Raw genomic sequence first — 56,238 nt, forward strand, 5'->3', positions numbered from 1 at the left:
TTTGAACGAGCCTTTCGCGCCGCGATGCTTGTCATGACTATGGGACGAAGATCGCCGCGCAGCGCCCTCTTCGTCTCCGATACCCGCCGTCTTGTCCGGCTGAACGATCTGGAAGTCAATCTTGGCACTTTCCAGATCGGCTCGCACGACCTTGACAGTCATGCTGTCGCCGAGACGGTAGCGTATGCCACTCTTCTCGCCGACCAGCGCCTGGATATCCTTGCGCAGGTGGAAATAATCCTTGCCCAATTCAGAAATATGCACCAGCCCTTCTACATAGACGCCATCGAGCAGGACGAAGGCACCGAAGCTGGTGACAGCACTGATCTTGCCGTTGAACACTTCCCCGATCTTGTCGCGCATATAGAAGGTCTTGAGCCAGGACTCGACATCGCGACTGGCATCGTCGGCACGGCGCTCGGTCATAGAGCAATGCTCGCCCAGTTGCGACCACTTGCCCGGCTTATACGTCTTGCCCGCCAGGATTGCCTTGATCGTGCGATGGACCAGCAAGTCCGGATAGCGCCGAATCGGCGAAGTAAAGTGGGTGTACGCGTCGTAGGACAGACCGAAGTGACCGTTGTTGTCCGGGGTATATACCGCTTGCTGCATCGAGCGCAGCAACACGGTTTGCAGGACCGGGGCATCGGGCCGGGTGCTGATCTGCTCCGCCAGCAAGGCATAGTCCTTGGTGGTCGGCTTATCGCCGCCGCCCAGAGTCAGCCCGGACAACTTGAGGAAGTTGTGCAGATTTTCCAGCCGTTCCGGAGTCGGACCTTCATGGACGCGGAACAGGCATTTGTGCTTGTTCTTGAGAATGAAGTTCGCGGAGCAGACATTGGCAGCCAGCATGCATTCTTCGATGATGCGGTGCGCGTCGTTGCGGGTGACCGGCACAATGGTGTCTATCTTGCCCTGATCGTTGAACAGCATCTGCGTCTCGACGGTGTCGAAATCTATCGCGCCGCGCTTTCCGCGCGCGCCGAGCAAGACTTTGAACAGATCGTACAGGGTACGCAGATGCGGCATCAATGCCGCATCGCCGTCATCTTTCTGCAGCCAGTCCCAAACCTGATTATAAGTGAGCCGCGCCTTCGAGCGCATGACTGCAGGGTAAAAGCTATAGTCCTTGACTTTACCCTTGGCGCCGATGCGCATATCGCACACCATGCACAGGCGGTCGACATCGGGATTGAGCGAACAGATGCCGTTGGACAACGCCTCGGGCAGCATCGGGATCACGCGCCGGGGAAAATAGACCGACGTTCCGCGCTCGACGGCGTCGGAGTCAAGCGCACTGCCTGGCTGCACATAAAAGCTGACGTCGGCAATAGCCACCACCAGACGGAAACCCTTGCCCTGCTTTTCGGCAAAGACGGCATCGTCGAAGTCACGGGCCGTTTCGCCATCGATGGTTACCAGCGGTAGCTCACGCAGATCGACACGCCCCTTGCTGTCGAGCTTGCGCACCTTCTTGGGCGTTGCGTGCGCTTCTTCCTCGGCCGCCAGCGAGAACTCATGCGGCAGCGCATGCTTGCGCAGCGCGATTTCGATTTCCATTCCCGGGTCGGCGTAGTTGCCAAGCACTTCGATCACGCGCCCGATAGGCTGGCGATACCCGTCGGGCTGCATCACGATCTGAACCATGACCACCTGCCCCTGCTTGGCGCCGTTCTCGCCGCCCGACTCGATCAGGATTTCATGGCTGATGCGCTGATCTTCGGCAGTCACCATCCACACCCCGTGTTCGAGATGGATACGACCAACCAGCTTCGAGACCGCATGCTCAAGCACTTCCGCGATGCGGCCTTCGATCCGCCCGCGGCGATCGGTTCCGGTCGCGCGGACCATCACGCGGTCGCCATGCATGACCTTATGCATTTCGCGTTCGGACAAGAAAATGTCGTTGCCCTCCCCGTCCTCCGGGATGGCGAAGCCAAAGCCATCCCGGTGACCGGAAACGCGGCATTTGACCAGATCGAGCTTTTTCGCGACGCACACGGCGCCCGCGCGATTGATGATGATCTGCCCTTCGCGCTCCATCGCAGACAGGCGGCGGGTGAAGAAACCCAGTTCTTCATCCGTAATGGAAAGCACGCGCGCCAGTTCGTCCTGGGACATGGGCACCCCCTGCTGCGCCAGAATGGCGAGCACGTGCTCGCGGCTAGGCAAGGGCTTGGAATATTTGAGTTTCTCCCGTTCCAGATAAGGATCCTGCAGCCGGAGAGAAGGATTTTTTGTTTTTTTTGGAGTAGCGGGCATTGACATCCTCTGGGAGCTGAATATAATTCGCACTTCGTTGCAGCGCTGTAAGTCGTCGATGATACAGCAAACGACATGCCCAGGTGGCGGAATTGGTAGACGCACTAGGTTCAGGTCCTAGCGGTGGCAACACTGTGGAAGTTCGAGTCTTCTCCTGGGCACCAGCTTCCATCATAGACATTGCATGACGCTGTAGCAAAATTTGATAGGCCCAGGTGGCGGAATTGGTAGACGCACTAGGTTCAGGTCCTAGCGGTGGCAACACTGTGGAAGTTCGAGTCTTCTCCTGGGCACCAATCAAATCGATGAAAAACCCGCTTTTGCGGGTTTTTTTATGCCCGCCCTGTCCCAAGGCCCAGCGCGGCCCGCCGCAACGGCTGCTAACTTGCAGGTAGACATCCCGTCCGCCCACAAGGAGCGCCCACGATGCATTCGCCTTCCCGTCGCCAGCTACTTCAACTCTCGGCCGGCACCATGGCAGCCGCTTCCCTCGATGCCTTGCCCGCGGCCCTGCGCCAGGCACTGGCACACCCGGCCAGCGGACGCGGCGATATCAGCGATGTCGAGCACGTTATCATTTTCATGCAGGAAAACCGCTCCTTCGACCACTACTTCGGAACCCTGCGCGGCGTGCGCGGCTTCGGCGACCCACACCCCTTGCGTTTGCCGTCGGGCAAAGCGGTATGGTTCCAACCCCGAGTAGCCAACGGCGATGACTGTGTCCGCCCGTTCCATCTCGACGAAAAAGTCAGCCGGGCACAATGCATGGACTCGCTCGACCACAGCTGGAAGGGAGTGCGTGCGCTGTGGCAGCATCACGACTTCTGGGCCTGGCGCAAGACGCCGCTGTCGATGGGGCACTTCACTCGCGCCGATCTTCCGTTCTACCATGCGCTGGCCGACGCCTTCACCATCTGCGACAGCTATCACAGCTCCTTGTTCGGTCCGACCGATCCCAACCGCCTGTTTCTGTTTTCCGGCACCAACGGGCTCAGCGTCGGAGCCAACGGCCTGCAAGCGGCATGGAACATCGACGACGCAAACGAAACGGCCGACATGCGCAACGATAACCCGTTGTGGCCCGGCCTCGGCTGGCGCACTTACGCCGAACGGCTGGAACAGGCCGGCATCAGTTGGCAGGTCTATCAGGAGTACAACAACTACGGCGACAACGCACTCGCCCACTTCAGCGCATTCCGCGGTCTGGACCCGGCATCGTCCTTATACCGGCGCGGACGCGCCTGGGTGCCGGGCTCCAATCGGGCCAATGCCGACAGCAGCGACGGGCGCTATCTGGTCGAGGCCTTCGGCGCCGACATCGCCAGCGGTCGTCTGCCACAGGTGTCATGGATAGTCGCTCCACGTCATCTGAGCGAACACCCATCGTCCTCGCCCGCCGCCGGCGAAGATCTGTGCTCGCGGCTGCTCACTGCCCTGGCCTCACACCCGGAGACCTGGTCGCGCAGCGTATTCCTCCTGACCTACGACGAGAACGACGGCTTCTTCGACCATGTGCTTCCACCCCAGCCGCCGGTTGAGCGCAGCCAGGGCCTGAGCAGTGTCGATACATCGGGCGAGACCTATCTGGGCACCCCGGTCGGCCTCGGCATCCGCGTTCCGATGCTGGTGATCTCACCATGGTCGCGTGGCGGATGGGTGTGCTCGCAATTGTTCGACCACACCTCGGTGCTACGCTTTCTGGAGAAGCGCTTTGGGGTTCCCGAACCTAACATCTCCCAGTGGCGCCGCGCGGTCACCGGCGACCTGACTTCGGCCTTCGATTTCGGCGCCGCGCGCCCCGACTGGCCAGCGCGCTTACCCGACACCTCGCAGGACTGGATCAGGGCGCGCGAAGGCTGCCAGCTGCCGCCCCCCGCGCCCCCCGACAGCCAGGGTCCGACCGCCCAGGAAGCCGGCGTGCGCCCCGCGCGCGCACTGCCCTACCGCCTGCAGGTGGACGGGCGCTGCAACAGCGCAGACGGCCGCTTCTGGCTCGACTTCATCAATACCGGCCGCGCGGGAGTCGCGCTCACCGTCAATGCCGGCAATCGTCTGGATGGCCCCTGGTATTACACACTGACGGTGGGGGCACGACTGTCGGACTACTGGAGCGCCGCGCGCTACACCCGAGGCGAGTACGACTTCGAAGTGTATGGGCCCAACGGCTTCTATCGCGCCATGCGCGGCCGTCTGCCGCCTGCAGGCAGCGCACTCGAAGTGCGCGCCTGGGACGCCAGCACCAGCGGCGATCTGATAGTCGAACTCCACAACATGGAAGCGAGCGCGCTGACATGCACGCTGCAGAGCGTTGGCGACGCCAGCCGGACGCTAAGACTGGCAGCCGGTGAAATCCGCTGCGAGCAACTGGTGCTGCAAAACAGGGCCAGTTGGTACGATGTGCGCATCACGGTGAGCAGCGATGCACACTACTGGCGCCGGATCGCAGGCCACGTCGAAACAGGCCGCAGCGGCTATAGCGATCCGGCGCTCGGAATCGCGAGCTAGTCGACCACGAAGAAATTCAGCTCGACGCGGTCGGGATAGCGCGCTCCGCTGGCGACGAACAGGGACCGTGTCATCCAGCGGTGCTCGGCGGACTCGGTCTCGAACGACGGCGTCGTCCGGAAATAGACCCGGTCCGGGTCGACGATTTCCCCGCGCGTGATACTGGCCATCACCTCCGGTTCGCCACAACGGACACCGGTATTGACGATATAAATCGAGGCGCCATCGTCCAGCTTGAGCGCATAGCGCGCATCGAGCGTGGTAAAGCCATCCGCGCGTATCAACTGATAATCGGCGCCGCCCGGAACGACGATGCCATTCAAGCCGGCCCCCCGGATGCGACCGCCGTTGATCGGGATGATGCGGCGCACTCCATCCCGCGTTTCGCCGATAGTGATGGGGGCGCCGACCTCGACGTGAAGTTCGGCGACATGCCTGAGCTGTGGAATCATCATGTTAGTCTGGATTAACGCGGCATCAAACCGCGGAGTATGAGAAATCGTTACGGCCTCAGGCGCGCGATGGCTTGACGGCAAGGGCGGCCCCCGAGTTGCGGGGCAGCCGGATGAACCAGAGGACGGAACTGAGAGCAACCACCGATACGGCGACAAAAGCCCAGGAGAAATCGATGGCTTGCATCTGCGTATGTCCGGCCAGACGGCTCGCGCCTTGCAGCGCAAATGCCCCGACAGTGACCCCCATCCCGGCGGCCAACTGTTGCATGACGCTCGCAAGGCTGGTTGCTTGACTCATGTCGTGATTATCGATATCGGCATAGGCAATCGCATTCAAACTAGTGAACTGCAGAGAACGCATGCAGCCGCCAAACAAGAAAACGGCCGTCATCAACACATGCGGCGTCGAAGCGTCGAACAAGCCGAACGCGCAGAGCGATAGTGCCGCCAGGACGGCATTCACCACCAGCACCTGGCGAAAACCGTACCGCTGCAAAATGCGGGCGGCGACTGTTTTCATGAAGATAGCCCCGATCGCCGTGGCACAGGTCAGCAATCCCGACGCGAAGGGCGAAAGCCCGAAGCCCAATTGCAGCATCAGCGGCAACAGAAAAGGGATCGCCCCGATGCCAATACGGAACATGAACCCGCCAACCACGCCGGCGCTGAAGGTCTGGACCGAGAACAGGCGCAAGTCGAGCAAGGGAAAACGGGCACGGCGCGCATGAATGGCATAAGCCGCGACCAGCACCACCCCCAGTACGACCGCCGCCCAGGAAACGCGCGGCGAGACCAGATGCCGGCCGGCGGTCGCCAATCCGAGCATCAACCCGGTCAGCCCGATCGATGTCAGCAAAAAACCCGAGTGGTCGAGTGGCGGCACATCGTCTTCGCGCAGATTCTGGATATGGCGTGTCGCCAGAATCATCCCCAGTATTCCAATCGGCAGGTTGATCAGGAATATCCAGCGCCAATGCCAGTAAGTACTGATGAAGCCGCCGAGCGGCGGACCGATCACCGGCCCCACCAGGGCAGGAATGGTCAGATAGCTCAGGGCTTGCACCAGTTCAGACTTCCGGGTCGAACGCAAAATCACCAGCCGTCCAACCGGCACCATCATCGCGCCGCCCATCCCCTGAACGAACCGGGCCGCGACGAAGCCGCCCAGCGTGCCGGACAAGGCGCATAGAATCGAGCCCCCCATGAACACGCCTATCGCAGCACGAAACACAGTCCGGGCGCCGAAGCGGTCGGCCATCCAGCCGCTGATCGGAATGAAAACCGCCAGACTGACCAGATACGAGGTCAGCGCGAGTTTCAGCGAGATCGGATCCTCCATCAGATCGCGAGCGATGGCGGGCAGCGATGTCGACAGCACCGTGGCATCCATGTTTTCCATGAACAGGGCCGTGGCGATGATCAGCGGGATCAGCCGCGTCGGCGATAAGGCCGGGAGACGGGGCAAACGGGGCAGACGTATCATGGATGCGAAGTCAGAGGGCGCGCCATTTGAATACCTGGCGCAAGTAAGCCAGGAAGGTCTCGTCGCTGCACTGGGTTTTGCCGATACTGTCCGGCAGCTTGGCCACCGGCTGATCGTTGCAGTTCACCAGCTTCATGACGATATGCAGTGGCCGCGGCCCCAGATCGTTGGTCAGATGCGTTCCGATGCCGAAAGCGGTCTGGATGCGATCGGCGAAGTGGTCGTACAGATCGAGCGCCGCGTCGACCGTCAGGCCATCGGAAAACACCAAGCGTTTGGTCAACGGATTGATGCGCAGGGACCGGTAATGTGCGATGGCCCGTTCCCCCCACACCAGCGGGTCGCCGGAGTCGTGCCGCAAGCCGTCGAACAGCTTGGCGAAGTAGAGATCGAAATCGTTCAGGAAGGCATTCATCCCGACCACATCGGTCAGGGCAATGCCGAGATCGCCGCGGAACTCCTGCACCCAGCCTTGCAGCGCCGCCGTCTGAAAATCGCGCAACCGGGTGCCGAAGGCCTGGTGCGCCTGCAAATACTCGTGCGCCATGGTCCCGACAGGCAGCAGGCCGTAATGCTTTGCTTGATATACATTGGAGGTGCCCTTGAACTCGTCCGGCAGGGCCAGCATCAGGGTTTCCACCACCTCGTCGTGCCAGCGCCCGGAGAAACGGCGTCTCAGGCCGAAATCGGAGAACGCAAAGGGATGGGCGTGCAGCATCGTCGGCAGCCGCCGGCGGAATACGGCGATCTTGTCTTGCAGCCTTCGACGGCCTTCGGTCAGCACCTCATCTTCGCGTCCGTGCACCAGCCGCCTGAAATACAGCTCGTTGACGATGTAAAGAACGAAGATTTCGAAACTCATCACATGCACGAGCGGACCGCAAGCCCGGATGGTCAAGGTGTCCCCGACCGTGTCGACCTTGATGAAACGGCGTTGAAAGCGGAACAAATTCAGAAAATCGACAAAATCGCTTTTCAGGTAGCGCAAGCCACGCAGATAGTCCAACTCGTCCTGACTGAACATCAACGAGCACAGATGGTCGAGTTGCTCATCCACTTCGTCCTTGAGCAGGGCGAGCGGAAATTCGGGCGTATTGCGGCACACAAATTCATACTGGGCCTTGGCACCGGGGTGCTGATGCAACAGCGCCTGCCACATGGTGAACTTGTACAGGTCGCTTTCCAGCAGGCTGCGGACAACAGGATCGAACATAGGCTACTCCAGAAGAAAGCGACGACAACGCTGCAGTGTACCCTCGCTGTGTTTGCCGCGGCAAACGTTCCGGTGCAAAGGTGTTGACAAGCAATGGCAAAGCTTTTATATTGGCGTCCTCGCAGCAGAATACTATGTTTGCGAAGCCCAGGTGGCGGAATTGGTAGACGCACTAGGTTCAGGTCCTAGCGGTGGCAACACTGTGGAAGTTCGAGTCTTCTCCTGGGCACCAATTCGAAAAACCCCGTCGATGCAAATCGGCGGGGTTTTTTTATTGCCCGCCGGTTCGGCACAGGCTGCGCGGCAGACTTCTTCCCCGCACGCGCATCCGCGCGGTCGCGACGGCTGGCGAGCGAAAAAAACGCGCCCGGAAATCCGGCCGCGTTTTTTTATAGCCGCCGCTCGATGCAGCGCGCAACGGTCATTCGAACGGGTGATGCAGCACGATGGTTTCTTCGCGGTCGGGGCCGGTGGAAACGATAGCGATCGGCGCTTCGCACACTTCAGCAATGCGTTCGAGGTAGGCACGCGCATTGGCGGGCAAATCCTCATAGCGCTTGACGCCGAAAGTCGACTCGCTCCAGCCGGGCAAGGTCTCGTAGATGGGCTCGCAGGCGCTGACCGCATCCGAGCCGAACGGCAGGATATCGATTTCGACGCCGTTCAGGCGATAGCCGACGCACAGCTTGACCTCTTGCAGGCCATCCATCACATCGAGCTTGGTCACGCACAAACCGGAGACGCCATTGATCTGGATCGAGCGCTTGAGCGCGGCCGCATCGAACCAGCCGCAACGACGCGGGCGGCCGGTTACGGAACCGAACTCGTTGCCGCGCTCGGCCAGGAACCGACCGATTTCGTTTTCCTGCTCGGTCGGGAACGGCCCCGATCCCACTCGCGTGGTGTAACCCTTGACGATACCGAGCACGTAGTTGAGCATCTGCGGCGCCACGCCGGCCCCGGGAGCAGCCGCGCCGGCCACGCAATTGGACGAGGTGACGAATGGATAGGTGCCGTGATCGATGTCAAGCAAGGTGCCTTGCGCGCCTTCGAACAACAACGGGACGCCCGCCTTGTTATGCTCGTACAGCGTGCGCGAGACATCCGACACCATAGGCTTGATCCGCTCGGCCTGAGCCATCGCTGCCGCGTAAACGGCATCGAAATCCACGGCTTCAGCACCCAGATACTGGGTCAGCTGGAAATTGTAGTAAGCAAGGTTTTCTTTCAACTTGGCTGCGAAGCCCGCCGGATCGAACAAGTCGATCACGCGAATGGCGCGGCGTGCCACCTTGTCTTCATACGCCGGGCCGATACCGCGACCGGTGGTACCGATCTTGCCTGCGCCGCGCGCGGCTTCGCGCGCCAGATCCAGCGCCACGTGGTAAGGCAGGATCAGCGTGCAGGTCTCGGCAATCTTCAGCCGCGAAGCGACGGCTACGCCGGCGCTCTCCAGCTCGTCGATCTCCTTGAGCAGAGCCTCGGGCGACAGCACCACGCCGTTACCGATGAAGCATTCGATATCACAGTGCAGGATACCGGACGGGATCAGACGTAGAACGGTTTTCTTGCCGTTCACCACCAGGGTGTGGCCGGCATTGTGGCCGCCCTGAAAACGAACCACGCCGCGCGCGTGGTCGGTCAGCCAGTCGACAATTTTGCCCTTGCCTTCGTCGCCCCACTGGGTACCGATAACGACAACGTTCTTGGACATTGGTAAGACCCTCTTCTCTCAGACAGACACTGAATCAGTTGAACGGAACCACTTGCCACGCATCACCGACCGCAAGCAGTTGGCGGTCGCAGTTGAGTGCGGCGGCGGATTCGCCCAGGTAATCGATAATCACGACATTGCCGGCCGCGCGCAGTTCGGCGATAGTCTGCGCCGCCGCGCGGGCGATCTTGGAGGCGACACAAATACCGCGCGCCGAATCGCGCTGCGGCAAAACCCGGATCAGGTCGCGCAAGTCGAGGCTGAAACCGGTAGCCGGACGGGCGCGGCCGAAGCGGCGCCCGATATTGTCATAGCGGCCGCCGCGCGCCAATTCGCCCGACCAGCCAGGAGCATAGGCGGCGAACAACAGGCCGGTATGGTAAAACGCGCCCCGCAGTTCGGTCAGATCGAAACTCAGCTCGACTCGCCCTTCCAGTGCGGTGGCGATGGCCGCCAGTTGCATCAGTCCGAGATCGACTTCGGGAATCGACGGCAAGCGCTTGCGTGCGCGTTCCAGCACGCTGGCAGGGCCGTACAGCTCGGGCAGGGCCAGGAAAGCACTGCGATACGGTTCGGCCACATCGCCGACCAGCGACGCGACGGAAGCGGCGTCCTTGGATTTGAGCGCCACAAACAGCGCCTGACTGAGTTCGGGGCGCAGGCCGGCGGCAGATGCCAGGCCGCGGAAGATGGCGACATTGCCGACGTCAAGACGCAGCTTTTCGACCCCAACCAGCTCCAGGGTCGACAGCATCAGTTCAATGATCTCCAGGTCGGCCTCGATGCCGGCGAAACCGTACAACTCGGCGCCGACCTGCAAGGGTTCGCGCGAGCTGGTCTGCCCATCGGGCCGTGTATGCACGACGCTGCCTGAATAACACAAGCGGGTCACTCCGGTGCGCTCAGCCAGCAAGTGGGCATCGATACGCGCTACTTGCGGCGAAATATCGGCACGCAGCCCCAACTGCTGACCGGACAATTGGTCGTCCAGCCGGAACGTCTTGAGCGCCAGTGCCGCATCGCCGTCGGAAACGAGCGAATCCATGTACTCGATCAGAGGGGGGAGAACCAACTCGTAGCCAGCGGTGCGAAACACGTCGAGCATGGCCGACTTGGCCGATTCCACCTGCCGTGCGGTCGCAGGCAGGATGTCGGCAATATGTTCGGGTAACAGCCAATTGCGCATAATCGATCAGTAACAGAATAAAAGGCGGGTGGGTACCCGCCTTGATGTCGGCAAACTGGCCGGAACAAAGCCGGCCAGCAGTGAATTTCGCAGATTGTCGCTCGCGGCGCCCGGGCGCCGGATTAAGCGGAAAGTCTGGTCCGATCCGGAAAAAAGCCGAGCTCAGCGCTCGGCTACGGAAGACTTTTCTAATTGTACGCCAATTCCTGGCCGCGTGCTTGACTGCTGCCCGCGCGCTGCGCGCGAGAAGCGCCCCTGTCCGGCCAAATGCTGTCGCATTACGGCAACACCGACCACGCTTCAGGGCTCGCGGCGGGGCTTGGAGCCAGACGCTCGACGAGGACATCGCGCAGCAAGTCCAGGCCGGTCCCCGTCAGCGCAGACACACGCACGGCTTGCGCTACGCCCTCATCATCGCGGATGATTTCCGGGTCGAGGCCATTCAAATCGCACTTGTTCCACACGATCAATTGCGGAGTCCCGTCGGCGCCGATTTCGGCCAGCACCTTGTTGACCTCTTCGATCTGCATCTCGCGCATCGGACTCGCGCAATCGACCACATGCAGTAGCATATCGGCCTCCACGGTTTCCTCCAGCGTCGCGCGGAATGCCGCGACCAGGCTGTGCGGCAGATTGCGGATGAAACCAACGGTATCAGACACGACGATGGACAGTTGCTCGTTGATATACAAACGCCGGCTGGTCGTATCCAGCGTTGCAAACAACTGGTCCGCCGCATAGGCCCGCGCCTTGGTCAAGCTGTTGAACAGCGTCGACTTGCCGGCATTGGTATAACCGACAATGGACAGGGACGCGATGCCCGAACGGTCCCGGCCGCGACGCTGGGTGCTTCGCTGACGCTGTACATGCGCGAGACGGTCCTTGAGCAATTTGACGCGCTTGCCCAGCAGGCGGCGATCGGTCTCCAGCTGCGTCTCGCCCGGACCGCGCAACCCTATACCGCCCTTTTGCCGTTCCAGGTGAGTCCAGCCGCGCACCAGCCGGGTCGCCAGATGCGACAACTGGGCCAGTTCCACCTGCAGCTTGCCTTCATGGCTGCGCGCCCGCTGTGCAAAAATGTCGAGAATCAGGCTGGTCCGATCGACCACGCGGCACTGTAAGGCACGTTCCAGATTACGCTCTTGCGCTGGCGACAGTTGATGATTGAAGATCACCACATTGGCTTCGCACGCGCGCACCACGGCACCGATTTCGTCGACCTTGCCCTTGCCCGCGAACAAGGCCGCATCGGGACGCTGCCGCCGCGCCTCGACGGTCGCGCACACTTCTACGGCCGCGCTGGTCACCAGCTCGGTGCATTCCAGCACACTCTCGCGAAAATCACTGTCACCGAAGTCAAGGCAGACCAGCACCGCCTTGTCCCCTACTTCCGGACGATCGAACACGTTGTACACCCTGTAAACAAGAAAAAAGCCGAGCAACGCCACCCGAGGGTGCGTTGCATCGGCCAAGCCATACCTGCAGCGGGATCAGCCTTCAGGCTGCTCCGACTTCTGACCCGTGTAATGCTCGTGCGGAATCGTGACCGGGCGGGCGGGAACGACCGTGGAGATCGCGTGCTTGTACACCATTTGCGTCACAGTGTTCTTCAACAGAACGACGTACTGGTCGAAGGACTCAATCTGTCCCTGCAATTTGATGCCATTGACCAGATAAATGGAAACCGGTACATGCTCCTTGCGCAAGGCGTTCAGGAACGGGTCTTGTAACATTTGCCCTTTAGAGCTCATTCGTTATTCTCCGAATCGGTGATTGTTGTAATAGGTCGACGACCAGGCCCGGCTTCGCACCTTATGTTTTAGCACATATCATACCACTGTACTATTTTTTACCGCTCTTGCCATAGCGAGGCTCTTTATCCTTCAGCTTGCCCTTGAAACGGGGCATGGCCTTGGGTTTCTGCCTGTCCTTTTCGGTATCGTAAGGATTTTCGCCGGTCTTGTATTGCACGCGCAACGGCGTCCCTTGTAACTTGAATACCTTGCGAAAAGTATGCTCGAGGTAACGGGTATAGCTGTCAGGCACATTATCCAGCGCATTGCCGTGCACGACGATAATCGGCGGATTCATACCGCCCTGGTGGGCGTAACGCATCTTCGGGCGTACCGGACCGACTCGCGGCGGAGCCTGCCGCTCGACGGCCACCTTCAGCACACGGGTCAGCTTCGGAGTGGCCAGCTTGCACATCGCCGCTTCGTAGGCTTCGTCGATGGACTTGAACAAATCCGCTATGCCACGGCCTTCCTTGGCCGAAATAAAGTGGAATTTGGCGAAATCCAGAAAGCTCAACTTGCGCGCGATTTCCTGCTTTACTTTTTCCCGCGCATCGGGCCGCAGGTTGTCCCATTTATTGACGGCGATAACCAGTGCGCGCCCGGCCTCCAGCGCAAACCCGGCGATGGTGGCGTCCTGCTCGGAAATATCGAGCTGGGCGTCCAGCACCAGCACGGCCACGTTGGCGTCTTCGATCGCGGTCATGGTCTTGATCACCGAAAATTTCTCGATCGTCTCGCTGACCTTGCCTCGACGGCGAACGCCTGCCGTGTCGATAATGGTATAAGTGCGGTCTTCGCGCTCAAAATCAATATAGATACTATCGCGTGTCGTCCCCGGATGGTCGAAGGCGATAACGCGATCCTCACCGAGAATCGCATTGACCAGCGTCGACTTGCCGACATTGGGGCGCCCGATCACGGCAAACTTGGGATGACGCGCGCTTTCTTCTTCTTCGGCATCGGGGAACTCTTCCAGCACCAGTTCCATCAGTTCGCGTACGCCGTCACCGTGCGAGGCCGAAATCGCCAGCGGCTCGCCCAAGGCGAGTTCGTGGAACTCGGCCCCGGCCATCGCGTGACTCAAGCCTTCGGCCTTGTTCACCACCAGAAAGACCGGACGTCCCTGCTGGCGCAGGCGATTGGCGATGATCTTGTCCTGCGGCGTAACCCCGGTACGACCATCCACCAGGAAGACGACGACATCGGCCTCATCGACGGCCTGCAGGGTCTGCTTGGCCATTTCGAACAGAATGCCCTCGTCCACGACCGGCTCGAACCCCCCGGTATCGATGACGAGATAGGGTTTTTCGCCGACCCGGCCGTGGCCATAGTGACGGTCGCGCGTCAACCCCGGCTGATCGGCAACCAGGGCGTCGCGGCTGCGTGTCAGCCGGTTGAAGAGGGTCGATTTGCCGACATTAGGCCGGCCGACCAAAGCTACAGTTGGTTTCATCAGAGACTGCTTTTATCCCAGTGACAGCATCACCAGGCGACCGTCGAGCCCCTGAATCAGGGCCGAGTCGCCTAAAGACACGGGTTGTCCGGTCTGCCCGCTCGTGCCGAGGCGGATACGCCCCACCAGACTGCCATTTTCATTGGACAACAGATGCGCATAGCCTGCGCTATCAGTTACCAATATATAGCGTCCGAGCATTGCAGGACCGGATACGTTACGATATTTGATGTCGTCTTGCTTCCAGACATTGCGACCGGTATTGCGATCGTAGCTCAGAATCGAGCCATTTTCGTCAGTGACATACACATGTTGCGCGTCCAGCGCGATCCCGCGGCTGGATGAAATTTCACGGCCCCATTGCAACTGGCCGTTATGCGCGTCAAAGCAGGCGACACGCCCCTGATACGCGACGGCGCAGATCTGGCCGTTATCGAATACCGGGCGGCTCACCACATCGGTTATACGCTCGAGTTCGGTCGCGCCCTTGGGCGTGGACACCGCGGCTTCCCAGGCGATATTGCCGGCATCCTGCCCGAGTACCGACACCTTGCCCGCGGCTTGACCGATCAGGGCGACATCGGAACCGACCAGGGCCATCGACCCGGTGTCGCGCACGGTCAGGGCCGGCAACACATGGGTCTGCGACCACAGCTGCTTGCCGTCCGCCAGGGCAAAACCGGTGACCCGGCCATCGCTGCTGCGGACGATGACAACCTTGGAGCCGGCTTGAGCCGGTTCCAGCGCGACACTGGTCAGGGCCTGATCCCAGCGCGTTTTGCCGCTCGCGCGATCGATCGCCAGCAGATGCCCGTCCCGGGTGACGGCGAACATGAGATCGTCATTGACCGTCACGCTGGCGGACAGCATGCGGCCAGTGTCGGATTTCGACACCACGCGACCGGTCAGGGAGTCGATGGTCAGAACGACGCCCGCGGCGCTGGTCGCGATCACATTGCCGCGGTCATAGACCGGAACAAAGCTGTCGCTGGGCGTCTGCCCTACCGAAACGGACCACTTCACCTTCATGGCCTGCAGTTCGTGCACAGGCTTGAGCGGAGTAGCCGCCTGACGCGTCGACGATTCAAACCAACTGGCACAACCGGCCAGCAGCGAGGTGGACAGAACTACGGTAAGCAACAGACGGCGGCGCATCAATCAGCCTCCCAAGGCATCGAGTTTGGTCTGGATATACTGGCGCTCGGGCGAATCGCCTGCAAGCTTGGCCAGCGCGGCCTTATAGGCATCGCGGGCCGCCGCGTCATCGTTCCGGGCAACGGCGACGTCGCCCTTGAGATCGAAGAACGGGGAGTCGAATTCGGCAGGATGCGCCGCATTCAATTCGGCCAGAGCCGCAGGAAAATCCTTGGCGTCCAACAATACACTGGCCAGGCGCAAGTGGGCGAGCGCCACCAGCGGCTCCTTGCCATTTTTTACCACCCAGCCAAGCTGCTGGCGGGCAAACGCATTATCGCCCTTGTCGAAAGCGACCTTGGCTGCCAGCAAGGCAGCGCGGCTGGCATGGCCGGTATCGGCATAGCCGGTCTCGATTTCGGCCACGCCGCGCTTGATCGCGGCCATATCGCCCGACTGTACGGCCGTCTCGACCTGCGCGTAGACAACCGCCGCACGGTCGGCCTGCGATTGCCGGTACAATCCGTACCCCTTGTAAGCCAGGTAACCCAACGCCAGCGCGCCGACAGCGGCGGCGATCCACTTACCCCACTGGTGCCAAAAGGCACGCAGCGAGTCAATCTGTTCCTGCTCCTGCAAATCGAACGCCATTGCGCTCCCCCTCGTCAAACTTTCAATGCGGCAATGGCATCTGCCACGCCCGCGACCGCGACGGTCTGTTGTTCTGCCTCGCTACGCAACGATTTGACAATCGCCGTCGCCGCGGACACTTCGTTTTCGCCGACGATGACCGCGAAGGCGGCACCGCAGGCATCGGCCTTTTTCATTTGCGACTTGAAGCTGCCGTCGCCGCAATGCTGCAACACCGACAGGCCCGCACGGCGCAGAGCCTGCGCGAGCGTCAGCGCATAGACCGGCGCGCCTTCGCCCTGCTGCACCAGATAAACATCGGGCGCGGGCGCCGCCGGCAGCAGCTGCTTGTCCTGCAACAGCAATAGCACGCGCTCTATGCCCATGCCGAAGCCGATGCCCGGGGCCGGCTTGCCCCCGAGCTGCTCGGTCAGTCCATCGTAACGCCCGCCTGCGCACACGGTACCTTGCGCGCCCAATTCGGTCGTCACCCACTCGAACACCGAATGGTTGTAATAATCAAGACCGCGCACCAGCCGCGGATTCTCGCGGAAAGGAATCCCCAGAGCGGCGATCATCGCCTTCCAGCCTTCGTATTGCGCTCGCGACTCGGAGCCCAGATAGTCGAGCAAGCGCGGCGCCGCATCGCACATTTCCTGCAGGGCCGGGTTCTTGGTGTCCAGCACGCGCAGAGGATTGCTGTACAGACGGCGCTTGCCATCTTCGTCCAGAATGGACTGGAAACCTTCCAGATAGGCGATCAGCGCCACTCGATGCGCGGCACGCTCCTCCCGGTTGCCCAGCGTGTTGATCTGCAATTCGACGCTGTCGGCAAGCCCGAGCCGACGCCAAAGATCGGCGGTCAATGCAATCAGCTCGGCATCGATATCGGGGCCGGCAAAGCCCAGCGCCTCGACGCCGAACTGGTGAAACTGGCGATAGCGCCCTTTCTGCGGGCGCTCGTGCCGGAACATCGCCCCCTGGTACCACAAGCGCTGGGTCGCGTTATAGAGCAAATTGTGCTCGACCGCCGCCCGCAAGGTGCCGGCAGTGCCTTCCGGGCGAAGCGTCAGGCTCTCGCCATTGAGGCTGTCGGTGAAGGAATACATTTCCTTCTCGACAATATCGGTGACTTCGCCGATGGAACGCACGAACAACGGCGTCTGCTCGACGATGGGGGTACGGATATTCTGGTAGCCATAATCGGCCAGCAAACCGCGCATCACCGATTCGAAATATTCCCACTGGTACGATTCGGCCGGCAGGACATCGTTCATGCCGCGAACCGCCTGTATTTTTTGTGCCATCGCTCTATCTATTCAGTCTTCATATTCGGCATCCGCCCCTCACAGGGGACGGATCGGAATCGTCTTCATCGCCTCGCGCCGCTTGACGCCGCCAGGCGCGTAACGCGTCTGCACATAGGTGGCGACCAGCTCTTTGAAAGCTTCGGCGATGCCATCCCCCTTCAGGGTCACATCCTTGCGCCCGTCGATATAGACCGGCGCGACCGGCACCTCGCCGGTCCCCGGCAGGGAAATTCCGATATCGGCCAGCTTCGACTCGCCCGGGCCGTTGACGACACAGCCCATGACCGCCACCTTGAGATCCTCGACCCCGGGATACTGCAAGCGCCAGATCGGCATCTGCTCGCGCAGATAGGTCTGGATGCTCTCCGCCAGCTCCTGGAAGACGGTGCTGGTGGTGCGCCCGCAGCCGGGGCAAGCCGTCACCAGCGGGGTGAACGACCGCAAGCCCATTGTCTGCAGGATTTCCTGCGCCACGATCACTTCGCGCGTACGCGACTCGCCCGGAGCCGGCGTCAACGAAATACGAATGGTGTCGCCGATCCCTTCCTGCAGCAGCACGCCGAGCGCGGCGCTGGAAGCGACGATACCCTTGGAGCCCATTCCGGCTTCGGTCAAACCCAGATGCAAAGGAAAATCGCAGCGCCGGCCAAGATCACGGTAGACGTTGATCAGATCCTGCACATGGCTGACCTTGCACGACAGGATGATCTTGTCCGGCGCCAGGCCAAGCTCGATAGCCTTGTCCGCGCTTTCCAGCGCGGACACGATCAGGGCCTCGCGCATCACGGCGTCCGGCGACTGGGGCGCCGCGGAACGGACATTGGCATCCATCATCCGTGTCGCCAGCGCCGGGTCGAGACTGCCCCAGTTGACACCGATGCGCACCGGCTTGTCGTACTCGACGGCCGTGCGGATCATGAAAGCGAACTTGTCGTCCCCGCTCGCACCGCGGCCGACGTTGCCGGGATTGATACGGTACTTGGCCAGCGCCGCCGCGCACGTCGGGTAGTCGCGCAGCAGGCGCTCGCCGTTGAAATGGAAGTCGCCGACCAGAGGGACATCGCAGCCCGCGTCATCCAGACGCTGCCGCACGTCGGCGACCGCGGCGGCAGCCTCGGGCGAATTGACGGTGATGCGCACCAGCTCCGAGCCGGCCTCCGCCAGCTCGATGCACTGCGCGGCAGTCGCCGCCGCATCCGCCGTGTCGGTATTGGTCATCGACTGCACCACGACCGGGGCGGAGGAGCCAACCATCACCTGGCCGACCCGGACCTGCCGGGTGGCGCGTCGCGTATTGGTCACGCTTTCCATGGTCAGTCCCTACTTGAGGTCAATATTGGCGACAGTACCCTTGATACGGTCGGCAAAATTTACCGGCTTGCCATTGAAAGTCAGGGTCACCTTCTCGGCATTACCCAGGCGAACCTTGAACGGGGGCGTACCGCTTGCATCGCGGGCATCGCCCGGCTGCAGGTTGCTGAACACCAGCTTCTTGCCGTTGGCATCGACGATGGAAACCCAGGCCTCCTCTTCGGTGCTGACGGTAACGCGCGCCTGACCGGCTGCGAGCGGAGCCGATGCCGACGTCGCGACGGGGAGGCTGGCGACCGGCTTGACCGCGGGTTTGGCCGCCGCGGCCGCAAGCGGCGCGACAGCGGGCGCCGAGGTCTCCAGCACCGGCGCCGAAGCCATCGCCGCCGAAGCCGACAAGCTCAACGGCATGGACGAAGCGACGGGCTCGGAGGCGGCGGGCTGCGCTTGCGTCATCGGCAGCCCGCCGCCGTTAGCACTATCCTGCCCTCCCTCTTCGCGATGGCCGAATACCCAAATGGCCGTCGCCCCCAGCACCACCCCCACCAGGCCGACAACCAGCCAGCGACTGGCCGGAATCCTCTTGTCAGCGGCAGGCTCATGCTGGGCGACAGGCTCGTCGCGCACAAGATTGGCGACGTCGTGCACGGCCGACGGAAAGTGCCCTTCCAGTGCGGCCATCAGCGGCGCCGGGTCCAGTTCGAGAAAACGTGCGTAGTTGCGAACGAAGCCACGGACAAAAGTGGCGCCGGGCAAGCTGTCGAAATCATCGCGTTCGATGGCCTCCAGCTGGCGCAGCGACAATTTGAGGCGGTCCGCCACTTCAGACAGGCCCAGACCGGCGGCTTCGCGCGCAGTGCGCAATTCCGCGCCTACGCTGACGGCTGCCGGCGCTTCCGGGATTTGTTGCTCTTCCGCCGACGGATTCGGTGCCGGCTGATTATTCTGTTCGGATTGTTGTCCCATCCTTCAGGTCCCGCTCAACATCAGTTAGTTTCCCTGAATGCCCGATCAGCACAGCGACTGTCCTACGCTGCACTCCCGGGCGCGATACCTGCTCCACCCGCTCATCGTTCGCGATGAAAACGGCCCGAAAACAGGCAACTGAAGCGGACGCACTACGGCGAAAACGCCGTCAGGAACGGCATGGTCGCGACGTCCGTTCAGCCCTCTACTCGAAAGACCGGTGCGGCAAAAACCCCAGCCCTCGCGGGCCATTGTCTCACGCCGTACCGTCCTTCGCGATCTGAATCCATTTTTCCTGCCGCCGGGTCTTGTCCTGCACCTGGCCTGCCAACTGCCCGCACGCGGCATCGATATCGTCGCCGCGCGTCTTGCGCACGGTCACCACCAGCCCCGCCTCCTGCAGTATTTCGCGGAAGATGCGAATGGCGTTATTGCTCGAACGCTCGTACCCAGACCCCGGAAAGGGATTGAAAGGGATCAGATTGAACTTGCATGGCACGTCACGCACCCGTTCAATCAATTGCCGAGCATGTTCGGGCCTGTCATTGACCCCGTCAAGCATCACATACTCGAACGTCACGAAATCGCGCGGGGCCTTCTCCAGATAGCGGCGACAGGCAGCCATCAATTCGTCCAGCGGGTATTTGCGGTTGATCGGCACGATCTGATCGCGAATCGCATCGTTCGGCGCATGCAGGCTGACGGCCAGAGCGACCGGGCACGCATCGCGCAGCCTGTCCATCTGTGGCACCAAGCCCGAGGTCGACAGAGTAACACGTCGTCGCGACAAACCATATGCATGGTCGTCAAGCATGATCTGCATCGCCGACACCACATTGTCGAAATTCGCCAGCGGTTCGCCCATGCCCATCATCACCACGTTGGAAACAACGCGCTCGTTCTTGGGCGTCACGCCCATCGCCTTGTTGGCCCACCACAGCTGACCGATGATTTCGGCCGTGCTCAAATTGCGGTTGAAACCCTGGCGCCCGGTGGAACAGAAGGTGCACTCCAGCGCGCACCCCACCTGCGACGACACACATAGCGTCCCGCGTTCGTCCTCGGGAATGAACACCGTCTCCACACCGTTGCCGGTGCCGACATCCAGCAGCCACTTGCGCGTGCCGTCGCCGGCTTCCTGGCCGGTCATCAGCTCGGGCACCCGCACCTCCGCGCACTGATGCAACTTGGCACGCAGGCTCTTGGCGATGTCAGTCATCGCATCGAAATCGCTTTCGCCCATCTGATGCATCCAGCGCATCACCTGGCGCGCGCGAAACGGCTTCTCGCCCATGGCAGCGAAGTGCGCAGTCAGTTGGTCAAGGTTGAAATCGAGCAGGTTGGTCTTCATGCAATCCTCATCAAACATCAAACGGCCGCCCGCGGGCGGCCGTTTTTCCTCAGCGCGCGCTAATTTCCGACGCGGCAAAGAAATAAGCTATTTCGACAGCGGCATTTTCTGCACTGTCCGAGCCGTGCACGGCATTCGCATCGATGGAATCGGCGAAGTCGGCACGGATGGTGCCCTTGTCCGCTTTTTTCGGGTCGGTTGCGCCCATCAGCTCGCGGTTCCGGGCAATGGCATTTTCACCCTGCAGGGCCTGAATCATCACCGGCCCCGAAATCATGAATTCGACCAGATCGCGGAAGAACGGACGGTCCTTGTGTACCGCGTAGAAGCCTTCGGCTTCGGCACGCGACAGTTGCTTCATTTTTGCTGCAACGATGGTCAGGCCCGCCGTTTCGAAACGATCGTAAATCTTGCCGATCACATTCTTGCGCACGGCATCCGGCTTGACGATGGACAGGGTACGTTCAATTGCCATTTAAATCTCCCAATCAAGAAGACAACTGGCTAAACTATCGTTTAATCTAGCGCAGTCGGGTTACCCAATTTTGAGGAACCCGGTATTTTACCAGCCTTTTCCACCCTTCGCCGCACAATATTTAAGCACAATGAGCGAACAACGCCCGGATCCACATAGCGAATACGAAAGCGACGAACGCGATTTCAGTTCGCGACTGAAAATAAGGCTGGCCATTGCCGGCGGGCTGGTCGCCGTCGCACTGGCCGCCATCCCCGTTCTCGACAGTCTCACCGGCAAGACGCCGGTGCCCCCCCAACCCTCGGCGCCGACAGCCGACAGCAACTCGGGCAAGATCGTCGCCTCGGGCGCAGAGCAGTCATCGGCTCCTGCGGAGAGCGCCGCCAGCGCCCCGGCCGCAAGCGCACCTGCCGAGGCATTGCCCGGAACACCGGTCGCACCGGATCTGTCCAAGACGCCGGGCATGCAGTCGGTGCGCCCGCTCACCCAATCGCCAGCGCAGCAGCAGGCCACGCCCCCGGCAACCCGCCACGACGCCGCGCCGCGGCCACCGCACAACAGCCTGGCCCATTCCGGCGTCACGCAAGCGCCGTTCACCTTGCCGCACGCGCAGCCGGCCGAAGTGCCGCGGCCCGCAACGCCCCCCGTCCACCCGTCCGGCACGGCAGCAGCGCCCGCTGCCGCGCCCCCCGCACCGGCCGCCGCCCGTGCCGACGAGACGCCCCCAGCCACCCGGGCCAGACCGCAAGGCAGTTCGGTCGGCTATACGGTGCAACTCGGTCTGTTCAGCAATATGGGAAATGCCCAGAAGATGTTGGATGAACTCAAGAGCCACGGCATTGCCGCACACAGCGAAACCCGGGTTCAGCTCGGCCCGTTCCGCTCCCGGGCAGAAGCCGAAGACGCGATGGCAAAACTCAAGAGCATGGGATACGCGCCCCTGCTCGCACCAAGCGGCGGCAACTGAGGCGGACGCGGCCCCGTCCCGGCGACGGCGCCCGCCGCGGTGGCGCCTCAGCGGCGTCGGCTGCGAATCAGATCGGCCAGAATGGCCAGACCGCGATCGGCCTGCTCGGCGTTGGCATGACTGAAGTTCAAGCGCAAACCCCTCGCTCCCGCCCCCGGCTGTGCGTAGAACGGCGCCCCCGGCATGAACGCGACCCCGCGCTCCAGCGCCAGCGGCAACAAATCGTCGCAGGCAAACTCGCTTTTCAGTTCCAGCCAGAAGAACAGACCGCCGCTCGGAACCGTCCACGTGGCCAGATCGGAAAAATACCGGCTCAACAGCACGGCAAAACGATCGCGCCGCACCCGGTAGAAATCGGCCAGATCGCGCAGCCGCGCCTCCCTCCCATCGGCGCTCAGCTGTTGCAGCACCAGCCACTGGCTCAAACGGCTACTGTGCAAATCGGCGGCCTGCTTGAGACGATAGAGGTAGGGAAAGACGTCGTCCGAGGCCGCGAGAAAACCGAGCCGCAACCCTGGTGCCAGGCTCTTGGAAAACGAGCCCTGATAGATCCACGACGCACGCTCAAGCCTCGCACACACAGGACGCCGCTCGCACTCATCGAACACCAGATCGCGATACGGATCGTCTTCGAACAAGGCGATTGCCCGTTCGTCGCACGCATGGGCAAGCGCGCGGCGCTCTTCGTCGCTATAGCAATGACCGGTCGGATTCTGAAACGTCGGGATCGCATAGGCGAAAGCAGGGGTCGCCTCTCCCGCCGTCTCGGTCGAACCATGCAGGCTGTCCAGCCCTTGCAGGTTCGCGCCGAAGAAACGGAAGACCTGCAAGGCCGCGAGATAAGTCGGGGTCTCTACAGCAACCGGCGTACCCGGATCGATGAATAACTTGGCGACCAGGTCTATCCCCTGCTGCGAACCCGACAACACGAGAATCCGGTCAGGCGGACAATCGAGACCGCGCCGTTCCAGCTCGAGCGCGATCTGCCCGCGCAAGGCCGCTTCCCCCTCGCTCGGCCCGTATTGCAGGCAATCGGCAGGCAATTCGCCCAGGCTCAGATCGGGAAACGTTTCCGTCGCGGGCAGGCCTCCGGCAAAAGACACCATGCCCGGCCGTCCGATGACGGCCAGTATCTCGCGGACCGGCGAGGAATGCAGCCGCTGCACCCGCCGTGAAAACCGGTCATGCATCATCCACTCCATATGAGTCAATAAATTTGACTCATAATGAAATCGCCATCCATAAAAGTCAATGCTATTGACCAAACACGCCGCCCTACGTTGACGCCGCCCTCATCCGGCCTTTCAATCGGGAGATCAGCCCCCCCCTTGCGCCCGGATCCGCCATGCACATGCCCGATCTGCTCCCCTTGCCCTTGAGCGTGGCACTATTGCTGCCGATGGCTCCCGCCATGGCAGCAATAGACGACTACCGCGTCGTCAGCTGGAATATGCAGGGAGCGTCCGCTCCGACCGAAAGCAAATGGCGCGTGCACATCCGCTTGCTGCTGGACGGGCAGGATGCGGCAAATATCGTCGCCCTGCAGGAGGCGGGCAGCCCGCCAGCCAGCGCCGGCCTCATACGCCGCATCGCGACGACGACGGGGCAGCATGTCGATGAATATTGCTGGAACCTCGGCACGCGCTCGCGGCCGCGCGAGGTGTTCATCTATTTCCTGGCGACCGACGTCGGCGCCCATCGCGTCAATCTTGCCATCGTTGCCGATCGCATCGCGGACGAAGTCATCGTGCTGCCGGCAGTCCGCCCCTATCCGGCGCGGCCCGTGCTCGGCATCCGCCTCGGGCACGACCATTTTTTTACGACCCACGCGCTGCGGCTACGCAGCGGCGACAACGATGCCGGAGCGCTCTCCAACGCCGTCGACAGCTACTTCCGGCCGCAAGCACGGCCACAGGAAGAATGGATGCTGCTGGCCGACTTCAACATGCCGCCTGACGATCTGCGCGGCCAGCTGCAGGATCTGTTTCCCCGCACGCTGCGCGACACCCGCATCGTGACCCAGCCGGCCGCGACCCAGGTCTGCGGCAATGTGCTCGATTACGCGCTGATCGGCCGCTTCGGCGGCTGGGACCGCCGTGTGCCGACGGCGAATCTGTTCATCGCGCAGTTGCGCGGCCAGCTGGCATCGGACCATCTGCCCGTCCTGTTCAGCCGGCCGCGCTGAACGCGCGAGGAGCCCCCATGTCTCAGTCATGCATCCGCTGCACTGTCGCAGCCTTCGCCCTGGTCTGCGCTTCGGCCGGGGCGACAGACGATGAGGGCACGCCGGTCTCGCTGCTGAACGTCGGCACCGGAGCGGCCGTGACGATATGGTACGACGAGCCCGGCCACTATCTGTGGGGCTACCCGCCCCATGACACGCGACGCAACCGGCATCGGCTTTGGACTGTCATCTACCGCAGCGACGGCAGTCTGTCGCTGCGCAATCCGACCACCCGCAGTTGCATGGAGAATCACTACCGCGAAGGGATCGTCAACCGTCCCTGTCGCGACATCCCGAAGCAACGCTTCCTGCCCCTTCTGAGCCACGACGGCGGCGTGATGCTGCAGAATGGGGACAACGGCGCCTGCCTGCATGCCTACGCCGGCTTCTATGCCCACGCATTCTCCATCAATTTCCGAACCTGCCCCGTCTCGGGCGCCGTCGCCGCCGGCCTGCTATGGATTCTCGGCCCGCCTTTGCAGGACAGCGTACTTCCCTAAAAATAGACCACAGAAAATACCAAATAGTGTCGTCATTTCTTTTATATTCAATAGAATATACATAGCCATCGCCTCGCATCTTGTAGTGGTATAATTTATGGTATAAATTACCTGTGTCCATACTTTACCGCCACGACAAAGAGGAACCTCATGGCCGCCGATTTCAACCCCTCCGCTTTCATCGAGTCGCTGCGCACGTCGAGCGCTGCGCTCGACGCCGCAGCCGCCTATGGCCAGCTGATAGCAGGCAAGATCGATCGCATTTATTTCGTCAGTTGCGGCGCCCCCAACCGCATCATGCTCGGCTTGCAGTACTGGCTCGAACGGCTGAGCCCCTCGCTGGAAGTGCGACGCTACTTTCCCGCCGAATTCATGGATATCGATCCACCGCGGCTGGACGAACGGACTCTGGTGGTCTTCGCCTCGAAATCGGGAACCACGCGCGAAACCGTCGATGCCGCCCGCTTTGTCGCCGCTCGCCCCTGCCGCACAGTCTGCGTGACACAGACGGCGGATGTTCCGCTCGCACAGCATCCACAGCAGGCGTTCTACATGGGCAAGATCGACGACGCCTATTTCGGCTGCTACATGATCCTGCAGGCCATCATCGGCGGCGTCCTCGCCGCGCGCGACCATTGGCCGCACCTGGACGCGCTGCTCTCCTCGCTGCGCGCCCTTCCCGCGGCGCTCGCCGACACCGCGCTGCGCTACCAGCTCCGCGGCGCACAGGAAGCAGAGCAATATCAGAACGACAAAATCCTCTACCTGCTCGCCGCCGGCCCCATGTTCACTTCGGCCTACGTGGTCGGCGTCTGCATTCTTGCCGAGAGCCAGTGGATGCACTGTCTGGCCATCGAAGCCGCCGAGTTCTTCCACGGCCCCTTCGAAGCGGTGGACGAAACCACTCCGCTGGTATTGTTTCTGGGTGAAGACCCGAGCCGGCCGCAAATGGAGAGGGTGTTGCGTTTCTGCCAAACCCGCGCGCGCCGCTTGATGGTTTACGATTCGAGGGATATGCCGATGCCCGGAATCAGCGAAGAGGTCCGTCCGATGCTCGCCCCCTACATCGCCGGCTTTGCCTTCGAGCGTACAGCGGCACACCTTGCCGAGCGGCACAATCAAGCGCTCACCACCCGGCGCTATATGTGGAAAACGGAGTACTGAGCCATGCCCCGCCTTGTCTGTGTCGGTGACAACACCAGCGATGTCTATCTGGATCGCGACCTGATCTTTCCCGGCGGCAACGCCGTCAATGTCGCTGTCCAGGCAGCGCGCCAGGGTGCCAGCGTCGCTTATCTCGGCCGGGTGGGCGCCGATGCGCGTGGCGCGCATATCCTTGATTCCTTGCGCAAAGAAGGAGTCGATATTGCACGCTGCCAAATCGGGGAAGGCCCCACGGCATGGGCCTGCGTGACTCACCGCAACGGCGAACGGCACTTTCTGGGCAGTCACAGCGCGGAAAGCGGCAAACTGGCCCCGAGTGCCGACGACCTGCTCTGGCTCAGCGGTTTCGACCTGATCCATACCAGCTTGTACAGCCGGCTCGGCGACGTGCTCGCGGCGATTCCGCCCTCTTCGGCCCGCCTGTCTTTCGACTTTTCGGACGACTTCACCCTGGACGACATCGCGGGTGTCGCCAGCTGTATAGACATCGCCTTTCTGTCTCAGGCGGGCCGCGACGACGAGGACTGCGCCCGTCTGGCGCGCGACATCCATGCACTGGGAATAGGCAAGGTCATCATCACGCGTGGCGAACACGGCGCATTGGCGTATGATGGCGCCCTTCTGGTACGCCAACCCATCGTCGAGACCCGTATCGTCGATACCCTTGGCGCTGGCGATGCCTTCATCGCGGGATGCCTGCTGGCACTGTCCGGCACAGACGATCTGCCGGCGGCGCTGCAGGCCGGCAGCCGGCTCGGCGCGGCAGCTTGTATAGAAGAAGGCGGTTACGGCCATGCCGGACGCCTGGAGCCCGACTTCAGGCAATTGATTGAGCAGGCTCTGTGTTTGACTCAACCCAATCACCCCATGCCCTAAGGAGCACACCTTTATGAAAAAATACGCATTGCTCGCGCTGATGGCGACCGCTGCCGCGCACGCCTACAGCCAGGAAACCCTCCGTTTCGGCGTCGAAGCCCAGTTTCCGCCGTTCGAATCCAAGACCCAGGCCGGCAAGCTGGTCGGGTTCGACATCGAGCTCGGCGACGCCATCTGTGCGCAAATGAAGGTCAAGTGCCAATGGGTGGAGAACAGCTTCGACGGCATGATTCCGGCACTGAAGGCGAAAAAATTCGACGCCATTCTGTCCTCGATGTCGATCACCGAAGAGCGCATGAAGCAGATCGACTTCTCCGACAAGCTCTACAACACCCCGATCGGCCTGATCGTCGGCAAGAAATCCGGCATCAAGCCGCAGCTGCAGGCCTTGAAGGGCAAGCGCATCGGCGTGCTGCAAGGTTCGATCTTCGAGACCTACGCCAAACAGAAATGGGCGCCGAACGGCGTGAATGTGGTGCCCTACCAAAGCACCGACCTGGTCTATGCCGACCTGGTTTCCGGCCGTCTGGATGCTTCGCTTGACGACGCGGTCGCCGCGGATGCAGGCCTGCTGAAAAAACCGGAAGGCAAGGGCTTCATGCTCGCCTCGCCGACAATCCACGACGACAAGATCTTCGGACCGGGTACCGGCATCGGTCTGCGCAAGGAAGACAGCGCACTGCGCCAGAAAATCAACAGCGCCATCGCTGCCATCCTGAAGAACGGCACGTACAAGACGATAGAAAAGAAGTACTTCGCATTCGACGTTTATAACGCCAAGTAAGCCCGATGCGGGCCTGCCCGCATCGCACACGGGCGCCGTGCACAGACCCGCCGGCGCCCGTGTACCGTTACAATACCCCGATCGCAACACCTCCTCCGCGGGGACGACCACTGACCATGACATTGCACCTGATCCGGAAACGGGCGAACGAGCGCGCCGAAGACGCATTGCTGGCCATGCTGGAAAGCCCCGAATTCGCACCCGGCGACCGCATCCCGGCCGAGCGCGACCTCGCCCAGCAACTCGACATCAGCCGCATGACACTGCGCAAAGCCATCGCCCGCCTGGTCGAGCAGGGCGCGCTGCGGCGCGACGGCAATCGCGGGACCTTCGTCGCCCGCCCGGAAGTCAGCCGCCCGCTGTCCGAACACAAGGCGCGAGGGGTTTCCAGCATCGTCGAACTCAACGGCGGCCAGGCCGGCAGCCGTCTGCTCTATTTCGAACAGACCACGGCCAGTCCCCGGCTCGCGCGAGCGCTGGACATCGCCGACGGCGACGCACTGCTCGCCATTCGCCGCCTGCGGACCGTGGACGGCAAACCTTTTTGCGTCGAGACCAGCTACCTGCCTGCGGCCAGGGTCCCGGGGCTGGTCGCAGCCGACCTGATCGAATCCGGCTCGCTGTACCGCCTGCTGGAATCACGCTACCGCCTGACGCCGGGCTGCGACGAGGGCACGCTGCAAAGCGTGGAACTCTCCAGCGAAGATGCGGCACTGCTGGAGCTGCCGCCGGGTGCCAGCGCCCTCGCCTATCGAGGCGTCGTCTTCGATAGTACGGGCATCCCCCTGGAGTACGTGGTGTCGGTCAACCACCCGCAGCGCGTGGTATTCACCCTCTCCAACCGCAAGCTCTCGATTCAGGCCTGAGGCCGTAACTCAAACCTTGCCGACCGTGCCTGCCGCCAGCGCGTCGCGGCGGCCGCGGGGTTTGGAAAACACCAGCACATTGCCGACCATGACCAACCCCAGTCCGCACAAGGCTGGCAGGGTCCAGTGATAGCCCTCCAGCCAGGCGGAAATATTCAACGACACGACAGGAAACAGCACGGTCGAATAGGCCGCGCGCTCGGCGCCGAGCCTGCCGACCAGCATCAGATAGGCGGTAAAGCCGATCACCGACCCCGGCAGCGCCAGGTAAAGCAGCGCCCCGAGATAATGCGTGCTCCAGTCCATCGTCACCGGCACACCGCTCATGCCCGAACCGGCAAGCAGAACCAGCGTCCCCACCAGCATGGCCCAGGCATTGGTCTGCACCGGCAGCCATCCGCGCGCCTGCAAGGCGCCGGAGAGCAGATTGCCGGCGGAAAAACACAAGGTACCGCCGAGCGCCAGCAGCAGACCGGCCACGGTGTGGCTGCCGGTATGCCCCCACTCGGGCGAGAACAGCGCCGCGATGCCGCACAAGCCCAACAGCGCCCCGGCCAGCACCCTCCCGGACACGGCGCGACCGAGAAATACCCTGCCATTGAACGCGTTCCACAGGGGGGCCGTCGAGAACACCACCGCCACCAGGCCGCTCGGAATCCAACGGCTGGCATGATAGAAACACAGAAAATTCAGGCAGAACAGGCAGAGCCCCTGCGCCACGACCAGCAGCGCGGCCCGGCCGCGTGGACGCACCAGCCGCCGGGTGCAAGCCAGGATCGCAAACAGAAACAGCGAGGCGAGGCCGAAGCGGTAAGCGATAGACAGCGGGATCGCCACGCTGCCCAGTTGCAGCTTGATGGCGATCCAGGTCGTGCCCCAGATCACAACCACCAATAGATAGAGAAAAATCGTCATAGCCCCTCCGAATATGAACCATGAGTATCCACAGTTGCGGCGGAGAGGACTTGCAGATTCTTGCGCAGTTTTGCTACGACAGCATCGCACGGAAGAACAGCTGCGATATCATCGCACCATGAGCCCCGTTTCCTTCGACTACCCGGTATTTCAGCGCCTGTCGCATTCTCGCGCGAATCTGGAGCATGCCCTGTGCGTGGGCGACGGCATGGCCATTGCGGTCTGGAACAATCGCCACGATGCCGTCCACTACGCGCCGCCAGGCCATCACACTCTATCGCTCTATCTCGAGGGCGGGTACGGGACTTTCCGGCGCGACCGGGCAGGCGAGCGCGGAGCACCGGGTCGGCTGTGCCTGCTATCGGATGAAGAGGACAGCGAATGGGTCATCAACGGCCCCCTGCGCTTCCTCCATCTTTATATCCCGCCCGCCGTCCTCAGTGCGCATGCCCTCGCGCTCGCCGATCTAGAGCCGCGCGAGCTCGAACTGGCGCGCACCGCCTTTTTCGACGATGCCGAACTGGCCGGACTCTTGCGCCCGCTACTCGCACTGCCCGGCAGCGACCCCGACGCCCACGTCGCCGGCAACGCACTTGCCCATGAAACGGTCGCCCGGCTGATCGGCAGCCACGCACGACGGCGACATGCGCCAAGACTCAGCGGCGGCCTTGCGCCCGCCGTGCGGCGCCGGCTGACCGACTGGCTCGACGCCCATCTGGACCAGCCGCTCACGCTGGGCAGCATGGCCCGCGAAGCCCATCTGTCGGAATTCCACTTTGCCCGCATGTTCCGCCGCTCCTTCGGCGTTCCGCCGCAGGTGTGGCTGCATACGCGACGCATTGCGCGCGCGCGGCAGCTGCTGGAGGCCGGCGCGCTACCGCTGACCAGCGTCGCACTGGCCTGCGGCTTTGCGTCGGCCAGTCATTTCAGCAACCGCTTCCGCCAGGCCACCGGTGTCAGCCCGTCGCGCTATCGCACGCTGAAAACGGGCAAGACAGCCTGACGGCATCAGCCCCGGCCGCTCATCGCACGAATGACTTTGGCCACGCCATCGAATACCACGGCTATCAGCACCACCGTGCCAACGAAATGCCACAGGTCGGCGAATACGAATCTGATAAATTCCATTTACAAAAATCCAGTTCAAGGGTTTGACGAGCTGTTGTAGTCTACATGACCCGGGCCGCGCTGCCGTATCGCGAATACACCGTACAGAAAAGACAGAATGAACCGCTACCCCGACTCCGATATCGATGCCATCTACCGTGTCATCCGCGAGCGCCGCGACATGCGCCATTTCAGGCCCGACCCGGTGGCGCCCGACCAGCTGCAACGACTGCTGCAGGCCGCACACTGGGCGCCTAGCGTCGGATTCATGCAGCCCTGGCGCTTCATCCGTATCACGGCCCCCGAACGACGCCAGGCACTGCACGCCATGGTTGAAAGCGAAAGGAGGCGCACCGCAGCCGCGCTGGGAGAACGCGAGGATGAATTCATGCGCCTGAAAGTCGAGGGCATTCTCGACTGCGGCGAGGTACTGGTCGCGGCCTTGATGGACGGACGCGAGCGCCACGTCTTCGGCCGGCGCACATTGCCGGAGATGGATCTGGCCTCGGTCGCCTGCGCCCTGCAGAACATGTGGCTGGCGGCACGGGCCGAAGGACTGGGCATGGGCTGGGTGTCACTGTTCGATCCCGTGGCGCTGGGCACGCTGCTGCATCTGCCGCCGGGCGCCAAGGCAATCGCCATCATCTGTCTTGGCCATGTCGACCATTTTTACGAACAGCCGCTGCTGGAACAGGAAGGTTGGGCCGGTCGCCAAGCGCTGGCGACACTGGTCAGCGAGAATAGCTGGGGCGAAGCGGATGCACGGCGGATAGCCGTCGCGCCAACGCTTGCCAATACCTCGCCATGAGCATCATGGTCCGCCGTAGCCGGGAAACCGACTGGCCACTCATCCGGCGCCTTTTTCTCGAGGTGCGTCGGGCCACATTTTTCTGGCTGCCGACCGAGCATTTCCAACCGGCGATCTGGATGAACAGACGCAGGGCGAAGACATCTGGATCGCAACCGAAGAAAGTGGCACCATCGCGGGCATGCTGGCCCTGTGGCAGGCCGATAATTTCATCCACCACTTATACGTCGCGGCCCCTTACCGTCAGCGTGGCGTCGGCCGGCTGCTGCTCGCGGCCTTACCAGGCTGGCACGAGCAGAGGTTTTACCTGAAATGCCTGAGCCGCAATGAAACCGCCCTCGGATTCTATCGCGCGGTCGGCTTCGAAGAGACGGAGACGGGCCACTGCGAAGAAGGTGAGTATGTCGTGCTCGCACATGAGCCGCAGCCCCAATCGGCAAAAGACTGGACCTGATCGACGGCCAGGCCGAGTGCAAGCAGCCGTGTCCAGTCGCAGCGGATGAAATAAAAAATACATATAAATACTATCGGTAATGTAATAAAATATCGGGAAACTCTAATATTGTAGTTCACACGATAGCTCTAGAGGGCCTGACGATGAATGCAGCAAAGAAAATCCGGTTGTTGATCGAGCGCGGTGAAGATGGCGAGCAGGTACAGGTGCTGAGAGACTTGGTGTCATCGCTCGAACTGGGCAAGTCTTTTAATTTGAAAGACCTATACGATATTGATATGCGTTACTTCGATGTCGCCATGGAGTTGCTGAAGGACTGGCGCTTCGACCAGCACATCGCGTCCAGAAGCAAACTTCTCGAACGCCTGCTGTCCGACACGATGCCGGAAGCCACCAAACCGGACTGAGACTCTGCCGCCGCGCCACAAAGCACCCGGTCAGCCGGGTGTTTTCGTATCCGCCCGCCCCTGCCTGGCCGGTAACGAAACGTGCTCAACGCCCGAAACCGTCTGCTCTCCCGCCGTCCCGGCCTGTCCGCACAAGACCGCCCGCCCCAGTCATCCTGTACTGCGCATCACATCCCTTGCATCGCCTGCGCTTCATCCATGATCCATTCTGCAAATGCTCGGACGGGAGCTGCGCTCAACTCGATGGGTGCGGGCAGAACGAGACAGAATGTCTTGGCAATTGTCTTGCCCTCCGGCCATGGCGCGACAAGCCGGCCTTGCGCGAGCTCGGCTTCCACGTAGAGGCGCGGGACCAGGGCGACGCCGAGGCCGGCCAGCGCGCCCTCGATCAGCATCGAATGAAGGTCGTAGCGCGCACCGATTGCCGGATTGCTCAAGGCGATCCCGCTCTCCCGCGAATAGCGTTGCCACGCGTCCGGGTTCTGCCGCCGGTGCAGGCGAGGCAGCGTGTCCAGCGATGCCGCCTCACCGCTTTCCTCCAGAAGCATCGGATGGCAAACGGGGACCAGTACCTCATGCAACAGGGAGCAGGTTCGCATTCCCGTCCAGGCAGGGTGTTCAAAATGAATCGCAGCATCGAAGCCGCTTCCGGCGAGCACGAAGGGCTCCATCCTCTCTGCAAGATGCACCGTGATATTTGGGTGCCTCTGCTGAAACCGCGGCAGACGCGGAATCAGCCAGCGCATCGCGAAAGTCGGGATCGTCGCAATGTCGAGACTGGCACTGCCGCTCGGCTGCCCCATCAGGTACTGGCTATCGCGCTCCAGCCGGTCGAGCAAGCCGCGGACTTGCGCCGCGTAGCGCTCGCCGTTTGGCAGAAGCCGGACGCGGTTGCCGATCCGCTCGAACAGCGTGACGCCGAGAAAGGCCTCCAGGCGGGCGATCTGGCGGCTGATGGCGCCTTCGGTCAGAGACAGCTCATCGGCGGCGCGGGCAAAGCTGCCATGGCGGGCAGCCGTCTCGAACGCCATCAGGGCGGAACTGCTGGGTATCTTTCGTCGCATCGGAGCCTTCCGGCGGAGCGGCTCGGCTCGCGAGTTCGTCCACCATGACATTTAATCACTAAAGTATGCCTAAAAATCGATTTAAAGGGTAAAAAACGAGGAATATCATGATTTAACATCAACAACGAGGAGGCCTGGCACGGGATATCTCCGCCCAGGAAAGACCCTATGATCTATACGGTGGAATGCAGCTTCGCCGATCCGGCCAGCGAAGCGGAATGGAACGATTTCTATAGCAAGGACAAGCTGCCGGCCCTTATCTCGGTGCCGGGTTTTCATACATCCCAACGCTTCAGGGCCTTGAGTCACGGCTGCCCTGTCTATCTGGCCATTCATTCGATCGACAACCCCGGCATTCTGACGAGTGAGGAATACCGCCAAAAGGGCGGCGGCAATTTTGCGCGCTGGCAACAACACATCGCGGACTGGCACCGCAATCTCTATGACGGCCTCGCCCGGGCACCGGCCATCGGCGCGGATGACTGCCTGGCATTGAGCGCAGTCGGGGCCGCCCCGCTGAGGAAGATGGGCCTTGACCCCGCTTCAATGTATGCCATCGCGCTGGAGAAAGTCCCGGAGCATCGATGGCTCGCCCGGATCAACCGCGCGGCGCAGACCGTGCTCGGGCACGTGCCGGAAGGCGTCCATCTCTATGCACCGATGACGGAGCAACTGACGAGCAGCGCCGATACCGCTGCCGGGAATTGACAGGGCGCACCGATGCCGAACATCACGATCTACATCTCGGCGGAAGCGATGCCGCCGGATCACGCGCTAGCGGAGTTGACGGAGCAATGCAGCCGGCTTTGCGTAGAGACCCTCAAAGCCGCTTTGCAAAACGTGCACATCATCTATGTCGCCGTTCGCCAGGGCCGAGGGCTTCCCGTTTTTACCGAAGTCCGGTACCGCCTCGAACCGTTTCGTACCCCGCCGGTCATGGAGGCATTCATGGACAAGCTTGACGAAGCCATACGGCACGCAACGGGACTGACCGCCCGCATCCGTTGCTTTGGCCATACCGGATCAACCTTGCACGCACGCAACTGAATGGGTGTACTGGAGCAAAGCGATGACAGATTTGATATTTCCCGGACAGCAGGTCGGCGAGTTCTCGGTTACGGCCATCAGCGATGGCTATCTCAGCGCCAGCCTGGAACTTCTTTCCAATATCGACCCCGCCGATGCCTGTAGACGACAAAAGGCGGCGGGCCAGCGCGACCCTACAGCCATCCATATCAACTGCTACCTGGTTCGTGGGCGCGGCCGCACGATACTGATCGATGCCGGCGCAGGCGGATACAAGCAATGGGGCGGCGACCTGAGAACGAATCTGGCGCTGGCGGGTGTACATCCCGTCGAAATCGACACGATCTTGTTGACCCATGCCCATCCCGATCACGCAGGGGGACTGATGGATGAGCACGGAGCCGCTGTCTTCCCGAATGCAGAGCTTGTCGTCCATCGCCGGGAGATCGGTTTTTGGGAAGATGAGGACAATCTTTGCCGCGCGAGCGAACGCGCCCGCGGCAATTTTCAGATAGCACGCCAGGCCTTCGACACCTACCGGGCCCGGCTGCGCTCCTTCGATTCCGGCGAGGTGATACCCGGCATCCATGCCGTACCGCTGCCGGGACATACGGCCGGGCATTCCGGTTTTCGCCTGGACTCCGGCAAGCACGGGCTGCTCGTATGGGGAGATATCGTCCACTTTCCCCGGATCCAGATCGCGCGTCCCGACGTATCCATCGCATTCGATCAAGACATGTTGCTGTCGGCCACGACGAGGTCGCGGCTGCTGGATATCGTCAGTGCGGAGCAACTGATCATTGCCGGCATGCACCTCGGCAAGGCGGGCTTTGCACGCATCGGACGAACGGCAGAGTCCTACGAGATTTTCGACGAGCCATAAGCGGAAACAGGGGGCCGGCAGCCGCGCCACGAAGAACGGGACGGATAAGCGATTCGTATCTGGCCCGTGGCAAGCGATGCCAGCTTGATCGAATCAGCCTGGTCAGGCAGCGCCCCGGCATCGACCCTGCAGCGGATAGGGCCGTACGATAGCGATGAACAGACAACCGCAGCAAGCAGGCGGGAAGCGCGCGCCTCGCTTGGCGCACAGCAACGAGATGGCGTAATTCTTGCTTGGCTGGTTTTACGTATTGGCTTAAACCAGGGGAACATCGTGTCATCTCTACGCTCGAAAATGCTAACCGTGGTTCTTCTGATCCTGCTACTTCCTTCACTCCTGATCGGCGGTGTGGCCTATTGGAAGATGCATGATGCCCTGATCGGCTCCATACGCGATCAGGTCAGTCAAACGGCCAACAGCAAAGTCAGCTTCATCACAGAATGGGTCTCCTCGCGCCAGGCCATCGTGTCGTCGGTCCTGCCGCGCGCGACCCAGCCCGAGCTGAAACCCGTCCTCGATCAGGCGCAAGAAGCCGGCAACCTCGACGATATGTATGTTGGCGAGCCGAATAAGCGCATGACCCAGTTCAGCCACTCTACGCCGGTGCCTCCCGGCTACGATCCGACGGGGCGGCCCTGGTATGTTGCAGCCAGCAAAAGTGAAGAAGCGATCAGTACCGCCCCTTACATTGATGCCTCGACGAAAAAACCCATTATCACGTTCGCTCGCGCACGGCGCGACAACGGCCAACTCGTTGCGGTGGCGGGTGGGGATGTTTCCTTGCAACGCGTAGCGGACGAAGTTGTCTCTGCCAAGCTGCCCGGTAACGGTTATGCCTTTCTGATCACGGACGACGGTTCCATCATTGCCCATCCGGCCAAAGAGTCGGGCATGAAAAAAATCTCCGAAGTGATCCCTGGCTACGATACTGACAAAATCAGCAAAGATGGCGTCTTGCAGACGGTAACGCTCAACGGGGATGCAACCCTGACGGCCTTGTACCCGGTCGGCAAGACGGGCTGGATTCTCGGCGTCGTGGTTCCGGTCGCCGCGGCAACCGCATCGGTCAGCAACCTGATGTGGGTTATGGTGGGAATGCTCCTCGCGGTTCTGATCGTATCGGGCCTGCTGGCTTACGCGGGAATCACGGGGATGCTAGGCAGTCTGACCCGGCTGCGCGACGCCATGCGCAACGTTGCGAGCGGCGAGGGCGACCTAAGCTTCCAGTTGACGATACAAACCCGCGATGAAGTCGGACAAATTGCCGAGGCCTTCAACGCCTTCGTACATAAGCTGCACGGCATGTTCCTGACGGTACGCTCCGACGCAGAAGCCATGGCGCGAGATACCGTGACGCTGCATAAGGCCGCCGACGCGATCGCATCCGATTCACGCACACAATCGAGCGAGTTGTCCGCCACCGCCGCGACGATCGAGCAGATCACGGTCAGTATCAACCATATTGCCGACGCGACAGGCGAGGCGGAGGCCATGATCGCTTCCACGCGCGAAGACTCCATCTCCTCGCATCAGGCCATGGCCAATGTCGCAGACGAGGTCGAGTCCATCGTACACACCGTTGAGGCCCTGCAAACATCGATGTCGGACCTGTCCTCCCACTCCGAGCAGATTCGCGGCATCGTCGCAGTGATCCGCGAGATCGCGGACCAGACCAACTTGTTGGCGCTGAATGCGGCCATTGAGGCGGCTCGGGCAGGCGAGCAGGGTCGCGGTTTCGCCGTCGTTGCCGACGAAGTCAGAAAACTGGCCGAACGGACGGCGTCGGCAACGGTGGAAATCGCCCAGATGATCGATAGCGTGATGGCTCAGACCGATGTCGCCATCGGTCATACCGCCGTTACCAACGAACGGGTAGCCTCCGGTGTGGCCCTGTCGCGCGAGGCCGCCGAGAAAGTCAGAGGCATCAAGGGCAGCACTGAAAGCATCGCTGTGCGCATGTCCGAGATCAGCGCGTCAACCAAGGAACAGAGTGCGGCAACCACGGCCATGGCGCAAAGTGCGGAACGCATCAATAGCAAATCGCTGGAAAGCGATCAGAATGTGCAACAGATCCTGCAGACCATCCAGGAGCTGACGCTGCGCAGCAGCGATCTGCGGACCCTGGTCGGACAATTCAAACTCTAGCCCCGGCACTCGGACCCGCGTGCAGCGCATTGCTGACGCGATCCCCGGAGCCGCCGGCCCCAGCGCTTGCCATTGCCCGGCGGCTGGCTTCGACACATCGACTCAGACGGCATCCCTTTCGGGGTGCCGTTTTTTTGTTCTCTCCGTCCGTTGCGCGCACTGTCGTGTCCTGACGGCAGCCGATACTGATCGTCGCATGGGCAATAGCCTGGCAAATAAATGTCAAAGGCATTAAACAAAATACTTTTGTCATGTACAATTCCCCCTCGCACCTCTTCTATTTTCCATTGCTTGTAGGTATCTGTATCTGCCTGTACAAGACATCCCCGGCCTCAAGCCGGGGATTTTTCATCCGTTCCAGCCTGTCGCGCCCGGACGAGGACCGTGCCCGCCCTTACGGATGGCAGGGCAAGGGGTTTTACGCATGCTGCGGGCTCAGAAGAGGGGTCGATTGCGCGCGCAGGGGTAAACGGCGGCATGGACGGAATCGACCCGGGGCAGCCGGTCATGCAGTTTGAGGGCTCATGGCGGCGACCAGATGCGAATATCGACCATAGACTGACGCGAGCTCGGCTCCCGCCGCCACCGATGCGGCAGCCTGCCGAACCTCGCCCCCCTCTTGACCGAGAACCTTGCCATGGCATGATAGATATGTCATTGCGCTTGATTATTGCTCTTCAAGAAGTTCATAAAGGGATCTGCCGTGCCATCTGCCAATCTGGTCACCTTGCTGCCAAGCGCGATGCCGGGCATTGACGCCACCATGGCAGAGACTTCGCGTCATTTTGCGCGGCATTTCCATGACCAGTTCGGCATCGGACTGCTCCTGCGCGGAGGCCAGCGCTCTCTCAGTGGCCGTGGCATCGTTGAAGCCCTGCCCGGCGATGTGATTACCGTCAACCCCGGCGAGGTGCACGATGGTGCCCCACTGGATGACACAGGTCGGACATGGCGCATGCTGTATCTCGATCCGTCCATCCTGGTCGAGGCCGCCGACGAGTTGCAATGCCCTGTGCCCTCGGAGATCGAATTCACCCACCCGGTCATTTGCAGCCCGGCGCTGGGCAACAGCTTCAAACATCTTTTCGCCCTGGCGGCAGCACAGCGACCTTCGGCACCCAACCTGCCTCTGGAAATGGCGCTTTGCCTGCTGCTGGAACAGATCATCGGACATCACTCGACCCATAGGGTCAGACCACAGACTAGCGGGCCGATCAAGCGGGCCAAGGCGCGTATCGATGACGATCCGGCCTTGAACATCACGCTGTCCGCCCTTGCCGCCGAGGCGGGTCTATCCCGCTTTCAGCTACTGCGCAGCTTCGCGCGCGAAGTGGCCCTGCCCCCCCATGCCTATCTGATACAGCGCCGAACCATGCTGGCACGTTCGCTGATCTCGTCAGGCCTTGGTCTTGCGGACGCCGCCATCCAGGCTGGCTTTGCCGACCAGAGCCATATGAACCGGGCATTCAAGCGATTCTTCGGCTACACGCCCGCGCGATTTGCCGCCGCACGGTGAGCGTTCGGCCACCGACCTATGCCGTATTTGGGCAGGCAACGATGGCTGGAGTCACTTGGCGCCCGTCATTGGTAGAGCTACGGCTGGCAGCAAATTCATTACGCCATGCACGCCGGAACAGAACGGCATGGCGGAACGGGCGATCCGGACGTTGAAAGAGCCATGCGCGCATCATCGTTTCGAAAGCCTGATGCACGCCAGCCGTATCGCTGCAGATTGGATCGGGTTTTATAACCACCGGCGTCCCCATCAGGCTTTGGGCATGAAAATGCCGGCCAAGATGTACGAATTAGCAGGGCTTTGTTGCATAAATAGGGTTCAACGCACAAAGCCCCTTTCCCCAGACGGATTTATGGCATGCGCACCGTTGTCGGTGTCCCCAAGCACGTGAAACGGTTCAGGATCGCGGCCCGAACTTGGAGCTCAGCGACCTGCCGGTCAAAGTCCCTTGCCATGACCCGTTCGCCCAACAGCTTGACGCAACGCATTTTGGTTTCCACCAGGCTGCGTCGATGGTAGCCACTCCATTTTTTCCAGATCGTCCGGCCCAGACGGCGCGTTGCACGCAGAATCTCGTTCCGGACATGCGCTCCCACTCGGTTTTCCTTCCACGGCATGGCGTTCCGCCGGGTGGGAATCACCGCTTCGGCTTGCCGCTTGGCGATCGCCTCATGACAGTCCTTGGTATCGTAGGCACCGTCGCCGCTCACCGTGGCAATCCGTTCCTCCGGCGGAATCTGACTCAGCAACTCAGGCAGCATCGGGGCATCCCCCACCGAGTTGTCTGTCACTTCAATCGCCCGGATTTCCAGCGTTTGCGCATCAATGCCCAAGTGCACCTTGCGCCATTGGCGGCGGTACTCCGCACCATGCTTTTTCGTTTTCCATTCGCCTTCGCCCAGCATCTTGATGCCGGTGCTATCGATCAACAGATGCAAACCCGCCGTGGTCGGACGGCAGGGAATCATCACCTGCAGGTGCTTCTGGCGCCGGCATACCGTGCTGTAGTCCGGCGTCGACCAATCCAGCCCCGCCAGGCTGAGCAAGCTTTGCACCATGCCTACGGCTTGGCGCAGCGCCAGGTTGAACAGGCATTTGATCGTCAGGCAGAACTGAATGGCGGCATCGCTGAAGGTTTGCGTACGGCCGCGCTTGCCGAGCGGACTGCCCTGCCAGTTCATGTCACGGTCCAGCCAGATCATCAATGAACCGCGCGCTTTGAGCGCTGCGTTGTAGGCTTTCCAGTTCGTGGTTTTGTACTTTGGCGGGGTGGGCTTGCTCATGCCGTCATTCTACCCCGCCGGATCGGGCCGTGATTTGTGCAACAAAGCCCATTGCATTACTCCAGCGGTTGAATCGGTCTCGGGTGCAACATCTGCTGGCACCACTCCCAATCATTCAGAAGCTCGGCACGGTGCGCTTGCGCCCACTCCAGCGCCAGAGCGAGCGCCAGCCGCGGCAGTTGCTTTGGGAGTACATCCAGCGTCTGGATATCGCCCACAGCCTTCCTATATCACACCGTGCAGGCCATTTTTCGTGACAGCTGGCGGCACCACCATCAAAGACGCGTTGATCGCGTGGGGACTGATGAGCCAGCTAAGCAGACTTCCAAACAGAGCTTCCTCTTCAGTGGGAAGCATCATAATCTGGCAATTTACGGTAAAAAGAATGCATTAATTATGACTACATAGTACTACTTCGCTTGGATAAGCATAGCCCTCTTTCACTAGGGGAACCGAAAGAAAAAAAAGTATCTCAGAGGCACAACGCGCCTTGCCGCTGCTATCGCAGCCATGGCTGACAAGTTGCACGCGACCATGGATGAGGTAAGGAACGGCACCGGCAATCTGTCGTCTGCCTCTCAGGAACGGAGTGCAACCTCGCAATCGCGGGCAGAGGGGGCGAGTGAATCGGCGGCCGTCATCGGAGAAATTTCGCCCTCGATTAACCAGGCCAACGATAATGACCAAGGTCACCGAGAGCATTGCCAGCAAGGCCTCGCACGAAGTGGCTGAGGGTGGCGAATCAGTGTGCCAGACCGTCACCGCGATGCGCCAGACCGCCAACAAGAACGGCATCGTCGACGATATCGCTTACCAGACCAATCCGCTGGCGCTGAACGCCGTGCTCGCAGCCGCACGCGCCTGCGAGCACGGCAAGGGCTTTGCGGTAGTCGCCGAAGTGCGCAAGCTGGCAGAGCGCACAGTCCAGGAGGTCGGTGAAGTCGCTACCAGCAGGGCCGAGCGCGCCGGACAACTAGATGGGGGAAATCTGCGGAGATGGTCAGGCGGTACGCGCATCTTTCGCGCGATCATCTGGCCGAGTATGTGGGGAGGATCGAGGGTACAAAATCACCTACAGTACCCATGAAAAAGAAAACGGGCTAGGCGCGTTAACGCCATAACCCGTTGATTTCTCAGTGTAATCTTGGTGCCAATGAAGTGAATCGAACACTCGACCTACTGATTACGAATCAGTTGCTCTACCGACTGAGCTACATTGGCAATCCAACTTGTTAAAAAAGCCTTGAAGCTGATTACGATTCAAGGCTTTTTTGAATTCTGGTCGGGGTGAGAGGATTCGAACCTCCGGCCTCTACGTCCCGAACGTAGCGCTCTACCAGGCTAAGCTACACCCCGACTGTCTTGCCTTCACCACTGCAAGAGAACGACATGGTACATGTTTTTCGTGTCTACTGCAAGCCGCAAGTTTTGGTCGGGGTGAGAGGATTCGAACCTCCGGCCTCTACGTCCCGAACGTAGCGCTCTACCAGGCTAAGCTACACCCCGATTCCGATCTTGCGGTACCCCAGAGAAAATCTACGGAAGCTGTCGCTTATGCGGTACAATTCCGTGCTTCTGAGGCCGCGCATTATGAAACAATTATGTGGTTTAAGCAACTCTCTTTTTATCGTTTAAACGGGGATTCCATCCCCGAGGTGGCGCAACTGGTTGACGCGCTGGAGAAAACTCCGTTCACGCATTGCGGCGGACTCGACTGGTTCGGCGAAGGCTGGGTCAGCCCGGCCGGGCATCTCGACACCCCCGTCTTTTCGGCTCAAGGCTGCCTGCTCGTCTCGCTCAAACGCGAAGACAAGGTCCTGCCCTCGTCGGTGATACGCGAATGGGTCGAAACCAAGGCCAGCGAGATCGAAGAACGCGAGTTTCGCAAGGTCGGGCGCAAGGAAAAGCTCGCGCTGAAAGAACAGGTGACAGACGATCTGCTGCCGCGCGCCTTCGTGCGACCGAGTCGGCTATCGGCCTATATCGATGCCGAACGCGGCTGGCTGATGGTCGACTCCGGCACCGCCAGCAAGGCCGAAGCGCTGGTCTCCAAGCTGCGCGAGGCGCTGCCGCCCTTCCCTGCCGCCTTGCCGCGCACCCTGATCGCACCGCACACGGCGATGACCGACTGGCTGGCCGGCGGCGAAGCGCCGGCGGGCTTCGAGCTGGACGCAGAGTGCGAGCTGAAGGATGGCAGCAGCGAAAACGGCGCGGTAATCCGCTGCGTACGCATGGACCTGACCGCCGACGAAATCCGCCAGCACATCGCCACCGGCAAGCAGGCAACCCGGCTCGGCCTGATCTGGAAGGAACGCATCCGCTTTGTCCTGACCGATACGCTGCAACTGAAGCGTATCCAGTTCCTGGATGTACTGCAGGACGAAGCGAGCCAGGCCGGCGACGATAGCGCGAGCCTGTTCGAAGCCACCTTCACCTTGATGGCAGGCGAACTCGGCGAACTGGTCGATGCGCTGATTGAATCGCTGGGCGGGCTGGAAGCGTCGCAGTTGCAGCCGGGCGGCGCCAGCGCCCCGCAGCCGGCACCAGCCCCGCAGGCGCCGGCTGCACCCGCCGCCGATGATGACCAGGGACTGCCCTGGCGCGTTTGAAGCTTAATCGAAGCGCCAGCAGGCCATCGATAGCGACCCCATGCGCCAGTCGTCGTGCAGCAGGCGCGGCGGCGTAAATTCGTCGCCCGCGCCCAGCGCGACAAACAGAGGACGGAAGTGCTCATCGCTCGGGTGATTGACCGCGGCGTGCGGCGCTTCCGTTTTCCATTCCTGCAGCGAGCGGCGATCGCCGGCAAGCAGCTTCTCCGTCACCCATCCCGCAAACTCTGTCGCCCACGCAGGCGGCGCCGAACCTTCTTCCGCCAGAGCCCACAGATTGTGGGTATAGCTACCCGAAGCCACGATCAGCATATTCTGCGCACGCAGGGTGCCCAACACGCGGCCGAACTCCACCAGACGAGCCGCAGACAAGCTGCGCGGCAGTGACACCGCCAGCAGCGGGACGTCGGCTTGCGGATACATCAACATCAGGGGCACCCACATTCCGTGATCGAGACCGCGCTGCGCGACCGTCACCGGATGGAAACCGCCGTCTTCCAACAGTTCCTTCACCTTGCCGACCAGGGCGGCATCGCCGCGCGCAGGATAGTCGAGCTGGTAAAGAGCGCGCGGAAAACCGGAAAAATCATGAATCGTCTCCGGTTGCAAGCTGCCGTTGACGGTGATCTCATTCGTTTCCCAGTGCGCGGAAACGACGACGATGGCGTCGGGACGCGCCAGGCTGGGCCCGAGGCCAGACAGAAAACGCGTCGTCGGGCTGTCTTCGAGCGGAAGCATGGGCGAGCCATGCGAAATAAACAGAGCGGGCTGGGTTGCTGTTGTCATGGGCTAGGTCCTCAAATAGCGTTACAGCCATCTTAGGCCAGCCAAGCATAGTAAATAAACAGGCTTTGGGTGGCTGGATTATTCACCAGACCGCGCAGACGCAAGCATCTGCGCGTCACGGCCTTCGCTTACAGCGTCTTGAGCTTGCCGCGGAAATCGGTGAGGGCATGGTAGCCCTTGGCTTCCATGATATCCGACAACTCGCTCTGGATACGGGAGAACGCGCCGACGCCCTCTTCATGCAAGCACGTCCCGATCTGCACGGCAGTGGCCCCGCACAGAATGTGCATGAATGCTTCCGCTCCGCTGTCGATGCCGCCGCAACCGATCACGTATTTATGATCGAGCAGACGCGAAAACTCGCGCACATTGGCCAGCGCCGTCGGCAGCACATAGGCCCCGCCGAGCCCGCCGAGCCCGCCCTTGGGCTTGATGACGGCAGACTCGCTGTCCATATCGACGACCAGCCCGTTGCCTATCGAATTGATGCAGGTCACAAAGCGCAGGTTTTCGCAGGCATTCAACACCTCGGCCATCTGCGTGAAGTGCGCGACATCGAAATACGGCGGCAGCTTGACGCCGAAAGGGCGCGCATACACACGCGAGATGGCGCACAGGGCGGCGGCGGTGGCGGCAAAGTCGTAACCGAGCTGGGGCTTGCCCGGCACGTTCGGGCACGACAGATTGACCTCGGGCAGGCACGGCAGTTGCAGATCGTCCAGTGCCTGCAACATGGTCAGATTATCCTGCAGCGACATGCCGGACAGGGACACGAACAGCGGTTTTCCGGTGCTGTAATCGTACTCGGCTGCGTACTGGAAGTAGTAGGGGTAGCCCTGATTGGGCAGCCCCATCGAGTTGATGCTCCCCATCGGAGTCGAAAAATAGCGGGGCTCGGGATTGCCCTCGCGCGCTTCGAGCGTACAGCTCTTGGTAATCAGCGCACCGGCTGCAGATGCCGCGACGGCATCCAGCTCTTCGCGCAGGCGGCACATCACACCGGATGCGTTATAGAGCGGGCTCTCCATTTCGAGGCCAAGCCAGCTGAGGGATAGATCGACGGCCATGCAGTTCTCCAGGGGTCGGAAAGGTGGACAAAGCGGGCGCCCAGTGTGCCACGCCCTGCCCGTATCGCGCCATGCGCGAAGTCAACCCGCTGCGAACAAGCGGATAGCGCTTTGATAGAAGAGAAAGCACAACACCCATGCCAACAGCACCGACCAGCCGACGGTCAGCGACGTAAACGCCAGGCTCCTGGATTCGCGGCGGATGGCGGACACCGCCGACACACAAGGCACGTATACCAGCGTGAAAATCAGGAAACTCAGTCCCGAGATCCAGCTCAGATGGTGCGCCAGGACGCTGCTCAAGCCCGTTTCGGGCACGGCATAGATCACGGCGAGGCTGCCGAGCAGGATTTCCTTGGCGACAAAGCCGAATAGCAAGGCCACCGCCAGTTCGTGCCGGATCCCGATCGGGTCGAGCACCGGTGCCAGCAGATCCCCCAGCGCATTGGCCAGCGTACGATCATGCCCGGCCGGAATATGTGTGAGCAGCCACACCATCAGCACGCCGATCAGGATGAAGGTCGACGCCAATTCGAGAAAGGCGCGGACTTCGCCCAACGCGCGCACTCCCAGATGCCGGATCGACGGCAGGCGATACGGCGGCACCTCGAGCAGGTAAGCCTCATTGCCGACATAACGGTGTTTGAACAACCAGGCGGTGCCGATAGCCACCAGCAGGCTGAGCACATACATCCCGGTCAACACCCACGGCGCCAGACGCGCAGGGAACAGCGCACTGGCGAAGAACACCACGACTTGCAGACGCGCCGAACACAAGGAGAAGGGGATGATCATCATCGACAGCAGCCGCTGGGCGCGATCGCGCATGACGCGGGTGCCCATGATGGCCGGCACGTTGCAACCGAATCCCATCAGCTGCATCACGAATCCGCGGCCATCCAGCCCCAGGTGCGCCATCAGCGCATCGGTCAGATACGCGGCGCGCGCCAGATAGCCGCTATCCTCGACCAGCGCCATCAGCACGAAAAAAATGAAAAGGATAGGGGCAAAGGTCAGTACCGTACTGACCCCCTGCCACACCCCGTCGACGACCAGACTCTGCAGAATCGGCGGCAGAGGGGCAACGGCCGCGCTCAGCCAATGATCCCGCGTCCAGTCGAGTACGCTGCCCAGCACATCCTGCAACGGCGTGCCTATCGCGTACGTGGTATTGAACAACAAGGCCATGATGGCGACGAACAACGGCAGGCCGAGCCAGGGATGCATCAGCCAGCGATCGATTTTTTCGCTGATCTGCGGCGGCAGCACTGCCGGCAGCGTCCAGCACCCGTTCAGCACGCTCCGCGCTTCGGCCAGTGCGACTCCGGTCGCGGGCAGCGCATCCAGCCTCGCACTGCGCGCCTCGCCGCTGCCGGCCCCGATACGGTTCAACTCGGCCATCAGCGCCGGCCAACCCTGCATGCGCCGGGCAGAGACCAGTACCACCGGCACTTTCAGTCGCGCGGCCAGCAGGCCGACATCAAGGTCGACCGCCAGCCGCTTCGCTTCGTCGGCCATATTCAGCACCAGCACGCAAGGCAGACCGGTGGCGAGCATCTGCATCGCCAGCGGCAGCTGCCGGTCGAGTTGGGCGGCATTCAGAACCAGAATCACGCCATCGAAGGCGGTGGTGGCCAGGACATCGCGCACGACGGCTTCGTCATCGCTATAACCGGTCAGATCGTTGACGCCGGGCAAGTCGACGATCTCGACCATGGCCCCCCCCAGCAGCACCTTGGCGCGCGCAAGCTCGACAGTGAGGCCGGGCCAGTTGCCAACCCTTTGCGACAAACCGGTCAACCGGTTGAAAACCGTCGATTTACCGGTGTTCGGCAAGCCGATCAAGGCCAATCGCTTCATGCCCCACCCTCGACTTCGACCGAACGTGCGAGACTGCGCCGCAACAAGAAGCGGGTGGTCCCGACCTGCAGAACCATCGGGCCACCCAGCGGCGCGATGCGGGTCAGATTGAAGATACATCCGGGAACCAGGCCGAAGGCTGCCATGCGGCGGCGCGCCTCCTCGGGCAGGTCGAGCCGAACGACCACGCCCTTGCAGCCAGCGCTCAATTTATCAAGGGTCAACATGCCAGTACCAACAAGTGCAAACACGAATAATTTGCATTTATACCTTATCCTGCAGAGTTTACCATCCCGCACTTCACCCTGCTTGATCCGTGTCAAACCCGCAGAGCAGGCTGGCGCAGCGGCAGGCGCAGCAGGTAGAATCGGACTATTTACCCAAATCTACGGAACCTCACGCAATGAGCATCAAGTCCGACAAGTGGATCCGCCGCATGGCCGCCTCAGATAACATGATCGAGCCGTTCGAGCCGGAGCAGATCAAAGTGGTCGATGGACAGAAGGTCATCTCGTTCGGCACGTCCAGCTACGGCTACGATATTCGCTGCGCCGACGAGTTCAAGGTCTTCACCAATATCAATAGCACGATCGTCGACCCGAAAAATTTCGACCCGCAATCGTTTGTCGAAGTCTCCGGCAAGGGCTTCTGCCTGATCCCGCCGAATTCGTTCGCACTGGCGCGCACTGTCGAGTACTTCCGCATCCCGCGCAATGTGCTGACGGTATGCCTCGGAAAATCGACCTATGCCCGCTGCGGCATCATCGTCAACGTCACGCCGTTCGAACCGGAATGGGAAGGCTATGTGACCCTGGAGTTCTCCAACACCACGCCGCTGCCGGCCAAGATCTACGCCAACGAAGGCGTCGCCCAGGTCCTGTTCTTCGAATCCGATGAGGAATGCGAAGTCTCGTATCGCGACCGCGCCGGCAAATACATGGGTCAGAGCGGCGTCACCCTGCCCCGCCCCTGAGGTCCGCCTTTTCGGCCGCACCCAACCCGCCACGTGGGTTGGGACCGACACTTCGGTATTATTTTCTTGTTTCAAAACAAGGAATTCTCGCAATTTCCCGACAGTAAGCTAGGATAAACTAGGGCTGCGGAGTTGCACATCCCGGCAACCACAGCCCTGGCACAGCAAGCTTCTTGTTGGGGCGTCGCGGTTCCCCCTTGCCGCTTCGCCCCTTTTTTTGGCCGTCGATCTGGTACGCTCGCCCGCCAATCATTGGTGTACAATGAAATTTTTTACAATCGACCTTGTGCCATGCCTGTCTCTCTCTACGATTTCGAGGCCCTGAGCCTGCAAGGACGCCCGATCCGCTTCGACGAACTGCGCGGCAAAGTCGTGCTCATCGTCAATACCGCCAGCCGCTGCGGCTTCACCGGTCAATACGAAGGGCTGCAAGCCCTGCACCGCCGCTACGCGGAGCGTGGCCTGGTCATCATCGGCTTTCCCTGCAACCAGTTCGGGCGCCAGGAACCCGGCACCGACACCGAGATCGAGGGTTTCTGCCGGAGCAACTACGGCGTAGACTTCGCACTCGGCGCCAAAGTCGACGTCAACGGGGCCGGGGCACACCCCTTGTGGCGTTATCTGCAAACCGCGCGCCCCGGCCTGTTCGGCATCCAGCGCATCAAATGGAATTTCACCAAATTTCTGATCGACCGCAATGGCGTCATCGTCTGCCGCACTGCCCCCTGGGTGGCGCCGCACAAGCTGGCGCCGCGCATAGAACGCTTACTCGATAATTGAACGGCATCACCCATGAACGATTACCTGCAACTCGACCAACAACTCTGCTTTGCGCTCTATGCCGCCAGCCGCGCCATGACGCAGGCCTACCAGCCTCTGCTGGGGCCTTTGGAACTGACCTACCCGCAATACCTGGTCATGCTGGTGCTATGGGAGCACGACGGGCTGAACGTCAAGGAATTGGGCGAACGCCTGTTACTGGATTCCGGAACGCTGACCCCGCTTCTCAAGCGCCTGGAAACGGCTGGGCTGATAGAACGCCGCCGTTCGCAACAAGACGAGCGCCAGGTGTGTATCCGCCTTACCGACGACGGTCGCGAGCGGCGAGAGATGGCCCGCTCCATCCCGCTGGCCATGGCCGCGCGAATCGGCTGCGAAACGCAGGATATCGCCGGCTTGCGCGAAACCTTGATGCAGCTGATAGCACGACTCCGCTGAGGCAAAAAAACGGCGAGCAGACGCTCGCCGTTTTATCGTACCCCCCACACCTCCTGCTTAACTGCAGCTCCCTGACTCGCCGATAGCCCGGCGCGCTTCAAGCGCCAGCAATGCCAGATCGTCGTCCAGACACTCATGCAAATCCTGCAACGAGGCGACCAGCAAGGCCGAGGCCAGTTGCTGCGGCTCGCAGCCGAAGACTTCAGACAAAGCGCGCAATTCATGGCAGGTGTGCAAGTCGATAGGAGTATGCACCACATGATGCGCACTCTCCCGCAACAATGCTACCGTCACCAGTTGATCGCGGCCGGCCTCGAGTTCGGACAACAAGCTTTTCAGTGCATTTCCCATGGACGTCCTCCTTGAGTTCCTTCTTCTGCCCTCTCTAGCAAGGATAGACAGCCGCACCGGCTCATGCGGAAAAATATCGCCCGCGCTTGATCGCCGACACGAGAAAAAAGGAGGACTTCAGCCGTCGACGTCACCGTCGAGGTAATACCAGCGCCCGCCTTCGCGCACGAAGCGGCTGGTCTCACTCAGCCGGCAGGCACGCCCTCCGGCCTTGTAGCGGGCAACGAAGCGAACCGTGCCCGCGCTATCGTTTTCGCCGCCGGCTTCGCGCGAGAGCACAGTCAGTTCCAGCCATTTCACCGCCGCCCCTTCCTCGGCCAGTCCCAGGGCGGTCGGACGGGTGCTGGCATGCCAACTGGCCAGCAGATAGGCCTCGTCCGCACGCGTATAGGCGGTGTAGCGCGAACGCATCAGCGCCTCGGCCGTCGGCGCCGGGACACCTGACGCGAGATAGCGGCCGCAACACTGCTCGTAGGACGGCCCCAGGCCGCACGGGCACGCCAGTGCGGCTTTTTTCATTTCCGGTTTTCCAGAACGGGCATCCCGTAGACATTCAACAAAAAATTGGTGAACGCAGGATCGGCCGGCTTGCGCGACATCGCGGGCCAGCGCCGTTGCAGGTCCCGCAACCGGGCTTGCATCCGGGCCTGGGCAGCTTCGGACGTCATACTGCCGGCGTCGCGGGCAATGGCCAGCGCGCGATAGGTGGCAAATGAGGCATCGTCGACCGCATTCGCGCCGACCAGCCGCAAACGAAAAATATTCAACTCGTCCGCGGCCTCGAGCCGGTTCAGGCGCCCCTCTTTGACCTGGTCAGCCAGACGATTGGCTTCCTTCAGCAACTGCGTGCTTTTCGGCAACGGCTGTGCCACGCTGCGGGTCGGCGAGTCCGCGGCGGACGGGGGGGGACGATTGCCGGCGCAGGCGCACAAGGCCAGCAACAAAACAAGGGACAGGAGTCTCATGGCCAGATGTAATCACAAACGGCCGCGTGCGGTCAAACGCGACAGCGGCGCCGGACCGGCATGGCCCGAGCACACGCAAAAACGGCGCAACAACGAAAGCATCGCTTTCGGTTGTTGCGCCGTGGCGCGCGAACCGCTCAAGCCAGGTGTTCGTACAGGGCGGTAGACAGATAGCGCTCGCCGAACGACGGGATGATGACGACGATCAGCTTGCCAGCGTTTTCCGGACGGTTCGCGAGCTGCAGCGCTGCCCAGATCGCGGCGCCGGAAGAAATGCCGACCAGCAGCCCTTCGCGCGTGGCAACCGCGCGTGCGGTTTCGAACGCGGCATCGTTGGGAACGCGGATGATTTCATCGTAGATCTCGGTGTTCAGCACCGGCGGCACGAAGCCGGCGCCAATGCCCTGGATCGGGTGCGGCCCCTTCGCTCCACCGGACAGCACCGGCGAAGCATCGGGTTCGACCGCCACGATCTTGACGCCGGGCTTGCGCGCCTTTAGAACCTCGCCCACGCCGGTGATGGTGCCGCCGGTACCGACGCCGGAAACGAAGATATCGACCTTACCCTCGGTGTCGTCCCATATCTCTTCCGCCGTCGTCGCACGGTGAATGGCCGGATTGGCCGGATTCTCGAATTGTTGCGGCAAGAAATACTTGTCGGGATCGGAGGCCGCGAGCTCGCGCGCCTTGGCGATCGCACCGCCCATGCCTTCCGGCCCCGGGGTCAGCACCAGCTCGGCGCCATAGGCGCGCAGCAGAATGCGGCGCTCGCGGCTCATCGATTCCGGCATGGTGATGACGAGCTTGTAGCCGCGCGCCGCACACACCATCGCCAGCCCGATCCCGGTATTCCCCGACGTCGGCTCGACGATGATGGTGTCGGGGCCGATTTTACCGGCCTTTTCCGCCGCCTCTATCATGGAAATAGCGATGCGGTCCTTCACGCTATGCGCCGGATTGTAAAACTCCAGCTTGGCCACCACGGTGGCAGCGGCGCCTTCGGTTACGCGGTTGAGACGAACGAGCGGGGTATTACCAATCAGATCGGTGACGCTATTTGCGATAGGCATGGGCTTATTCTCCATAAAGAGTAAATGCGTACGGCGTTATTTCTCCCAATAATATAGAGACAATGCGGCACTCTCCAATATTGTTTGCTTATAAGCATCAAACCGACAGTGATCGTTGGGACGGAAACACGGAACACGCAACAGACGCGCCGGGGGCGGCAGAGGGAGCAGGCGGCATGCAGGGCGCAGGCAGCAGACGCTGCCCCATGCATGCCGCCCGTCCGCGGGCACAGGGTGCCGCGAACGTGAATGGCGGGTGGACTTACTCCTGCGCCTGCCCGGCTTCGATGCCGGACTCGACGCTGCCGCTGGCTCCGTTATCGGTATCGGCCGTCGTTTCGACAAGCGCCGTAGCAGCCTTTACTTGCTGCGGTCTGGCAACCGCCTGCAATTCCGCGGATTTCTTTTCCTCAGCCGAGACTTCCCCCGCCGGTTTACCGGCGAGATCGAAGCGGCGGCCACCGCGGGACAACGATTTGATATAACGCGGTTTGCGACAGTGGTTGGCAACCACGCGCGAAATCAGGACCGGATCGAATTGAGGCAAGGCGGCGATCAGGCTCTGATGGATACCGAGCGCAAGGGGGCGAAATTGCCGGAACACATCGAACTTGTTGTAGATGTGTTCAGCAATCATCTCCGTCTGTTTTTTCTTGCTGAGACTTTGCACAGCAGACTTAAGAGCGGCGCCCAATGCCGTTTCAGTTTGTGGCTTCATGAACTTCAATCTAGTCGGTTAACGCACCGGGCGGCGAACCGCCCGTCTGAGTCCTGCACTTCGCATACTCAACCCTAAACACGACGCCGCTCCCGCTCTTTGCTGAATGGCACCGCACAGACCGCGTATCTTATTCTAAAACGCGCGAAAAAGCGAAACGAGCGCGGCAATCACGCAGCGCAAGGGATACAAAAATCGCCACGCCGCGAGTCAAAACCAGGATGGAGGTATTTCCCACCCGGGTGTCAAACAGCAAATCATATTCAGATGACATCTGTCTACTGGTACAAATACTAGCCCTGCGCTCAGACCTTGAAGCGCGAAACCGACTGCAGCAGTCGCTGTGCCAGGGAGTCGACGGTATGGGCCGCCTCGTCGGCCAGTTTGACCGAGCGCTGCGTTTCATCGACCACCGTGGCCACCTGCTCGACACTGCTGGCGATACTGGTGCCGGCCTGGCTCTGTTCGGACATCGCTTGCGCCACCATGGCAATGCGCGACAAGTTGTCCTCCACCGAGCGGTTGATGCTACGCAGCGCATCAGCCGCGCTGTCAGCCTGCGCAACGCCCTGTTCGACGGCGGGTCCGATCCGTTCCATCCGTTCCGACACCTGCCCGGTCTCGTCGACCACGGCGCCGATGATGCTCGTGATCTCACCGGTAGCCTGCGCCGTGCGCTCCGCGAGCTTGCGCACCTCGTCCGCCACCACGGCAAAGCCGCGGCCGAGCTCACCCGCCCGTGCAGCCTCGATCGCAGCGTTCAGCGCCAGCAAATTGGTCTGATCGGCAATATCGCGGATCGTGTTTGCGATGCCGCTGATATTGCGGGTACGCTCGGCCAACGAACCCACCAGCGTGGCGGTATCGCCGACGCGGGCAAATATCGCCTGTATGCTGGCAGCGGCCTGTTGAGCCACGACCAAGCCATCGCCGGACAAGGCGACGACTTCGCGCGATGAGTGCTCGTTTTCGCGTGCATTGTCCGATACATGGTCGATGCTGACCGAGAGCTGCTCGATGGCCGCCGCCGCCGAAGCGGTGGAACTGCTGGCATTGCCGGAGATCTGATCCAGCGACTTCATCTGCGTGGTCAGGCCGGTGGCGGTGCCCTGCAGCGAGCCGGCAGCCTGGTCGATTTCGGCGACGAGCAGGCGCAGGCCGTCACGCATCCGCCCCATCGCGCCGAGCAGGCTGTACTCGGGGCCGTCGTTGATCACCTCGCAGGACAAGTCGCCGCTGGCGATACGCTCCATCACTCCTGCAGCGTAGGCGGGTTCGCCACCCAGCGTGGCCACCACCTGGCGCGACATGATGAGCGCCATCCCGCCAACGGCGAGCAAGGTCAGGAAGCCCGCGATGAGCAGCACGCTCGCCCCGTGCCAGAACACGACGTTGACATCGTCGATGAACACCCCGGTGCCGATGATCCAGCCCCACTGTTCGAAGCGATAGACCCCGTTCAGGCGTTGCCGCGGTTCGGCATTGGGCACCGGTGCGGTCACCTCCACAAACGCGTATTTCGACGTTTGCAAACCCTGCTTGTAAGCCTCGACCACGGTACGCCCGTCCGGCAGGCGGCCTCCATCGTCGAGTTTGCCCAGACGGCTCTTGGTGCGATGTACTATCAGTACGCCTTCCGCATCGCGCCCGATAAAGTAATTATCGCTGCCCGTCATTTGCAGCAGGGTCTGCACCGCAGCGCGTTGTGCCGATGCCCGGTCGAGCGCGCCTGATTGCTCCAGCTTGGAATAATGGTTGAGGATGCTTTCCGAAAGTCCAAGCTGGTTCACGATCTGCTCGTGCTTCTGATCCATCAGCGCCTGATGTTGCAATCCCAAAGCCACCGCCATTACCAGCACGGTACCGAGAAAGCACAGCAACGTCATGATGATCAGGCGCGTTCTTACCCGCATGCGAAAGCCCTTTATCACAAAGAAACGTTAACAAATGCGTGACGCTACCGTAACTTTCCTGCCATGTGACGAAGTTTTTATGTTCTTTATATTAAATCGCCCCACCTTTCACAATATCTATTGTTGCTATGAATCACTCTACGCGGTTTCGGCCCGCGGCCTTGGCCCGATACATGGCCCGGTCCGCGGCGGCAAGCAAGTCATCGAGTTGCCGGTGGTCGCCGCCGGGGCGGCAACTGCCCACGCCTATGCTCATCGTGGCCGCAATGTGCTGTCCGTCGAAGGCGACCGTTTCGGCTCCGACCTCGGCACAGACTCTTGCCGCGATCTGCCGCGCCTCCTCCTGTTCCGTGTCCGGCAGGACGATGAGCAACTCTTCGCCACCGTAACGACCGAGCGAATCATGCGCTCTCAACACACGGCGGATGCGTTGACAGCAATCCACCAGTACCGCATCTCCACCCGCGTGGCCAAAGTGGTCGTTGATCGTTTTGAAATGGTCGAAATCGCACATGAGAACGGCAAGAGCGCCATCGCTGCGCTGCAGGCGCGAGTACTCGCGCTGCAGGATGCTCATGACCGCCTGCCGGTTCCAGGCATTGAGCAGAGGGTCGATCAGACTGGCGTGTTTGGCGCGATCGAGTTCGGCCAGCATTTGACGCTGAACTTCGCTCAACTGGTGCGCTCGGTAGACGGTTTCCAGCCAGTGTCCGAGGTCGTGCAGCGCCAGTTCGTCGCGACTGCTGAATTCGCGGGCAACCGTATCGAACAGGCATAGCGTGCCGAGCACATGCCCTTCTGCATTACGGATAGGACGACCGGCGTAGAAACGCAGGTGAGGCGGCCCGAGTACCAAAGGATTGGACGCGAAGCGAGGGTCGAGCGTAGCGTCTTGAACAACGGTTATCCGCTCGCTATGGATAGCGTGAGCGCAAAACGTCATGTGCCGGGTGAACTTTCGACGTGTAAGGCCAATGCACGACCTCGCCCACAAGGTGTCGCTATCCAGTAGCGAAGCCATCACGATGGGCGCCGCAAACAGACGCTGGGCGGTTCGCGTCACGCGATCGAAAGCCTCATCGTCCGGCGTGCCAAGCAGCTGCATCCGACGCAATGATTCGACACGTTCATCGTCATTGACCGGCAACAGCGGCACAATCATGACCCAGCCCCAAGCGATTCAATCGTCATGCGCGCCACTCACTCGAACGAGAGATTAGAGAGGCCACGTTTTACTGATATTCACATCGTAAAACATTGATTCCAATTAAACCGCTGCCTAATTCCCACTATCCAACAGCCAGGTCACCGCATTATTCCCACACGTCATGCAAATAAAATTACAAACGTTCATTGAGGATATGCCGTTCCAGCTAGAGCGCATCGTGCGAGCCGGACCGTTTCACCCGCAACGGAAGGCGCGACCGGCCCATGAACCGTCATCCCTGCCGCCTCGCAGCGACTCGGTGTGCGTGGTATTGAAGAAAAGGGGCTGCCTCATGTCGCCTTGCGCATACGCAGGACAACATGATAAAGGGGACCGCTGGCCGGCGTTTCGACCAGGGTTCGGATTTCCGCATCGATCACCCACCCGGCCCGCAGGATAGTCCGCAAATTATACGTTTCTCCGGCAATCAGGTCGCAGCGGTAGGCCAGGCTGACGATGGATTCGCCAGAAGGCAAGGCCGTCTGTCCGGAATCGCAGTGCATGATCGTGTCTTTGCGCGAGCGGCGCAAAATGGCGTCGGCTTTATCCGAGCGAGCCTTCGCCTCGTTTTTCTGCTGCTCGAGCGCGGCTTCGCGCAGCGCAGCCAGCTTCAGCTTTTCCTTGACCGCAAGTTCTGCGCTGCTTGCCCGTCCCCCTGAAAACCGCGCCGCAATGCGTCCGTATTCTTCATCGCGGATCTGCGCGGCGACACCCAGAACCAACTCCTTGCTCATCCGGGAAAGAAACAGCAGCTCGTTCTCATTGCGCATCAACGCAGGATTGCCCGCAAGACCATTCGCATCGAAATTGAGCGAACGCAATTGCTCGTTGCCGGTTTCCGGATCTTTGCAGTTGAACTTGAGCTGCAACACGGGCAGGCACCGGCTCTCCCCCTGTCCGCCGCCAAAATCGCACGTCCGCAACGGGCTGGCATTATCGCTGCCTGACAACAACATTCCGCTACGGGTCAACGCTTCGTAATCGCGGACGCCCCGGTTGATGGGATCGAGCCCGGAAAAACGCAAAACCATCAATTCATCCAGCGGGTAGTAACTACCGCTGCCAAATACATGCGCCACGCGCCAATAAAGTTTGAATTGATCGGGGCTACCGGCAAATGCCTCCATCAGGGCGATATTCTTCCCTTTTTTAGGCATCCACGGCACGGCCGTGAATTTGTCGACGACACATGATTCGCCACGGTCGGATATAATTTTCCAATTAGGCGCCGCCTGCGCAATCGCTAGCAGCGTAGATAAGCCGGAAAT

The 56,238-nt window shown here is 61.3% G+C and carries 55 protein-coding genes, 6 tRNA genes and 1 pseudogene (1 of these 62 only partly in view); 26 read left to right on the forward strand and 36 right to left on the reverse strand.

Features of this window, described 5'->3' with window-relative positions; genetic code table 11:
- Positions 1–2,268: ribonuclease R (gene rnr, locus G520_RS0117960; RefSeq protein WP_428829243.1), on the reverse strand; the 2,268-nt coding region annotated here is incomplete at its 3' end.
- 71 nt (positions 2,269–2,339) lie between these two features.
- Here rnr and G520_RS0117965 point away from each other — a divergent pair.
- The 3 genes from G520_RS0117965 (at position 2,340) to G520_RS0117975 (ending at position 4,767) form a co-directional block, all read left to right on the forward strand.
- Positions 2,340–2,426, forward strand: a tRNA-Leu gene (locus G520_RS0117965).
- A 45-nt stretch (positions 2,427–2,471) separates the two neighbouring features.
- A tRNA-Leu gene (locus tag G520_RS0117970) sits at positions 2,472–2,558 on the forward strand.
- A gap of 130 nt (positions 2,559–2,688) precedes the next feature.
- Positions 2,689–4,767, forward strand: a complete 2,079-nt coding sequence (locus tag G520_RS0117975) for a phosphocholine-specific phospholipase C (RefSeq protein WP_028536869.1) — start codon at positions 2,689–2,691, stop codon at positions 4,765–4,767.
- Here the strand turns inward: G520_RS0117975 and G520_RS0117980 are convergent.
- From G520_RS0117980 to pncB, 3 genes are read right to left on the reverse strand one after another with little or no spacing between them, the layout of a single operon-like run.
- Complete coding sequence (locus tag G520_RS0117980) at positions 4,764–5,222, reverse strand: DUF3237 domain-containing protein (RefSeq protein ID WP_028536870.1); 459 nt, start codon at positions 5,220–5,222, stop codon at positions 4,764–4,766. The genes G520_RS0117975 and G520_RS0117980 overlap by 4 nt on opposite strands.
- 55 nt (positions 5,223–5,277) lie before the next feature.
- Positions 5,278–6,705, reverse strand: coding sequence for an MFS transporter (locus G520_RS0117985; protein ID WP_036666522.1), 1,428 nt, complete (start codon positions 6,703–6,705; stop codon positions 5,278–5,280).
- Between the two features lie 10 nt (positions 6,706–6,715).
- The gene (gene pncB / locus G520_RS0117990) at positions 6,716–7,918 is read right to left on the reverse strand and encodes a nicotinate phosphoribosyltransferase (RefSeq protein ID WP_028536872.1); all 1,203 of its coding nucleotides are present in this window, start codon (positions 7,916–7,918) and stop codon (positions 6,716–6,718) included.
- Positions 7,919–8,063: 145 nt separating this feature from the next.
- On the opposite strand from pncB, the gene G520_RS0117995 reads away from it, so the two are divergent.
- Positions 8,064–8,150: transfer RNA gene (locus tag G520_RS0117995), tRNA-Leu, on the forward strand.
- Between the two features lie 189 nt (positions 8,151–8,339).
- Here the strand turns inward: G520_RS0117995 and G520_RS0118000 are convergent.
- From G520_RS0118000 to ndk, 12 genes are all read right to left on the reverse strand, one after another.
- Entirely contained in the window at positions 8,340–9,632 is a 1,293-nt protein-coding gene (locus G520_RS0118000) for an adenylosuccinate synthase (RefSeq protein WP_028536873.1), read from the reverse strand.
- A 34-nt stretch (positions 9,633–9,666) separates the two neighbouring features.
- Positions 9,667–10,818, reverse strand: a complete 1,152-nt coding sequence (locus G520_RS0118005) for an ATP phosphoribosyltransferase regulatory subunit (protein WP_028536874.1) — start codon at positions 10,816–10,818, stop codon at positions 9,667–9,669.
- Positions 10,819–11,096: 278 nt separating this feature from the next.
- On the reverse strand, positions 11,097–12,224 hold the full coding sequence (hflX, locus tag G520_RS0118010) for a ribosome rescue GTPase HflX (RefSeq protein WP_028536875.1): 1,128 nt from the start codon (positions 12,222–12,224) through the stop codon (positions 11,097–11,099).
- 84 nt (positions 12,225–12,308) lie between these two features.
- Complete coding sequence (gene hfq, locus G520_RS0118015) at positions 12,309–12,569, reverse strand: RNA chaperone Hfq (protein ID WP_028536876.1); 261 nt, start codon at positions 12,567–12,569, stop codon at positions 12,309–12,311.
- A gap of 91 nt (positions 12,570–12,660) precedes the next feature.
- Positions 12,661–14,067 (reverse strand): ribosome biogenesis GTPase Der, encoded by a 1,407-nt coding sequence (der, locus tag G520_RS25110; RefSeq protein WP_028536877.1) that lies wholly within the window; start codon positions 14,065–14,067, stop codon positions 12,661–12,663.
- A 12-nt stretch (positions 14,068–14,079) separates the two neighbouring features.
- A complete protein-coding gene (gene bamB, locus G520_RS25115) occupies positions 14,080–15,222 on the reverse strand; it encodes an outer membrane protein assembly factor BamB (RefSeq protein ID WP_028536878.1) in 1,143 nt (380 codons plus the stop codon).
- Between the two features lie 3 nt (positions 15,223–15,225).
- Entirely contained in the window at positions 15,226–15,852 is a 627-nt protein-coding gene (locus G520_RS0118030) for a YfgM family protein (RefSeq protein ID WP_028536879.1), read from the reverse strand.
- Between the two features lie 14 nt (positions 15,853–15,866).
- The gene (hisS, locus tag G520_RS0118035) at positions 15,867–17,138 is read right to left on the reverse strand and encodes a histidine--tRNA ligase (RefSeq protein ID WP_028536880.1); all 1,272 of its coding nucleotides are present in this window, start codon (positions 17,136–17,138) and stop codon (positions 15,867–15,869) included.
- 39 nt (positions 17,139–17,177) lie between these two features.
- A complete protein-coding gene (gene ispG, locus G520_RS0118040; protein WP_028536881.1) occupies positions 17,178–18,452 on the reverse strand; it encodes a flavodoxin-dependent (E)-4-hydroxy-3-methylbut-2-enyl-diphosphate synthase in 1,275 nt (424 codons plus the stop codon).
- Between the two features lie 9 nt (positions 18,453–18,461).
- On the reverse strand, positions 18,462–19,418 hold the full coding sequence (locus tag G520_RS0118045; protein ID WP_051229506.1) for a helix-turn-helix domain-containing protein: 957 nt from the start codon (positions 19,416–19,418) through the stop codon (positions 18,462–18,464).
- A 256-nt stretch (positions 19,419–19,674) separates the two neighbouring features.
- On the reverse strand, positions 19,675–20,769 hold the full coding sequence (gene rlmN, locus G520_RS0118050) for a dual-specificity RNA methyltransferase RlmN (protein ID WP_028536883.1): 1,095 nt from the start codon (positions 20,767–20,769) through the stop codon (positions 19,675–19,677).
- A 49-nt stretch (positions 20,770–20,818) separates the two neighbouring features.
- Positions 20,819–21,244 (reverse strand): nucleoside-diphosphate kinase, encoded by a 426-nt coding sequence (gene ndk, locus G520_RS0118055; RefSeq protein ID WP_028536884.1) that lies wholly within the window; start codon positions 21,242–21,244, stop codon positions 20,819–20,821.
- A gap of 130 nt (positions 21,245–21,374) precedes the next feature.
- Here ndk and G520_RS24640 point away from each other — a divergent pair, with 130 nt between their 5' ends.
- Positions 21,375–22,211 carry an SPOR domain-containing protein gene (locus G520_RS24640; protein WP_084637698.1) on the forward strand — a complete coding sequence of 279 codons (837 nt, stop codon included), beginning with the start codon at positions 21,375–21,377 and terminating at the stop codon, positions 22,209–22,211.
- A gap of 47 nt (positions 22,212–22,258) precedes the next feature.
- On the opposite strand, the gene G520_RS0118065 is transcribed toward G520_RS24640, so the two are convergent.
- A complete protein-coding gene (locus tag G520_RS0118065; protein WP_246542669.1) occupies positions 22,259–23,404 on the reverse strand; it encodes an aminotransferase-like domain-containing protein in 1,146 nt (381 codons plus the stop codon).
- A gap of 152 nt (positions 23,405–23,556) precedes the next feature.
- Between G520_RS0118065 and G520_RS0118070 the strand changes: the two genes are divergently transcribed.
- From G520_RS0118070 to G520_RS0118095, 6 genes are all read left to right on the forward strand, one after another.
- A complete protein-coding gene (locus tag G520_RS0118070; RefSeq protein WP_051229507.1) occupies positions 23,557–24,396 on the forward strand; it encodes a cytolethal distending toxin subunit B family protein in 840 nt (279 codons plus the stop codon).
- A 17-nt stretch (positions 24,397–24,413) separates the two neighbouring features.
- A complete protein-coding gene (locus G520_RS0118075) occupies positions 24,414–24,935 on the forward strand; it encodes an RICIN domain-containing protein (RefSeq protein ID WP_028536887.1) in 522 nt (173 codons plus the stop codon).
- A 150-nt stretch (positions 24,936–25,085) separates the two neighbouring features.
- A complete protein-coding gene (locus tag G520_RS0118080; RefSeq protein WP_028536888.1) occupies positions 25,086–26,099 on the forward strand; it encodes an SIS domain-containing protein in 1,014 nt (337 codons plus the stop codon).
- 3 nt (positions 26,100–26,102) lie between these two features.
- On the forward strand, positions 26,103–26,975 hold the full coding sequence (locus G520_RS0118085) for a PfkB family carbohydrate kinase (RefSeq protein ID WP_028536889.1): 873 nt from the start codon (positions 26,103–26,105) through the stop codon (positions 26,973–26,975).
- Between the two features lie 13 nt (positions 26,976–26,988).
- Positions 26,989–27,759: an ABC transporter substrate-binding protein gene (locus G520_RS0118090; RefSeq protein ID WP_028536890.1), complete on the forward strand. Its 771-nt coding sequence runs from the start codon at positions 26,989–26,991 to the stop codon at positions 27,757–27,759.
- A 116-nt stretch (positions 27,760–27,875) separates the two neighbouring features.
- Positions 27,876–28,625, forward strand: coding sequence for a GntR family transcriptional regulator (locus G520_RS0118095; RefSeq protein ID WP_028536891.1), 750 nt, complete (start codon positions 27,876–27,878; stop codon positions 28,623–28,625).
- A 9-nt stretch (positions 28,626–28,634) separates the two neighbouring features.
- Here G520_RS0118095 and G520_RS0118100 read toward each other — a convergent pair whose 3' ends face one another.
- On the reverse strand, positions 28,635–29,540 hold the full coding sequence (locus tag G520_RS0118100) for a DMT family transporter (RefSeq protein WP_028536892.1): 906 nt from the start codon (positions 29,538–29,540) through the stop codon (positions 28,635–28,637).
- Positions 29,541–29,658: 118 nt separating this feature from the next.
- Here G520_RS0118100 and G520_RS0118105 point away from each other — a divergent pair, with 118 nt between their 5' ends.
- The 4 genes from G520_RS0118105 to G520_RS0118125 all read left to right on the forward strand — a co-directional run bounded on the left by G520_RS0118105 (position 29,659) and on the right by G520_RS0118125 (position 32,316).
- On the forward strand, positions 29,659–30,543 hold the full coding sequence (locus G520_RS0118105; protein WP_028536893.1) for a helix-turn-helix domain-containing protein: 885 nt from the start codon (positions 29,659–29,661) through the stop codon (positions 30,541–30,543).
- A gap of 222 nt (positions 30,544–30,765) precedes the next feature.
- Positions 30,766–31,455: a 5,6-dimethylbenzimidazole synthase gene (gene bluB, locus G520_RS0118115; RefSeq protein WP_028536894.1), complete on the forward strand. Its 690-nt coding sequence runs from the start codon at positions 30,766–30,768 to the stop codon at positions 31,453–31,455.
- Between the two features lie 115 nt (positions 31,456–31,570).
- Positions 31,571–31,909 (forward strand): GNAT family N-acetyltransferase, encoded by a 339-nt coding sequence (locus G520_RS25585; protein ID WP_281424772.1) that lies wholly within the window; start codon positions 31,571–31,573, stop codon positions 31,907–31,909.
- Positions 31,910–32,052: 143 nt separating this feature from the next.
- Complete coding sequence (locus G520_RS0118125; protein ID WP_028536895.1) at positions 32,053–32,316, forward strand: hypothetical protein; 264 nt, start codon at positions 32,053–32,055, stop codon at positions 32,314–32,316.
- Between the two features lie 167 nt (positions 32,317–32,483).
- Here the strand turns inward: G520_RS0118125 and G520_RS0118130 are convergent, their stop codons facing one another.
- Entirely contained in the window at positions 32,484–33,380 is an 897-nt protein-coding gene (locus tag G520_RS0118130) for a LysR substrate-binding domain-containing protein (RefSeq protein ID WP_028536896.1), read from the reverse strand.
- Between the two features lie 180 nt (positions 33,381–33,560).
- Between G520_RS0118130 and G520_RS0118135 the strand changes: the two genes are divergently transcribed.
- From G520_RS0118135 to G520_RS25860, 6 genes are all read left to right on the forward strand, one after another.
- Positions 33,561–34,088, forward strand: a complete 528-nt coding sequence (locus tag G520_RS0118135; RefSeq protein ID WP_211222871.1) for a hypothetical protein — start codon at positions 33,561–33,563, stop codon at positions 34,086–34,088.
- A gap of 12 nt (positions 34,089–34,100) precedes the next feature.
- Positions 34,101–34,427: a hypothetical protein gene (locus G520_RS0118140; RefSeq protein WP_028536898.1), complete on the forward strand. Its 327-nt coding sequence runs from the start codon at positions 34,101–34,103 to the stop codon at positions 34,425–34,427.
- A gap of 22 nt (positions 34,428–34,449) precedes the next feature.
- Positions 34,450–35,289 carry an MBL fold metallo-hydrolase gene (locus G520_RS0118145; RefSeq protein ID WP_028536899.1) on the forward strand — a complete coding sequence of 280 codons (840 nt, stop codon included), beginning with the start codon at positions 34,450–34,452 and terminating at the stop codon, positions 35,287–35,289.
- An 84-nt stretch (positions 35,290–35,373) separates the two neighbouring features.
- Positions 35,374–37,434: a methyl-accepting chemotaxis protein gene (locus G520_RS0118150; protein ID WP_246542671.1), complete on the forward strand. Its 2,061-nt coding sequence runs from the start codon at positions 35,374–35,376 to the stop codon at positions 37,432–37,434.
- Positions 37,435–38,137: 703 nt separating this feature from the next.
- Positions 38,138–38,950 carry a helix-turn-helix transcriptional regulator gene (locus G520_RS0118155; RefSeq protein WP_211222872.1) on the forward strand — a complete coding sequence of 271 codons (813 nt, stop codon included), beginning with the start codon at positions 38,138–38,140 and terminating at the stop codon, positions 38,948–38,950.
- A gap of 55 nt (positions 38,951–39,005) precedes the next feature.
- Complete coding sequence (locus G520_RS25860) at positions 39,006–39,341, forward strand: integrase core domain-containing protein (protein WP_211222873.1); 336 nt, start codon at positions 39,006–39,008, stop codon at positions 39,339–39,341.
- Here the strand turns inward: G520_RS25860 and G520_RS0118160 are convergent.
- Together G520_RS0118160 and G520_RS24650 are read right to left on the reverse strand one after the other, a co-directional pair.
- Positions 39,301–40,233: an IS5 family transposase gene (locus tag G520_RS0118160; RefSeq protein ID WP_028536902.1), complete on the reverse strand. Its 933-nt coding sequence runs from the start codon at positions 40,231–40,233 to the stop codon at positions 39,301–39,303. The genes G520_RS25860 and G520_RS0118160 overlap by 41 nt on opposite strands.
- 56 nt (positions 40,234–40,289) lie before the next feature.
- Positions 40,290–40,451 (reverse strand): DUF4160 domain-containing protein, encoded by a 162-nt coding sequence (locus G520_RS24650; protein WP_084637699.1) that lies wholly within the window; start codon positions 40,449–40,451, stop codon positions 40,290–40,292.
- A 461-nt stretch (positions 40,452–40,912) separates the two neighbouring features.
- Here G520_RS24650 and G520_RS25865 point away from each other — a divergent pair.
- Positions 40,913–41,153: pseudogene (locus G520_RS25865) on the forward strand (methyl-accepting chemotaxis protein); the annotation flags it as partial.
- A 225-nt stretch (positions 41,154–41,378) separates the two neighbouring features.
- Here the strand turns inward: G520_RS25865 and G520_RS0118175 are convergent.
- From G520_RS0118175 to G520_RS0118185, 3 genes are all read right to left on the reverse strand, one after another.
- Positions 41,379–41,454, reverse strand: a tRNA-Thr gene (locus G520_RS0118175).
- 58 nt (positions 41,455–41,512) lie between these two features.
- A tRNA-Pro gene (locus G520_RS0118180) sits at positions 41,513–41,589 on the reverse strand.
- 73 nt (positions 41,590–41,662) lie between these two features.
- Positions 41,663–41,739 (reverse strand) — tRNA-Pro (locus G520_RS0118185).
- 95 nt (positions 41,740–41,834) lie between these two features.
- On the opposite strand from G520_RS0118185, the gene G520_RS23380 reads away from it, so the two are divergent.
- On the forward strand, positions 41,835–42,842 hold the full coding sequence (locus G520_RS23380) for a recombination-associated protein RdgC (RefSeq protein WP_051229508.1): 1,008 nt from the start codon (positions 41,835–41,837) through the stop codon (positions 42,840–42,842).
- 3 nt (positions 42,843–42,845) lie between these two features.
- Here the strand turns inward: G520_RS23380 and G520_RS0118195 are convergent, their stop codons facing one another.
- The 4 genes from G520_RS0118195 to G520_RS0118210 all read right to left on the reverse strand — a co-directional run bounded on the left by G520_RS0118195 (position 42,846) and on the right by G520_RS0118210 (position 46,782).
- Positions 42,846–43,628, reverse strand: coding sequence for a DODA-type extradiol aromatic ring-opening family dioxygenase (locus G520_RS0118195; RefSeq protein WP_028536904.1), 783 nt, complete (start codon positions 43,626–43,628; stop codon positions 42,846–42,848).
- A gap of 128 nt (positions 43,629–43,756) precedes the next feature.
- Complete coding sequence (locus G520_RS0118200) at positions 43,757–44,695, reverse strand: dihydroorotate oxidase (RefSeq protein WP_036666529.1); 939 nt, start codon at positions 44,693–44,695, stop codon at positions 43,757–43,759.
- Between the two features lie 81 nt (positions 44,696–44,776).
- Positions 44,777–46,555, reverse strand: a complete 1,779-nt coding sequence (feoB, locus tag G520_RS0118205; RefSeq protein WP_028536906.1) for a ferrous iron transport protein B — start codon at positions 46,553–46,555, stop codon at positions 44,777–44,779.
- Positions 46,552–46,782, reverse strand: a complete 231-nt coding sequence (locus G520_RS0118210; RefSeq protein ID WP_036666531.1) for a FeoA family protein — start codon at positions 46,780–46,782, stop codon at positions 46,552–46,554. Before G520_RS0118210 ends, feoB begins: the two co-directional genes overlap by 4 nt.
- A 176-nt stretch (positions 46,783–46,958) precedes the next feature.
- Between G520_RS0118210 and dcd the strand changes: the two genes are divergently transcribed.
- The 3 genes from dcd to G520_RS0118225 all read left to right on the forward strand — a co-directional run bounded on the left by dcd (position 46,959) and on the right by G520_RS0118225 (position 48,746).
- On the forward strand, positions 46,959–47,528 hold the full coding sequence (dcd, locus tag G520_RS0118215; protein ID WP_028536908.1) for a dCTP deaminase: 570 nt from the start codon (positions 46,959–46,961) through the stop codon (positions 47,526–47,528).
- A gap of 291 nt (positions 47,529–47,819) precedes the next feature.
- Positions 47,820–48,308 (forward strand): glutathione peroxidase, encoded by a 489-nt coding sequence (locus tag G520_RS0118220; protein ID WP_028536909.1) that lies wholly within the window; start codon positions 47,820–47,822, stop codon positions 48,306–48,308.
- Between the two features lie 12 nt (positions 48,309–48,320).
- Positions 48,321–48,746 (forward strand): MarR family winged helix-turn-helix transcriptional regulator, encoded by a 426-nt coding sequence (locus tag G520_RS0118225; protein WP_028536910.1) that lies wholly within the window; start codon positions 48,321–48,323, stop codon positions 48,744–48,746.
- Between the two features lie 57 nt (positions 48,747–48,803).
- Here the strand turns inward: G520_RS0118225 and G520_RS0118230 are convergent, their stop codons facing one another.
- The 8 genes from G520_RS0118230 to G520_RS0118270 form a co-directional block, all read right to left on the reverse strand.
- Entirely contained in the window at positions 48,804–49,097 is a 294-nt protein-coding gene (locus G520_RS0118230; protein WP_028536911.1) for a hypothetical protein, read from the reverse strand.
- A 117-nt stretch (positions 49,098–49,214) separates the two neighbouring features.
- Positions 49,215–49,616: a YchJ family protein gene (locus tag G520_RS0118235; RefSeq protein ID WP_028536912.1), complete on the reverse strand. Its 402-nt coding sequence runs from the start codon at positions 49,614–49,616 to the stop codon at positions 49,215–49,217.
- A complete protein-coding gene (locus tag G520_RS0118240) occupies positions 49,613–50,062 on the reverse strand; it encodes a hypothetical protein (RefSeq protein WP_036666534.1) in 450 nt (149 codons plus the stop codon). The genes G520_RS0118235 and G520_RS0118240 overlap by 4 nt, the downstream gene beginning before the upstream one ends.
- Before the next feature lie 137 nt (positions 50,063–50,199).
- Complete coding sequence (gene cysK, locus G520_RS0118250) at positions 50,200–51,132, reverse strand: cysteine synthase A (protein ID WP_028536914.1); 933 nt, start codon at positions 51,130–51,132, stop codon at positions 50,200–50,202.
- Between the two features lie 262 nt (positions 51,133–51,394).
- On the reverse strand, positions 51,395–51,850 hold the full coding sequence (locus G520_RS23385; protein WP_051229510.1) for a ProQ/FINO family protein: 456 nt from the start codon (positions 51,848–51,850) through the stop codon (positions 51,395–51,397).
- A gap of 305 nt (positions 51,851–52,155) precedes the next feature.
- Positions 52,156–53,763 carry a methyl-accepting chemotaxis protein gene (locus G520_RS0118260; RefSeq protein WP_028536915.1) on the reverse strand — a complete coding sequence of 536 codons (1,608 nt, stop codon included), beginning with the start codon at positions 53,761–53,763 and terminating at the stop codon, positions 52,156–52,158.
- A 133-nt stretch (positions 53,764–53,896) separates the two neighbouring features.
- On the reverse strand, positions 53,897–54,925 hold the full coding sequence (locus G520_RS0118265; RefSeq protein WP_028536916.1) for a GGDEF domain-containing protein: 1,029 nt from the start codon (positions 54,923–54,925) through the stop codon (positions 53,897–53,899).
- A 335-nt stretch (positions 54,926–55,260) separates the two neighbouring features.
- On the reverse strand, positions 55,261–56,238 hold the 3' portion of the coding sequence (locus tag G520_RS0118270) for a hypothetical protein (protein WP_211222874.1). It continues 72 nt past the right edge of the window; the window shows 978 of its 1,050 coding nt (coding positions 73–1,050); the start codon falls outside the window, past its right edge; its stop codon occupies positions 55,261–55,263.

The sequence above is a fragment of the Paludibacterium yongneupense DSM 18731 genome (genome assembly GCF_000422925.1).
Lineage (GTDB): Bacteria > Pseudomonadota > Gammaproteobacteria > Burkholderiales > Chromobacteriaceae > Paludibacterium > Paludibacterium yongneupense.

What these genes read in the sequence shown, in the direction of transcription:
- rlmN (WP_028536883.1), bottom strand. Translation starts at nt 20,769, where the DNA reads ATGAAGACCAACCTGCTCGATTTCAACCTTGACCAACTGACTGCGCAC.
- G520_RS0118065 (WP_246542669.1), bottom strand. Translation starts at nt 23,404, where the DNA reads ATGATGCATGACCGGTTTTCACGGCGGGTGCAGCGGCTGCATTCCTCG.
- G520_RS0118005 (WP_028536874.1), bottom strand. Translation starts at nt 10,818, where the DNA reads ATGCGCAATTGGCTGTTACCCGAACATATTGCCGACATCCTGCCTGCG.
- hfq (WP_028536876.1), bottom strand. Translation starts at nt 12,569, where the DNA reads ATGAGCTCTAAAGGGCAAATGTTACAAGACCCGTTCCTGAACGCCTTG.
- G520_RS0118260 (WP_028536915.1), bottom strand. Translation starts at nt 53,763, where the DNA reads ATGCGGGTAAGAACGCGCCTGATCATCATGACGTTGCTGTGCTTTCTC.
- bamB (WP_028536878.1), bottom strand. Translation starts at nt 15,222, where the DNA reads ATGCGCCGCCGTCTGTTGCTTACCGTAGTTCTGTCCACCTCGCTGCTG.
- cysK (WP_028536914.1), bottom strand. Translation starts at nt 51,132, where the DNA reads ATGCCTATCGCAAATAGCGTCACCGATCTGATTGGTAATACCCCGCTC.
- G520_RS0117975 (WP_028536869.1), top strand. Translation starts at nt 2,689, where the DNA reads ATGCATTCGCCTTCCCGTCGCCAGCTACTTCAACTCTCGGCCGGCACC.
- G520_RS24640 (WP_084637698.1), top strand. Translation starts at nt 21,375, where the DNA reads ATGAGCGAACAACGCCCGGATCCACATAGCGAATACGAAAGCGACGAA.
- G520_RS0118105 (WP_028536893.1), top strand. Translation starts at nt 29,659, where the DNA reads ATGAGCCCCGTTTCCTTCGACTACCCGGTATTTCAGCGCCTGTCGCAT.
- G520_RS0118200 (WP_036666529.1), bottom strand. Translation starts at nt 44,695, where the DNA reads ATGGCCGTCGATCTATCCCTCAGCTGGCTTGGCCTCGAAATGGAGAGC.
- G520_RS0118070 (WP_051229507.1), top strand. Translation starts at nt 23,557, where the DNA reads ATGCACATGCCCGATCTGCTCCCCTTGCCCTTGAGCGTGGCACTATTG.
- G520_RS0118130 (WP_028536896.1), bottom strand. Translation starts at nt 33,380, where the DNA reads ATGCGACGAAAGATACCCAGCAGTTCCGCCCTGATGGCGTTCGAGACG.
- G520_RS0118195 (WP_028536904.1), bottom strand. Translation starts at nt 43,628, where the DNA reads ATGACAACAGCAACCCAGCCCGCTCTGTTTATTTCGCATGGCTCGCCC.
- G520_RS0118075 (WP_028536887.1), top strand. Translation starts at nt 24,414, where the DNA reads ATGTCTCAGTCATGCATCCGCTGCACTGTCGCAGCCTTCGCCCTGGTC.
- G520_RS0118265 (WP_028536916.1), bottom strand. Translation starts at nt 54,925, where the DNA reads ATGATTGTGCCGCTGTTGCCGGTCAATGACGATGAACGTGTCGAATCA.
- hisS (WP_028536880.1), bottom strand. Translation starts at nt 17,138, where the DNA reads ATGGCACAAAAAATACAGGCGGTTCGCGGCATGAACGATGTCCTGCCG.
- feoB (WP_028536906.1), bottom strand. Translation starts at nt 46,555, where the DNA reads ATGAAGCGATTGGCCTTGATCGGCTTGCCGAACACCGGTAAATCGACG.
- G520_RS0118230 (WP_028536911.1), bottom strand. Translation starts at nt 49,097, where the DNA reads ATGGGAAATGCACTGAAAAGCTTGTTGTCCGAACTCGAGGCCGGCCGC.
- G520_RS0118225 (WP_028536910.1), top strand. Translation starts at nt 48,321, where the DNA reads ATGAACGATTACCTGCAACTCGACCAACAACTCTGCTTTGCGCTCTAT.
- G520_RS0118000 (WP_028536873.1), bottom strand. Translation starts at nt 9,632, where the DNA reads ATGTCCAAGAACGTTGTCGTTATCGGTACCCAGTGGGGCGACGAAGGC.
- pncB (WP_028536872.1), bottom strand. Translation starts at nt 7,918, where the DNA reads ATGTTCGATCCTGTTGTCCGCAGCCTGCTGGAAAGCGACCTGTACAAG.
- G520_RS0118100 (WP_028536892.1), bottom strand. Translation starts at nt 29,540, where the DNA reads ATGACGATTTTTCTCTATCTATTGGTGGTTGTGATCTGGGGCACGACC.
- der (WP_028536877.1), bottom strand. Translation starts at nt 14,067, where the DNA reads ATGAAACCAACTGTAGCTTTGGTCGGCCGGCCTAATGTCGGCAAATCG.
- G520_RS0118145 (WP_028536899.1), top strand. Translation starts at nt 34,450, where the DNA reads ATGACAGATTTGATATTTCCCGGACAGCAGGTCGGCGAGTTCTCGGTT.
- ispG (WP_028536881.1), bottom strand. Translation starts at nt 18,452, where the DNA reads ATGGAAAGCGTGACCAATACGCGACGCGCCACCCGGCAGGTCCGGGTC.
- G520_RS0118095 (WP_028536891.1), top strand. Translation starts at nt 27,876, where the DNA reads ATGACATTGCACCTGATCCGGAAACGGGCGAACGAGCGCGCCGAAGAC.
- G520_RS0118240 (WP_036666534.1), bottom strand. Translation starts at nt 50,062, where the DNA reads ATGAGACTCCTGTCCCTTGTTTTGTTGCTGGCCTTGTGCGCCTGCGCC.
- G520_RS23380 (WP_051229508.1), top strand. Translation starts at nt 41,835, where the DNA reads ATGTGGTTTAAGCAACTCTCTTTTTATCGTTTAAACGGGGATTCCATC.
- G520_RS0118220 (WP_028536909.1), top strand. Translation starts at nt 47,820, where the DNA reads ATGCCTGTCTCTCTCTACGATTTCGAGGCCCTGAGCCTGCAAGGACGC.
- G520_RS0118160 (WP_028536902.1), bottom strand. Translation starts at nt 40,233, where the DNA reads ATGAGCAAGCCCACCCCGCCAAAGTACAAAACCACGAACTGGAAAGCC.
- G520_RS0118085 (WP_028536889.1), top strand. Translation starts at nt 26,103, where the DNA reads ATGCCCCGCCTTGTCTGTGTCGGTGACAACACCAGCGATGTCTATCTG.
- G520_RS0118080 (WP_028536888.1), top strand. Translation starts at nt 25,086, where the DNA reads ATGGCCGCCGATTTCAACCCCTCCGCTTTCATCGAGTCGCTGCGCACG.
- G520_RS23385 (WP_051229510.1), bottom strand. Translation starts at nt 51,850, where the DNA reads ATGAAGCCACAAACTGAAACGGCATTGGGCGCCGCTCTTAAGTCTGCT.
- G520_RS0118210 (WP_036666531.1), bottom strand. Translation starts at nt 46,782, where the DNA reads ATGTTGACCCTTGATAAATTGAGCGCTGGCTGCAAGGGCGTGGTCGTT.
- bluB (WP_028536894.1), top strand. Translation starts at nt 30,766, where the DNA reads ATGAACCGCTACCCCGACTCCGATATCGATGCCATCTACCGTGTCATC.
- ndk (WP_028536884.1), bottom strand. Translation starts at nt 21,244, where the DNA reads ATGGCAATTGAACGTACCCTGTCCATCGTCAAGCCGGATGCCGTGCGC.
- G520_RS0117985 (WP_036666522.1), bottom strand. Translation starts at nt 6,705, where the DNA reads ATGATACGTCTGCCCCGTTTGCCCCGTCTCCCGGCCTTATCGCCGACG.
- G520_RS0118140 (WP_028536898.1), top strand. Translation starts at nt 34,101, where the DNA reads ATGCCGAACATCACGATCTACATCTCGGCGGAAGCGATGCCGCCGGAT.
- G520_RS0118045 (WP_051229506.1), bottom strand. Translation starts at nt 19,418, where the DNA reads ATGGGACAACAATCCGAACAGAATAATCAGCCGGCACCGAATCCGTCG.
- G520_RS0118030 (WP_028536879.1), bottom strand. Translation starts at nt 15,852, where the DNA reads ATGGCGTTCGATTTGCAGGAGCAGGAACAGATTGACTCGCTGCGTGCC.
- G520_RS0118125 (WP_028536895.1), top strand. Translation starts at nt 32,053, where the DNA reads ATGAATGCAGCAAAGAAAATCCGGTTGTTGATCGAGCGCGGTGAAGAT.
- dcd (WP_028536908.1), top strand. Translation starts at nt 46,959, where the DNA reads ATGAGCATCAAGTCCGACAAGTGGATCCGCCGCATGGCCGCCTCAGAT.
- G520_RS0118235 (WP_028536912.1), bottom strand. Translation starts at nt 49,616, where the DNA reads ATGAAAAAAGCCGCACTGGCGTGCCCGTGCGGCCTGGGGCCGTCCTAC.
- G520_RS0118090 (WP_028536890.1), top strand. Translation starts at nt 26,989, where the DNA reads ATGAAAAAATACGCATTGCTCGCGCTGATGGCGACCGCTGCCGCGCAC.
- G520_RS0117980 (WP_028536870.1), bottom strand. Translation starts at nt 5,222, where the DNA reads ATGATGATTCCACAGCTCAGGCATGTCGCCGAACTTCACGTCGAGGTC.